55 protein-coding genes and 4 pseudogenes (1 of these 59 running past the window's edge) are annotated in these 55,913 nt (G+C 56.4%); 22 read left to right on the top strand and 37 right to left on the bottom strand.

All coding sequences use genetic code 11. The annotated features are described in order from the left end of the window. A pseudogene (locus A3OI_RS19310) lies at window positions 1–532 on the bottom strand (TonB-dependent receptor domain-containing protein); its annotated part reaches 248 nt to the left of the window's first position; the annotation flags it as partial. A 36-nt stretch (window positions 533–568) separates the two neighbouring features. Between A3OI_RS19310 and A3OI_RS21625 the strand changes: the two are divergent. Both A3OI_RS21625 and A3OI_RS19305 read left to right on the top strand, forming a co-directional pair. Beyond that, on the top strand, window positions 569–1,120 hold the full coding sequence (locus A3OI_RS21625; RefSeq protein ID WP_407635510.1) for an efflux RND transporter permease subunit: 552 nt from the start codon (window positions 569–571) through the stop codon (window positions 1,118–1,120). 366 nt (window positions 1,121–1,486) lie between these two features. Continuing rightward, window positions 1,487–1,808 (top strand): annotated as a pseudogene (locus A3OI_RS19305) (tRNA 2-thiocytidine(32) synthetase TtcA); the annotation flags it as partial. A gap of 18 nt (window positions 1,809–1,826) precedes the next feature. Here A3OI_RS19305 and A3OI_RS0104030 read toward each other — a convergent pair. The 10 genes from A3OI_RS0104030 to A3OI_RS0103985 form a co-directional block, all read right to left on the bottom strand. Then, window positions 1,827–2,528, bottom strand: a complete 702-nt coding sequence (locus A3OI_RS0104030) for a sulfite exporter TauE/SafE family protein (protein ID WP_018403050.1) — start codon at window positions 2,526–2,528, stop codon at window positions 1,827–1,829. Beyond that, the gene (ccoS, locus tag A3OI_RS0104025) at window positions 2,528–2,827 is read right to left on the bottom strand and encodes a cbb3-type cytochrome oxidase assembly protein CcoS (RefSeq protein WP_018403049.1); all 300 of its coding nucleotides are present in this window, start codon (window positions 2,825–2,827) and stop codon (window positions 2,528–2,530) included. The genes A3OI_RS0104030 and ccoS overlap by 1 nt, the downstream gene beginning before the upstream one ends. Before the next feature lie 37 nt (window positions 2,828–2,864). Next, the gene (locus A3OI_RS0104020; protein WP_026223985.1) at window positions 2,865–5,318 is read right to left on the bottom strand and encodes a heavy metal translocating P-type ATPase; all 2,454 of its coding nucleotides are present in this window, start codon (window positions 5,316–5,318) and stop codon (window positions 2,865–2,867) included. Next, entirely contained in the window at window positions 5,315–5,818 is a 504-nt protein-coding gene (locus tag A3OI_RS0104015; RefSeq protein WP_018403047.1) for a FixH family protein, read from the bottom strand. The genes A3OI_RS0104020 and A3OI_RS0104015 overlap by 4 nt, the downstream gene beginning before the upstream one ends. A 54-nt stretch (window positions 5,819–5,872) precedes the next feature. After that, window positions 5,873–7,303 carry a cytochrome c oxidase accessory protein CcoG gene (ccoG, locus tag A3OI_RS0104010; protein ID WP_018403046.1) on the bottom strand — a complete coding sequence of 477 codons (1,431 nt, stop codon included), beginning with the start codon at window positions 7,301–7,303 and terminating at the stop codon, window positions 5,873–5,875. 167 nt (window positions 7,304–7,470) lie between these two features. After that, window positions 7,471–8,361 carry a cytochrome-c oxidase, cbb3-type subunit III gene (gene ccoP, locus A3OI_RS0104005; RefSeq protein WP_018403045.1) on the bottom strand — a complete coding sequence of 297 codons (891 nt, stop codon included), beginning with the start codon at window positions 8,359–8,361 and terminating at the stop codon, window positions 7,471–7,473. Next, a complete protein-coding gene (locus A3OI_RS0104000) occupies window positions 8,358–8,543 on the bottom strand; it encodes a CcoQ/FixQ family Cbb3-type cytochrome c oxidase assembly chaperone (protein WP_018403044.1) in 186 nt (61 codons plus the stop codon). The genes ccoP and A3OI_RS0104000 overlap by 4 nt, the downstream gene beginning before the upstream one ends. 4 nt (window positions 8,544–8,547) lie before the next feature. Further along, entirely contained in the window at window positions 8,548–9,156 is a 609-nt protein-coding gene (gene ccoO / locus A3OI_RS0103995) for a cytochrome-c oxidase, cbb3-type subunit II (RefSeq protein WP_018403043.1), read from the bottom strand. Window positions 9,157–9,170: 14 nt separating this feature from the next. After that, on the bottom strand, window positions 9,171–10,601 hold the full coding sequence (gene ccoN / locus A3OI_RS0103990; protein WP_018403042.1) for a cytochrome-c oxidase, cbb3-type subunit I: 1,431 nt from the start codon (window positions 10,599–10,601) through the stop codon (window positions 9,171–9,173). 293 nt (window positions 10,602–10,894) lie between these two features. Beyond that, entirely contained in the window at window positions 10,895–11,185 is a 291-nt protein-coding gene (locus A3OI_RS0103985) for an antibiotic biosynthesis monooxygenase family protein (protein WP_018403041.1), read from the bottom strand. 97 nt (window positions 11,186–11,282) lie between these two features. Here A3OI_RS0103985 and tusA point away from each other — a divergent pair, with 97 nt between their 5' ends. Then, window positions 11,283–11,522, top strand: coding sequence for a sulfurtransferase TusA (tusA, locus tag A3OI_RS0103980; RefSeq protein ID WP_018403040.1), 240 nt, complete (start codon window positions 11,283–11,285; stop codon window positions 11,520–11,522). 11 nt (window positions 11,523–11,533) lie between these two features. Here the strand turns inward: tusA and dsbD are convergent, their stop codons facing one another. Beyond that, a complete protein-coding gene (gene dsbD, locus A3OI_RS0103975) occupies window positions 11,534–13,468 on the bottom strand; it encodes a protein-disulfide reductase DsbD (protein WP_018403039.1) in 1,935 nt (644 codons plus the stop codon). A 456-nt stretch (window positions 13,469–13,924) separates the two neighbouring features. On the opposite strand from dsbD, the gene A3OI_RS0103970 reads away from it, so the two are divergent. Both A3OI_RS0103970 and pdxB read left to right on the top strand, forming a co-directional pair. Then, window positions 13,925–15,316 carry a DEAD/DEAH box helicase gene (locus A3OI_RS0103970; RefSeq protein ID WP_018403038.1) on the top strand — a complete coding sequence of 464 codons (1,392 nt, stop codon included), beginning with the start codon at window positions 13,925–13,927 and terminating at the stop codon, window positions 15,314–15,316. A 129-nt stretch (window positions 15,317–15,445) separates the two neighbouring features. Further along, window positions 15,446–16,612: a 4-phosphoerythronate dehydrogenase PdxB gene (gene pdxB / locus A3OI_RS0103965; RefSeq protein ID WP_018403037.1), complete on the top strand. Its 1,167-nt coding sequence runs from the start codon at window positions 15,446–15,448 to the stop codon at window positions 16,610–16,612. Window positions 16,613–16,788: 176 nt separating this feature from the next. Here pdxB and A3OI_RS19300 read toward each other — a convergent pair whose 3' ends face one another. The 3 genes and pseudogenes from A3OI_RS19300 to A3OI_RS0103945 all read right to left on the bottom strand — a co-directional run bounded on the left by A3OI_RS19300 (window position 16,789) and on the right by A3OI_RS0103945 (window position 18,719). Further along, window positions 16,789–17,043, bottom strand: coding sequence for a phosphate-starvation-inducible PsiE family protein (locus A3OI_RS19300; RefSeq protein ID WP_018403036.1), 255 nt, complete (start codon window positions 17,041–17,043; stop codon window positions 16,789–16,791). Window positions 17,044–17,126: 83 nt separating this feature from the next. Further along, a pseudogene (locus A3OI_RS21615) lies at window positions 17,127–17,416 on the bottom strand (protease HtpX); the annotation flags it as partial. An 88-nt stretch (window positions 17,417–17,504) separates the two neighbouring features. Then, entirely contained in the window at window positions 17,505–18,719 is a 1,215-nt protein-coding gene (locus A3OI_RS0103945) for a pyridoxal phosphate-dependent aminotransferase (RefSeq protein ID WP_018403035.1), read from the bottom strand. A 236-nt stretch (window positions 18,720–18,955) separates the two neighbouring features. On the opposite strand from A3OI_RS0103945, the gene A3OI_RS0103940 reads away from it, so the two are divergent. Together A3OI_RS0103940 and A3OI_RS0103935 are read left to right on the top strand one after the other, a co-directional pair. Beyond that, entirely contained in the window at window positions 18,956–19,438 is a 483-nt protein-coding gene (locus A3OI_RS0103940) for a glutathione peroxidase (RefSeq protein ID WP_018403034.1), read from the top strand. A 71-nt stretch (window positions 19,439–19,509) separates the two neighbouring features. Next, a complete protein-coding gene (locus tag A3OI_RS0103935; protein WP_018403033.1) occupies window positions 19,510–20,490 on the top strand; it encodes a LysR family transcriptional regulator in 981 nt (326 codons plus the stop codon). A gap of 35 nt (window positions 20,491–20,525) precedes the next feature. On the opposite strand, the gene A3OI_RS19295 is transcribed toward A3OI_RS0103935, so the two are convergent. From A3OI_RS19295 to A3OI_RS0103900, 7 genes are all read right to left on the bottom strand, one after another. Beyond that, window positions 20,526–20,843 (bottom strand): GNAT family N-acetyltransferase, encoded by a 318-nt coding sequence (locus A3OI_RS19295; protein ID WP_018403032.1) that lies wholly within the window; start codon window positions 20,841–20,843, stop codon window positions 20,526–20,528. 19 nt (window positions 20,844–20,862) lie between these two features. Further along, window positions 20,863–22,014, bottom strand: coding sequence for a cupin domain-containing protein (locus A3OI_RS0103925; RefSeq protein WP_018403031.1), 1,152 nt, complete (start codon window positions 22,012–22,014; stop codon window positions 20,863–20,865). Window positions 22,015–22,030: 16 nt separating this feature from the next. Continuing rightward, window positions 22,031–23,398, bottom strand: coding sequence for an adenylosuccinate lyase (gene purB, locus A3OI_RS0103920; protein ID WP_018403030.1), 1,368 nt, complete (start codon window positions 23,396–23,398; stop codon window positions 22,031–22,033). A gap of 114 nt (window positions 23,399–23,512) precedes the next feature. Next, the gene (gene hflD / locus A3OI_RS0103915) at window positions 23,513–24,139 is read right to left on the bottom strand and encodes a high frequency lysogenization protein HflD (protein ID WP_018403029.1); all 627 of its coding nucleotides are present in this window, start codon (window positions 24,137–24,139) and stop codon (window positions 23,513–23,515) included. Continuing rightward, complete coding sequence (gene mnmA, locus A3OI_RS0103910; protein ID WP_018403028.1) at window positions 24,136–25,356, bottom strand: tRNA 2-thiouridine(34) synthase MnmA; 1,221 nt, start codon at window positions 25,354–25,356, stop codon at window positions 24,136–24,138. Before mnmA ends, hflD begins: the two co-directional genes overlap by 4 nt. 48 nt (window positions 25,357–25,404) lie before the next feature. Then, complete coding sequence (locus A3OI_RS19290; RefSeq protein WP_018403027.1) at window positions 25,405–26,061, bottom strand: pseudouridine synthase; 657 nt, start codon at window positions 26,059–26,061, stop codon at window positions 25,405–25,407. A 106-nt stretch (window positions 26,062–26,167) separates the two neighbouring features. After that, window positions 26,168–26,401 (bottom strand): cold shock domain-containing protein, encoded by a 234-nt coding sequence (locus A3OI_RS0103900; protein ID WP_018403026.1) that lies wholly within the window; start codon window positions 26,399–26,401, stop codon window positions 26,168–26,170. A 256-nt stretch (window positions 26,402–26,657) separates the two neighbouring features. Between A3OI_RS0103900 and clpS the strand changes: the two genes are divergently transcribed. After that, a complete protein-coding gene (clpS, locus tag A3OI_RS0103895; RefSeq protein WP_026223982.1) occupies window positions 26,658–27,017 on the top strand; it encodes an ATP-dependent Clp protease adapter ClpS in 360 nt (119 codons plus the stop codon). A gap of 18 nt (window positions 27,018–27,035) precedes the next feature. Further along, window positions 27,036–29,303, top strand: a complete 2,268-nt coding sequence (clpA, locus tag A3OI_RS0103890; RefSeq protein WP_018403024.1) for an ATP-dependent Clp protease ATP-binding subunit ClpA — start codon at window positions 27,036–27,038, stop codon at window positions 29,301–29,303. 76 nt (window positions 29,304–29,379) lie between these two features. Here clpA and infA read toward each other — a convergent pair whose 3' ends face one another. The 9 genes from infA to A3OI_RS24395 all read right to left on the bottom strand — a co-directional run bounded on the left by infA (window position 29,380) and on the right by A3OI_RS24395 (window position 35,444). Beyond that, a complete protein-coding gene (gene infA / locus A3OI_RS0103885; protein ID WP_007350942.1) occupies window positions 29,380–29,598 on the bottom strand; it encodes a translation initiation factor IF-1 in 219 nt (72 codons plus the stop codon). Between the two features lie 81 nt (window positions 29,599–29,679). After that, window positions 29,680–30,393 carry an arginyltransferase gene (locus tag A3OI_RS0103880; RefSeq protein ID WP_018403023.1) on the bottom strand — a complete coding sequence of 238 codons (714 nt, stop codon included), beginning with the start codon at window positions 30,391–30,393 and terminating at the stop codon, window positions 29,680–29,682. Continuing rightward, a complete protein-coding gene (gene aat, locus A3OI_RS0103875) occupies window positions 30,390–31,106 on the bottom strand; it encodes a leucyl/phenylalanyl-tRNA--protein transferase (protein WP_018403022.1) in 717 nt (238 codons plus the stop codon). The genes A3OI_RS0103880 and aat overlap by 4 nt, the downstream gene beginning before the upstream one ends. A gap of 38 nt (window positions 31,107–31,144) precedes the next feature. Then, on the bottom strand, window positions 31,145–32,098 hold the full coding sequence (gene trxB / locus A3OI_RS0103870) for a thioredoxin-disulfide reductase (protein WP_018403021.1): 954 nt from the start codon (window positions 32,096–32,098) through the stop codon (window positions 31,145–31,147). A gap of 213 nt (window positions 32,099–32,311) precedes the next feature. Continuing rightward, entirely contained in the window at window positions 32,312–33,226 is a 915-nt protein-coding gene (locus A3OI_RS0103865) for an AAA family ATPase (protein ID WP_018403020.1), read from the bottom strand. A gap of 81 nt (window positions 33,227–33,307) precedes the next feature. Beyond that, the gene (locus A3OI_RS0103860) at window positions 33,308–34,360 is read right to left on the bottom strand and encodes an agmatine deiminase family protein (RefSeq protein WP_018403019.1); all 1,053 of its coding nucleotides are present in this window, start codon (window positions 34,358–34,360) and stop codon (window positions 33,308–33,310) included. 102 nt (window positions 34,361–34,462) lie between these two features. Next, window positions 34,463–34,777: a hypothetical protein gene (locus A3OI_RS0103855; protein WP_018403018.1), complete on the bottom strand. Its 315-nt coding sequence runs from the start codon at window positions 34,775–34,777 to the stop codon at window positions 34,463–34,465. A gap of 40 nt (window positions 34,778–34,817) precedes the next feature. Further along, window positions 34,818–35,159, bottom strand: coding sequence for a PilZ domain-containing protein (locus A3OI_RS24400; RefSeq protein WP_018403017.1), 342 nt, complete (start codon window positions 35,157–35,159; stop codon window positions 34,818–34,820). Between the two features lie 39 nt (window positions 35,160–35,198). Further along, window positions 35,199–35,444, bottom strand: a complete 246-nt coding sequence (locus A3OI_RS24395; RefSeq protein ID WP_018403016.1) for a hypothetical protein — start codon at window positions 35,442–35,444, stop codon at window positions 35,199–35,201. 119 nt (window positions 35,445–35,563) lie between these two features. Here A3OI_RS24395 and A3OI_RS0103845 point away from each other — a divergent pair, with 119 nt between their 5' ends. Both A3OI_RS0103845 and A3OI_RS0103840 read left to right on the top strand, forming a co-directional pair. Next, window positions 35,564–36,805: a lipoprotein-releasing ABC transporter permease subunit gene (locus A3OI_RS0103845; protein WP_018403015.1), complete on the top strand. Its 1,242-nt coding sequence runs from the start codon at window positions 35,564–35,566 to the stop codon at window positions 36,803–36,805. Window positions 36,806–36,814: 9 nt separating this feature from the next. Then, window positions 36,815–37,531 (top strand): ABC transporter ATP-binding protein, encoded by a 717-nt coding sequence (locus A3OI_RS0103840; RefSeq protein WP_018403014.1) that lies wholly within the window; start codon window positions 36,815–36,817, stop codon window positions 37,529–37,531. Here the strand turns inward: A3OI_RS0103840 and A3OI_RS0103835 are convergent. Then, entirely contained in the window at window positions 37,528–38,046 is a 519-nt protein-coding gene (locus A3OI_RS0103835) for a DUF2062 domain-containing protein (protein WP_026223979.1), read from the bottom strand. The genes A3OI_RS0103840 and A3OI_RS0103835 overlap by 4 nt on opposite strands. Before the next feature lie 79 nt (window positions 38,047–38,125). On the opposite strand from A3OI_RS0103835, the gene A3OI_RS0103830 reads away from it, so the two are divergent. From A3OI_RS0103830 to murB, 9 genes are all read left to right on the top strand, one after another. After that, the gene (locus A3OI_RS0103830; protein WP_018403012.1) at window positions 38,126–40,621 is read left to right on the top strand and encodes a DNA internalization-related competence protein ComEC/Rec2; all 2,496 of its coding nucleotides are present in this window, start codon (window positions 38,126–38,128) and stop codon (window positions 40,619–40,621) included. Between the two features lie 68 nt (window positions 40,622–40,689). Then, window positions 40,690–41,316, top strand: a complete 627-nt coding sequence (locus A3OI_RS0103825) for a MotA/TolQ/ExbB proton channel family protein (RefSeq protein WP_018403011.1) — start codon at window positions 40,690–40,692, stop codon at window positions 41,314–41,316. Window positions 41,317–41,321: 5 nt separating this feature from the next. Beyond that, window positions 41,322–41,747 carry an ExbD/TolR family protein gene (locus tag A3OI_RS0103820; RefSeq protein ID WP_018403010.1) on the top strand — a complete coding sequence of 142 codons (426 nt, stop codon included), beginning with the start codon at window positions 41,322–41,324 and terminating at the stop codon, window positions 41,745–41,747. 44 nt (window positions 41,748–41,791) lie between these two features. After that, window positions 41,792–43,531: a lipid A export permease/ATP-binding protein MsbA gene (msbA, locus tag A3OI_RS0103815; RefSeq protein WP_026223978.1), complete on the top strand. Its 1,740-nt coding sequence runs from the start codon at window positions 41,792–41,794 to the stop codon at window positions 43,529–43,531. Between the two features lie 16 nt (window positions 43,532–43,547). Further along, window positions 43,548–44,633 carry a tetraacyldisaccharide 4'-kinase gene (lpxK, locus tag A3OI_RS0103810; protein WP_018403008.1) on the top strand — a complete coding sequence of 362 codons (1,086 nt, stop codon included), beginning with the start codon at window positions 43,548–43,550 and terminating at the stop codon, window positions 44,631–44,633. Continuing rightward, window positions 44,626–44,814, top strand: coding sequence for a Trm112 family protein (locus A3OI_RS0103805; RefSeq protein ID WP_007350926.1), 189 nt, complete (start codon window positions 44,626–44,628; stop codon window positions 44,812–44,814). The genes lpxK and A3OI_RS0103805 overlap by 8 nt, the downstream gene beginning before the upstream one ends. A gap of 14 nt (window positions 44,815–44,828) precedes the next feature. After that, a complete protein-coding gene (kdsB, locus tag A3OI_RS0103800) occupies window positions 44,829–45,638 on the top strand; it encodes a 3-deoxy-manno-octulosonate cytidylyltransferase (RefSeq protein WP_018403007.1) in 810 nt (269 codons plus the stop codon). After that, window positions 45,638–46,117: a low molecular weight protein-tyrosine-phosphatase gene (locus A3OI_RS0103795; RefSeq protein ID WP_018403006.1), complete on the top strand. Its 480-nt coding sequence runs from the start codon at window positions 45,638–45,640 to the stop codon at window positions 46,115–46,117. Before kdsB ends, A3OI_RS0103795 begins: the two co-directional genes overlap by 1 nt. After that, window positions 46,114–47,154, top strand: a complete 1,041-nt coding sequence (gene murB, locus A3OI_RS0103790; protein WP_018403005.1) for a UDP-N-acetylmuramate dehydrogenase — start codon at window positions 46,114–46,116, stop codon at window positions 47,152–47,154. The genes A3OI_RS0103795 and murB overlap by 4 nt, the downstream gene beginning before the upstream one ends. Window positions 47,155–47,231: 77 nt before the next feature. On the opposite strand, the gene A3OI_RS0103785 is transcribed toward murB, so the two are convergent. Continuing rightward, window positions 47,232–48,968, bottom strand: coding sequence for a proline--tRNA ligase (locus A3OI_RS0103785; RefSeq protein ID WP_018403004.1), 1,737 nt, complete (start codon window positions 48,966–48,968; stop codon window positions 47,232–47,234). A 105-nt stretch (window positions 48,969–49,073) separates the two neighbouring features. Beyond that, complete coding sequence (locus A3OI_RS0103780) at window positions 49,074–49,571, bottom strand: Lrp/AsnC family transcriptional regulator (RefSeq protein ID WP_018403003.1); 498 nt, start codon at window positions 49,569–49,571, stop codon at window positions 49,074–49,076. 145 nt (window positions 49,572–49,716) lie between these two features. Here A3OI_RS0103780 and leuA point away from each other — a divergent pair, with 145 nt between their 5' ends. Continuing rightward, the gene (leuA, locus tag A3OI_RS0103775) at window positions 49,717–51,411 is read left to right on the top strand and encodes a 2-isopropylmalate synthase (protein ID WP_018403002.1); all 1,695 of its coding nucleotides are present in this window, start codon (window positions 49,717–49,719) and stop codon (window positions 51,409–51,411) included. An 85-nt stretch (window positions 51,412–51,496) separates the two neighbouring features. On the opposite strand, the gene A3OI_RS0103770 is transcribed toward leuA, so the two are convergent. Both A3OI_RS0103770 and A3OI_RS0103765 read right to left on the bottom strand, forming a co-directional pair. Further along, window positions 51,497–51,706, bottom strand: a complete 210-nt coding sequence (locus A3OI_RS0103770; RefSeq protein WP_007352080.1) for a cold-shock protein — start codon at window positions 51,704–51,706, stop codon at window positions 51,497–51,499. A gap of 141 nt (window positions 51,707–51,847) precedes the next feature. Next, on the bottom strand, window positions 51,848–53,725 hold the full coding sequence (locus A3OI_RS0103765) for a propionyl-CoA synthetase (protein WP_018403001.1): 1,878 nt from the start codon (window positions 53,723–53,725) through the stop codon (window positions 51,848–51,850). A 287-nt stretch (window positions 53,726–54,012) separates the two neighbouring features. Here A3OI_RS0103765 and A3OI_RS21610 point away from each other — a divergent pair. Beyond that, window positions 54,013–54,523 (top strand): annotated as a pseudogene (locus A3OI_RS21610) (transposase). Between the two features lie 79 nt (window positions 54,524–54,602). Here the strand turns inward: A3OI_RS21610 and iscB are convergent. Further along, on the bottom strand, window positions 54,603–55,865 hold the full coding sequence (gene iscB, locus A3OI_RS19275) for an RNA-guided endonuclease IscB (RefSeq protein WP_456085377.1): 1,263 nt from the start codon (window positions 55,863–55,865) through the stop codon (window positions 54,603–54,605). Between the last annotated feature and the right edge of the window lie 48 nt (window positions 55,866–55,913).

Below are 55,913 nucleotides of genomic sequence, written 5' to 3'. Positions count from 1 at the left end.
NATTGACGTAGGCATCCCAGAGGNTGCCATCGCGCAGGCCTGCACGCACAGATNCGACATTTTCNGGCAAGTCTGCCANGTTGTCGCCCTTGCGCACGCTTCCATCGTCGCTGTCTTTGGTGACTTCGGCATTGGTGTAGGTCCANGTGGCCTGCACCGGCGCAGTCAGACCGTTGGCGAGCGTGAGCTCAGAGGCTGCCAGCAACTCGANGCCCTGAATCTTCGATTCTCCTTCGCTGACTGTCCCGGAATCAATGANCTGATTGCCGNCGCTGCAGGGNTTGGCGATGGAGCAGTTTCTNACGGTATTTTNATAATCGCTGTAGAACACGATGGCTTCGGCACGCAAGCCACCATCGTTATATCGTGCGCCAGCCTCGAAGTTGGTGCTCAACTCCGGCTCCACGTTAGTGCCGCCGGAGCCGGCGGGCGCCATGCCGCGGTGCACGCCACCGATCAGGGTAACCGTCGGGCTCAGGCGGTAGGTTGCGCCAAGGCCGGGCAGCACTTCGCTGGTGTCGTTGCTGGCAGTTTCTGTTTCACTGGCCGACGTGCGCTCCGTGAATACATGCTTCGCGCCAAAGAAAAGCTGACCTACGTGGTTCCGTTGACACTGGCTATCATCATCATCCTGCTGTTTCTGAACTTCAGGAGCTTTGCGGAAGTGGGCATCATCATGGGTACGCTTCCGTTCGCAATAATTGGAGCTGTTTGGCTGATGTATCTGTTGGGTTATAACTTCTCTGTCGCTGTTGGCGTTGGTTTCATTGCTTTGGCGGGCGTAGCGGTGGAGATTGGTGTCATCATGCTTGTGTACCTCAACCAGTCCTATCAGGCAATGCTTGCAACCTGCGAACAGAAAGGCCTGACGCCCAGGCGGGAAACACTCCGTCATGCGGTGCTTCACGGTGCCGGTATGCGAGTGCGGCCAGTGATGATGACCGCGGCTGCCATCATCGGTGGCCTGGTTCCGATAATGGTCGGCACTGGAACAGGTTCTGAGGTGATGGGTCGAATTGCAGCGCCGATGGTGGGGGGGTATGATCACTGCGGTCATTTTGGGCTATTGGTGATTCCGGTCTTGTTCTATTTATGGAGGCGCAAACCGCTCCTAAACTAGAGTTTTGGTAAAGTGCAGGAGCTCGGGGTGAGTGGGCTCTTGCACTGCGTGCCAACCTAAGCATGAACCAATTGATTTTGAGTTAACATAGAAATCAGGGTGCTTTAGGAGACCGTTATGCCAAAGCCGATGACACACATTCTACCCAATCCCAAGCTGGAAAAGCGGGGGCGTCCAATTTCTGTAAGGATATTTTCTACGGCTCTCAATTGATCGAGAAGCTTGGGGCTTCGATCGCGTGATTCCAGATACTGAGACCTGATCGCTATGGGAAGTGCCGGGAATTTATTGGAAAGTCGCTGGTATTCCTCTGCCTCACCGATGCTGGAAATTAGCTCAACTTTTCTTTGAGCGAGTTCATCCTTCAAACATTTGATGGTGCAATACCTGCAGGATCTTGGCATCGAACACCATATTATCGAGCGCGACACCTAAAGCGTCGTTAAAGACAAAAATCCCGCCGGTAAAACCACCTGTGGTTTGTGCTCGCGCCTGCGGCGGGGATTTTTATGCCTTCGCCGAGGCCAATGGGGTAACCAAAATTGCCCTTGGCCATCACCGTGACGACGGCCGAAATACGGTTATCCAACCGCTGGCCTATTGCCGTGAAAAGGGTCTTGAGCGCTTCGCCGAACTGCGAGGCTATCCGGTTATTCCCTGCAATTTGTGCGGTGTTCAGGAAAATCTGTAACTGTGCAGGTTCTGGCTAGTGTCCGCCACCGGTGCCCAGCAATGCCATCAGCGGCAGGGTCCAAAACCCGAACACAATCAGCATCACGCCGCTGAATTTACGGAACAACCGGTGGCTTTGCAGCCCGCGCACCCAGCGCGCGGCATAACCGGTGGCCAACATGGAGGGCAAGGTGCCAAGACCAAAGAAGAACATGGTCAGTGCCGCTGATGGCACGGTTGGCTGAAGCGCTGCCCAGCCCAGAGTGCTGTATACCAGACCGCAGGGCAGCCAGCCCCAAAGAGCGCCCAACGCCAGGGCCTGCAAGGGGTTGTGCACTGGCAGCAGTTTGCGGGTTAGCGGCGACAGTTTTTTCCACACCGGCGCCCCCAGCTTTTCCACATAGCGGATGCCCTGCCACCACTGCCCCATGGACAGCCCCATAAAAATCAGCAGCAGCCCTGCCAGAGTTCGTAATGCCAGCCCCATGGACGCCCATTGGCTTGCCGCCGAGGTGCTCAGTAATGCCACCAAGGTGGCAATTAGCGTATAGCTGCCAATGCGCCCCCCGTTGAACGCCAGCAGCGTGAGTGTCTGGCGCAGGCGAAAACCCTGGCCTACTGGCATTGCCATGGATAGCGACGCACTTATTCCACCACACATGGCCAAGCAATGGGTGCTGCCGAGGATACCGATCAGAAACGCGCTGGAATAGCTAAGGTAAAGTTCGCCCCCCATCAGGTGCTGCTATTGCCACGATTGTTGGCCGCTTCATCGGCTTTCGATGTACCTGCGTCAGCGTCAGTGTCGGTGTCGGTTTCCGGCTCATCTTGCGCATCACTGGCGCTGCGCCGGGTTTTTTCCAGCCCGGTGATGGCGTCTGCCGGAATCCGGTCTTTGTCGTCGTCATACAGAATGCGGTGGGCGGGCCCTTCCAGGTCGTCATACTGGCCGTTTTTGACCGCCCAGTTGAACAAAATAATGCCGCCGGTGACCAGCATCAACATTAATGGCACAAGCACCACAACAATTTCCACAATGCACTCCCGGGGTTTGGGGTTAAAAATCAGGTTATCAGCGCAGCGCCATGCTGCCAACTAAAGGCTGTGATTCGCGGGCTGGCGTTGGCATTTTGCCCAGGCGCAGCGCGTTTAGTACCACCACCAGAGAACTGGCGGACATACCGATGGCGGCCAACCAGGGTGGCACCAGGCCAGCCGCCGCCAAAGGCAGCGCGGCCAGGTTGTAAATCAGTGCCCACCACAAATTCTGGCGAATAACCTTGCGGGTCTGGCGACTTGTGGCCAGCCCTTCCACCAGTTGCATTAGCTGGCCATTGAGCAGTACGGCGTCGGCTTTGAGCTGGGTCAGGTCTGCGGCCGATCCCATGGCCACAGACACACGGGCACCGGCCATAGACGGCAAATCATTCAGGCCGTCGCCCACCATCATAATCTTACAGCCTTCGGCGTTGAGCTTTTGTAACACCGCCAGTTTGTCCTCCGGCGAGGCCTGGCCAATGGCTTCATCAATACCCAGCTGCCGGGCAATCTGCTGCACGTGCCCGGAGCGGTCACCGCTGAGCAAAAGGGTGCGAATGCCGAGCTCGTGTAAGGCCGCAATGGCGTTGGCTGCGTCGGCACGGGGCTGGTCGTCAAGCTGAAAACGGGCCAGCCATTGCTGGTCTGAGGCCAGCCAAATGGCGATACCTGTGCATTCAGGCGCCTCTGGCAAGGCCAGACCGCTGTGCTCGGCAACAAATTGTGGATGGCCGATGTACAAAGCCTGTTCGTCCCAGTGGCCAGACAAACCGCCGCCCAGGTAATTTTTGACGTTGCTGATCTGGGCTTTTGGCAAATCGTGAAACACCCTGGCAATGGGGTGTTCAGAAAACGCTTCCAGGCCGGCGGCCAGGCGAAGGCACTGGTCAGCATCGAGAGTGCCAGCGCTGTGCTGGTTCACCAGGCTGAGCTCACCACGGGTCAGGGTGCCTGTTTTATCAAACACCACAGTGTCGATATCGTTCATGGATTCAAGGGTATGGCCGCGGGTGGGCAGCAGGCCCAGTTTACGCAGCTTTACCGTGGCCGCGGTAATGGCAGTGGGAGTCGCCAACGACAGCGCGCAGGGGCAGGTAACCACCAGCACTGACAGAGTAATATCAAACGCGTTATCGGCGCCATACCACCACCAACCCAGCCACACGACAGGCGCCAGAATTAGCACCCGGCCAACAAATTTGCCAGCCATCCGGTCGGCCATGCGGGCTACCTTTGGTTTTTCCGACTGCACCCGGTCGAGCACCCGCAGAATACTCGACAAGCGGGTTTGCGCACCGGCGCTCACCACTTTTATGTCCAGCGGGTTTTCGCCGTTAACGCTGCCGGCGTGCACGGTATCCCCGGGCATTCGGGTTTCTGGAAGATACTCTCCGGTTAACGCGGCTTCGTTGAGGGTAGACTGGCCGCGGAGTATTTCGCCGTCGACTGGCAGGGTTTCACCCGGGCGGATGCGCACCACATCGCCGGCTTTCAGACTGTGGGCGGCAACAATGCTGGTTTCACTGTCTTCACTGCTAACGAGCGTGGCCACACTGGGCTGGAAGCCCACCAGGGCGTTACCGGACAGGCCGGCACGATAACGCGCCTGTACTTCAATATAACGGCCCAGCAACAGGAAAAAGGTGAACATGCACACCGATTCAAAATAGACTTCGTCGCCGCCCATTACCGTTACCCAGGCACTGGCGCCGTAGGCCAGGCCGATGGCAATAGCGACCGGCACGTCCATGGTCAGGTGGCGGCTACGAAGGTCGCGGCTGGCGTTCTGGAAAAACGGTTTGGCACTGTAAAACACCACCGGGGTGGCTACCAGAAGGCTGAACCAGCGGAAGAAGCTGACAAAATCCGACGATAGGCCACTGACCACCTCAAAATACAGGGGAAATGCCAGCATCATGCTCTGGAACGAGCCAATGCCCGCCACGGCCAGGCGGATCAGCATAGAGCGGTGTTCTAATTTCAGCGCCGTTTCTACTTCATCAGCGTGATAGGGCCGGGCGGTATAGCCCAGCTGGTGCACCGCTATCAGCAGGTCACTGAGCTGAACCTGGTCTGAGGCCCACACCAGTCGCGCGCGCTGGGTGGTGTGGTTGACGGTAAACGACAGCACTCCGGCCTGTCTCTGCAGGTGGTTTTCAAGCAGCCAGATGCAGGCCGCGCAGGTAATGCCGCCAATCAGAATCTGGGCTTCCTGGCCGGCTTTTACCGGGCTGACAAACGATTGTTGTACCAAAGGATGGTCAAGCTCGCGCAGGCGGCCCAGTTCTGCGCTGGTAAGCTGTCGCGGAGTGATAGCAGGTTCTGTGCGGAAATCGTAGAACCCGGCCAGGCCCTCCCGGCGGATGGTTTCACAAACGGCTTTGCAGCCCTGGCAGCAAAAGTGCCTTTGTGTGTCATCCAAAAGCAGGGTAATGGGCGGCTCACCGTTTGCCGGCTCGCCGCAGTGGAAGCAATTCAAGGGGGTCACCCTCTGACTAGGCCCGCTTTCAGCTTGAGTCCCTTCTCTGCTGGCAGCCAGGCTTCGCCTTTCAGTCGCCATTCGTTGGTCGGGCCGCGCAAATCGTAGTACCAGCGCCCGTCAATGTCTTCATTCATGCGCGCCGTGTAGTGGCCAATGCTTTCGCGACTGAACTGTACTACTCGATCGTACTTGTCCAGGGTAGGGTGGAACAGGTTCAGCACCAGATATGGAAAATCTTCGGTGGAGGTCAAGTTCAGGGACAGTTGGCGGCCATCAAACTGGATGTCGGCTTCCAGTTCCAGCTCGGCGGCCTTGTCGTCACGGGCTAATTCAAGGTTGATACCCCGACCTTCCTTCGAATAGTCGTCTGACACCATGCTGTCTTCCATGTTAACGGCAACCACAAGCATGGTCATACTCCACGTAATGGCAGCCAGTGGAGCGATGGTCAAAAACCAGAACCAGGGCTGGCGGTACCAGGGTGCAACGGGTGTTTCAGCAGTCATAAAGTTACGTCTCGGTTTTACATTCAAGCGTGGTACGTTGTAGCCCAAACGCCGTTAGCGCGTTGGACCGATAAATCGGTTTTCAGTTTCAAGCGTCAGAACAATTTCGTCATCAGAAACGGCTGTGAAGACAATATCGGTGTTGCTCTCGGTAATGGATTCCGGCGGAACGTCCACGACAGTTGGCAACGAGTATTTTTCGCCGCTTGTGACGGTGATCTGGGTCAGCGTCAGAATCTGGATGTCGTCCATGCCACTGACGCTCAAAGTGTAGGTTTGCGTTGCTTCGGACATATTGGCCAGCTTCAGGGTGTAGGAGTTCTCGATCCGGCCCTCGCCGTTAAATTTGAACAGTGCGCCGCGATCGCGCAGTACATCTAATTGCGCTGGAACCCGGCTGGCTACCGTATAGCCAATAGCGCCGATCATCAGCGCCAGCATAAAGCCGTAACCGAAGGTGCGCGGGCGCAGCAGTTTGGAGGTTTTGCCCTCCAGCTCGTTTTCGGTGGTGTAGCGAATCAGGCCGCGCGGGTAGTTCATCTTGTCCATGATGTCGTCGCAGGCATCGATGCACAAGGCGCAGCCGATACACTCATACTGCAGGCCGTCACGAATGTCGATGCCGGTCGGGCACACCTGAACGCATTGGCCACAGTCGATGCAGTCACCCAGGCCGACTTCATCGGGTTTGACTTCTTTCTTACGGCCGCCACGGGGTTCGCCACGATTCGGGTCGTAGGACACAATACGGGTATTGGGGTCGAACATAACCGATTGGAAGCGGGCGTACGGGCACATGTAAAGGCACACCTGCTCGCGCATCCAGCCAGCATTGAGGTAGGTGGCAATGGTGAAAAATGCCACCCAGAAGAAGGCCCAGCCATTGGCCTGCAGGGTAAACAGATCGACAACCAGTTCACGAATTGGATAAAAATAACCAACGAAGGTCAAACCTGTTGCTAGCGCAATTAGCAGCCAAATGACATGTTTGGCGGTTTTCTTTGCAACTTTTGAGCGGGAATTGGGCGCTTTGTCGAGCTTCATACGCTTGTTGCGGCCACCCTCGATGCGTTCTTCCACCCACATGAAGATGAAGGCCCATACCGTTTGCGGGCAGGTGTAACCGCACCATACGCGGCCAAAAAGGGTGGTGATAAAAAACAGACCGAAAGCACTGATAATCAGCATGCCTGACAGCAGAAAGAAGTCTTTCGGGAAGAAGGTAGCACCGTACAGGTGGAATTCGCGGGCTGGCAGATCAAAGTGAATCAACGGGTCGCCGTTCAGCGTCAGCCAGGCGAACAAAAAATACATACCCATCAACGCCAGCAGGCTGAATGTGCGGATACGCTGGAAAAAGCCCTTTATTTCTTTGACATAAATCTTGTTGCGACTTGCGTAAAGGTCAACAGATTCAGACCCCTTCTTCTTGTCGGAAGGCTCGTTGGCCGGGTCAATTTGTTGTACCGGAATCTTGGTGCTCATCGATTTCTCCGATGAAGGTAAACGGGGGGCAGGGCGCGAGGGATCCTGGAAGTGAATGCTTGATCTGTCTCAGGTGGATCACCTGTTTGATCACTTCAACTCTGTGCCCGCCAGCGGCAGACACAGAGTTGAAAGGACCGGGCCGGAGCGAACTCCGGCCGGTTTGTTCAGTTGGACATGCTGTAAACGTAGGCGGCGAGTATCTGAATCTGATCTTGAGACAAACGACCGCTCTGCGCGGGCATTTGGTTCTGACGGCCGTGGATGACCGTTTGGCGGATCCAGTCAAAGTTCGAACCATACAGCCACACGTTGTCGGTCAGGTTAGGCGCGCCGACGGCCTGCATACCTTTACCGTCAGCACCGTGACAAGCGGCACAACCCTGCATGAACACGGCCTTGCCGGCTTCAACAGAGGCTGGATCTTTGGCGCGGTCACTGAAGCTCAACACGTAGTTGACCACCTGGTCTACCTGGGTGTCGGTCATGTTGGGCATCACGCCTTTGGCCGGCATAACGCCCATGCGGCCGTTGTTCAGGGTGTGCAGAATGGCTTCCGGTGAACCACCGTACAGCCAGTCAGTGTCGGTCAGGTTAGGGAAACCCACTTGGCCGCGCGCCGCAGAACCGTGGCACACTGTGCAGTTGATGGCGAACAGACGTTGGCCAAGCTTCATGGCGTCGTCTACCTTGGCCAGCTCGGGTACCGCTGTTTTGCCATACTGTGCGTAGATCGGGCCGTAAAGCGCATCGGCTTCGGCAACTTCTGCTTCCCACTGGTTGACAGAAGTCCAGCCCAGCAGGCCCTTGTAGTTACCAAGGCCCGGATAGAGCGCCAGATAGCCCAGCGAGAACACAATGGTGGACATGAACAGATAGAACCACCACTTCGGCAGCGGATTATCATATTCTTCGATGCCATCGAAGGAATGACCCATAGTACGGTCGGTTTCCACATCGGAGGTCTGGCTTTTGCGAGTCGAAAGCAGCAACCAGGTACAACCGAAAATAGTACCGAGCATGATCACAGTGACCCAAATGCTCCAAAAGGTAGTCATTGTTTTTTCTCCGTTTTTTCCCGTTCAAGAGTACGCTGTTCGACCTCGTCGTCATCAAACGGAAGGTGCGATGCTTCTTCGTTCGCCTTCTTGCGGTGGGCACTGTACGCCCACCAGATGATGCCGATAAACATCGCCATTATGATCAGGGTATGAATGCCACGTAAGTCGTTAGTGTCCATTACATCACCGTTTGTTTGGAAGCACGGTGCCAAGCTGCTGCAGGTATGCAAGCAAAGCTTCGATTTCAAACTTGCCCTCTACTGAGGCGGCCGCTAATGCGATTTGCTCGTCGGTGTAAGGAACACCCAAGGTTTGCAGCCCCGTCAGCTTGGCAGCGGTACCGTTGTGATTGACAAGATCTTCGAACAGCCAAGGGAATGCTGGCATGTTCGATTCAGGAACTACACTGCGCGGGTTATACAGGTGCTGGCGCTGCCAGGCATCGGAATAACGACCGCCAACGCGGGCCAGGTCAGGACCGGTACGTTTGGAGCCCCACAGGAACGGACGGTCGTAAACGAACTCGCCCGCAACGGAGTAGTGGCCATAGCGCTCTGTTTCCGCACGGAACGGGCGAATCTGTTGGGTGTGGCATACATGACAACCTTCGCGAATGTAGATGTCACGACCTTCCAGTTCCAGCGCTGCCAGAGGTTCAAGGCCATCGATGGGTTCGTTAACGCTCTTCAGGAAGAACAACGGAACCACTTCGGCCAGAAAGCCACCACTGATGGTCAGCATGATCAAGACAATCATCAGGCCAATGTTTTTTTCAACTATTTCATGTTTCATCTAATATCTCTCCGTTACGCTGCCTGGGTTGCGGCGTTATTCTCGGCAACGGCGTCTTTCTGACGGACAGTCATGTAGACGTTGTAGGCCATAAACAGCATGCCGCTCAGGAAGATTACACCGCCCAGGAAACGGACGAAGTAACCCGGGTAAGAGGCTTCCAGAGCTTCTACAAAGCTGTAGGTCAGGCTGCCGTCTTCGTTAACCGCGCGCCACATCAGGCCCTGCATAATGCCGTTGACCCACATAGAGACGATGTACAGAACGGTGCCTACCGTGGCCAGCCAGAAATGGACGTTGATCAGGTTGGTACTGTGCATCTCTTTCATGCCCCAGAGTTTTGGAACCAGGTGGTACATAGCGCCAATACTGATCATGGCAACCCAGCCCAGAGCACCGGAGTGCACGTGGCCGATGGTCCAGTCTGTGTTGTGTGACAAGGCGTTAACCGTCTTGATCGACATCATCGGGCCTTCGAAGGTGGACATGCCGTAGAACGACAGAGAAACCACCAGGAAGCGCAGGATAGGGTCAGTACGCAGCTTGTGCCATGCACCGGACAGCGTCATCATGCCGTTGATCATGCCGCCCCAGGACGGTGCAAGCAGAATCAGAGACATCACCATGCTGGCGGTCTGGGCCCAGTCTGGCAGGGCAGAGTAGTGCAGGTGGTGGCCGCCGGCCCATACGTAAGTCGCAATCAGCGCCCAGAAGTGAACGATGGACAAGCGATAGGAATAAACCGGACGACCAGCCTGTTTGGGAACGAAGTAGTACATCATACCCAGGAAGCCTGCGGTCAGGAAGAAACCGACGGCGTTGTGACCATACCACCATTGCATCATGGCATCGGTAACACCGGCATAGGCCGAGTAAGACTTGAACGCGCTGACCGGCATAGCCAGGTTGTTAGCAATGTGCAGAACAGCGATGGTCAGTATGAAGGCACCGTAGAACCAGTTAGCCACATAGATATGCGGTGTGCTGCGTTTGGTAATGGTGCCAAAAAATACCAGAGCATAGACCACCCAAACTATGGTGATGGCGATGTCGATCGGCCATTCCAGTTCGGCGTACTCTTTAGAGGACGTAAAGCCCATTGGCAGAGTGATAGCCGCTGAGACGATAATCGCAGTCCAACCCCAAAAGGTGAAGGCTGCAAGCTTGTCAGAAATCAAGCGTGCTTGACAGGTACGTTGTACGACGTAGTACGACGTTGCGAACAACGCACTTCCACCAAAGCCGAAGATAACGGCGTTGGTGTGCAGCGGTCGCAGGCGGCCGAAGTGGGTAAACGGGAGGTCGAAATTGAGGGCCGGCCAAACCAGTTGTGCTGCAATCAACACACCCAAAGCCATACCAACAATTCCCCACACGACTGTCATGATGGCGAACTGCCTTACCACCTTGTAGTTGTATGTCAGGTTCGGATTCAATGTGCTCATAGCCTTACCATTGGGTTAGAAAGGGGTTTATGCGGGCGTAATTATGAGGAAAGCATTAGGCCTTTGCAATGATTCAGGTCAACTCCTGACACGCATCAAAAGTGGCGGAAATAGATGCGCGGCAAAGAGTTAAGTAATTAGGTGGTAATCTGGATTGACTATTTTCCCATTGCACTTACGCCACCTAACGTGACTCTCCGGAGAGAAACATGAACAAAAATACATGGTTGCCCAGCGTTGGTTTCTACGATGCTCCCACGATCGCTATGGTGATTGCCCATGGTGCCGAGGAGTCAGGATCCGCCCTGCTCGAGTATGGTGATTATTTCTTCGCGATCCATCATCGGCATCAGTTCCGCCATCAGCTCTTTGCGCTCTTTAGATTGGTACCACCGGTCCCAGTGACTGACCGAGCGCCAATTCGAAAGTGTAAAGCGGTTGTTTGGATCGTTTCGATTGCTTAGGGCTTCACCGGATATAAAGCCCGGGGTAGCAACCGCGTTTTGCAAAACCTTGCGCGAGCGGGTTTCGTAAGCGGCCTCCAGGGATTCGGCGATGTGCCGTTCAATTAATACTCGGATCATGGCGTGCCTCGGTTGTTGTGGTTCGAATTCTGGTGTCCAATAAACAGCAAGTTAACAGATTTTTAGGTTGAATCGACCCATTCTCAGGAGCTAAACCGTGGAAAACCCAGAATTTGATGCAGAACTCGATGCCCGGGGCTTGTACTGCCCGGAACCGGTAATGATGCTGCACAGCCGTATTTTGGACGTGCCGGCGGGCGGCATTCTTCGGGTAACGGCAACCGACCCCTCTACTGTGCGGGACATTCCCCGGTTCTGTCAGTTTCTCGGCCACGAACTTCTGGCTCAGGACCAACGCGATGGCGAGTTCCATTTTATGATTCGCCGCGGCGGTTAAGGTTTAACGTGTCAGCCGCGAATATCGACGCCGTTCAGGTGCTGCAAAAACTCGCTGCGGTTCATCTCACCCAGAATACGTTGGCTACCGATTTCCTGACCACTAACGTTGTAAAACAGGATGCCCGGCGGTCCGAAAAGGCCGAGCTCGTCTAGCAGGGCCTGCTGCTGTGGCGTGTTGGCCGTCATATCAAGCTGTATCAGGCTGTAAGGCGCCAGAGCCTGAACCACCTCAGTGTCGCTGAACACATTGCGCTCCATCACTTTGCAGGCAATGCACCAGTCGGCGTAGAAATCCAGCAACGCGGGTTTACCGGCTGCTTGAGCCTGTTGCAAAAGCTGGCGTATCTGCTGCGGTTCACTGGTGCGCTGGAAGTTGGCGTGGCTGGCCGCACTGCCGGTGCTGGTGCCGGCGCCGCTGCCCGCCGTGAACGGCGCCAGCGGCCGCAGCGGATCGCTGGCACCCGCCAGTGCGCCCGCCAGCAGCGCCATACCCCAAGCAAAGGCCACTAGCCCAAGCCCCTTGCGGGTGCGTTGCCAGCCGGCTTTGGCGGCGTCGAAGGCGCCCAGTTGAACGCCCACCACGGCAACCAGTAAGCCCCACAGAGTCAGAGTAAGCCAGGGCGCAAGCATCCGTTCCAGCAGCCAGATGGCGACGGCCAGCAGCATAATGCCGTAACCGTGCTTGACCGTTGTCATCCAGGCGCCCGAGGTCGGCAGAATTTTGCGCCCACCCACCGCCACAGCAATCAGCGGCACGCCCATGCCCAGGCCCATGGCCAGCAGCGCCAGACCGCCGATGATCGCGTCCTGGGTTGCGGAAATGTACAACAGGCTGCCTGCCAGCGGCGCCGACACGCAAGGCGATACCACCAGCGCCGACAGCGCACCTATGCCAAACAGGCTGGCAATGCGCCCGCCGGACAGGTTTTGGCTGGCATTGCTGAGAGGGTTGCGGATAAACGCCGGTAGTCGTAACTCAAAAACGTCAAACATGGCCAGCGCAAACACGGTGAACAGCGCGGCGAATACGCCCAGTACCACGGGCGACTGCAGTTGTGCTTGCAGGTTAAAGCTGGCCCCCAGCAAACCGGTCACCACGCCGGCTGCGGCGTAGGTCAGCGCCATGCCCAACACGTAACTTGACGCAAGCACCAGGGCATGGGCGCTGGAGCGGGTATTCTGGCCAGACACCAGTGAGGAAATAATGGGTATCATGGGCAGCACGCAGGGAGTAAAAGTCAGCCCCAGGCCCAACAGGAAAAATACGCCAACGATCAGCCATGTCGGCTGTTGGCTCATAAAGCCGGCAAGCCCACTGGCGCTGCGAGTATCGGACACAGCGACCGCCGGGTTGGGGCGACTGTTGCTGGCGTCAGATGTGGCATTGGATTTGACCACCTCGCCGGGCGCAGCACTGCTTAAGCCATTACTGTTGGCGTAAAACAGCAGGTCGCGGGTTTGCGGCGGGTAGCACAAGCCGGCACTGGCGCAGCCTTGATAGCTGACCTGAAGCTCGGCTTCGGTCACCCCGGGGGGCAGTTGAATGGGTTGCCGAGCCTGGATCGGATCGTAAAACACCGCCATCTCGCCAAAAAACTCGTCGTTGGTGATCACGCCCGGGCGTGCAAACTCAAGCTCTCCAAGGCTGATGCCCGCGCTGACCGGGGTTACGGAAATTCGGCTCCTATAAAGATAGTGTTCCGGTGCAATGTCCCACTCGAGTATGAGCGCGTCACCGTCGGTGCGGTAACTAAAAGGCAACGCCTGATCGACAGGAAGAAATTCGCCTTGGCCAGCGGAATTGCCGCCAAGCCAGCTTGAGAAGGTGGCATCCTGTTGTGCGAACGCGGTGTTGTGCGCCAGCAAAAAAACCATCAATGCGACAAGCGCGCTTAGTTGGCAAAAAGCCCGAGGCCGTTGCCGGGCCGTGGCAGTAACAATCATGTTGAGCCTTAATTGCAAACGAATGAGTGGAAACCGACAGCGGTGTAGAGGGTAAATGTTGCGCCAAGTTCCCCAAGTGTCCATCGGCGTTTTCCGGCGCAGCACTTTATGCCTTGACCCAGGCCCAAGATCGCGCTGGCATTGAGGCTGTTAAAGTCGCACAATAGTCCCCCAATGATGCACTGCTCAAACGATCTTATCATGCTATTTAATGGTTTGTTCCGTCAGCCTTGCCAGACTATTCTGGTGCCGGTGCGGGCGAATTTAAGAATATACCCCTGAGCGGCTCCAACAGCAGTATACCCTGCCGTGCAGCGGATTTTTACACGCGCTAACGCGTTTTTATGGAACCGAGGGCTTGCTCACAGAGGCCTTGCAAAAAGATGCATGGCGAGTTGCGCCATTATGGGCGGCTGTCGGTTCTGACTCCCGGAATACCAAGGACACCGAAACTGTATGACCATTGATAATAACCCTACTGACAGCAACCCGACGTCTACTGCTGGCAACGACATCTCCAGTGCTAGTGACAGTCCCGTTATTGACAGTCCTACTATTGATCGAAGCCACACCTCTGATTGGCGCTTTAGCGATCTGAATCTGGACCATCGCCTGCAGCAGGCCATTGCCGCCATAGGCTTTGAATACTGCACACCGATACAGGCCGAAACCCTGCCCTGGACCCTGGCTTGCCAGGATCTGATCGGCCAGGCCCAGACCGGCACCGGTAAAACCGCAGCGTTTCTGATTACCGCGATCCAGACCATGCTGGAAACCCCGATTGAGGACAGCAAGCGCTTTGCTTCGGAGCCGCGGGTTCTGGCGCTGGCGCCCACCCGCGAGTTGGCGATGCAGATCGCCAAAGACGCCGAGCAGCTGTGTGCCCATACCGGCCATAAAGTCGTGACCGTGGTTGGCGGTATGCACTACGACAAGCAGCGTGATCAATTACAGAACGAAGTCGTGGATATTCTGGTGGCAACGCCGGGCCGGTTGATCGATTTTCTGGGCTCTCAGGACGTGTTTCTCGACCAGATCGATATTCTGATTCTTGACGAAGCCGACCGCATGCTCGACATGGGCTTTATTCCGGATGTTAAACGCATCATCCGCAAGTGTACCCCGAAGGAAAATCGCCAGACGCTGCTGTTCAGCGCGACGTTTAACCAGGATGTATTGAATCTTGCGTCTATGTGGACCCAGAGCGCCGAGTTTGTGGAAATTGAGCCGGAGCAGAAAACCGCCGAGCGGGTTGAACAGACCGTGTACCTGGTCGGCGATGATGAAAAACTGAGGGTGCTGGTGAATTATCTGAAGCGCCCGGAAGTGGACAAGGCGCTGGTGTTCGCCAATCGCCGTGACCAGTGCCGTGATTTGGAAGAAGACCTGCGCAATCAGGGGGTATCGGTTTCGCTGATGTCTGGCGAGATTGCCCAGGCCAAACGCCTGAAAACCCTTGAGCAGTTCAAGGCCGGCAGCATTCAGGTGCTGGTGGCTACAGACGTCGCAGGCCGTGGTATTCACGTTAACGGCGTAACCCATGTGTTCAACTATAATCTGCCAGATAACGCCGAAGATTACGTACACCGTATCGGCCGCACCGGTCGTGCCGGCAGCACCGGCGTGTCTATCAGCTTTGCCGGCGAAGACGATTCCTTCGCCCTGCCGGCGATTGAAAAGTACATCGGTCAGAAACTTGCCAGCGAGGTGCCGGACGAAGCGTTGATGGTTCCGATGGACAACGCCCCGATCGCCCGCAAACGCGGTCGTCGGCCACAGGGCTCGCGCCCGACCGGTAACCGTAGCAGTGGCAACCGAAGCGGCAATAGCCGGCCGCGCAGAAGCTGATTCAGGCGCACTTTTAGATAGACCTGAACACAGCTCGGATAGAGACGTTGGACACAAAAGCTCAGAGATAACGTTTAGACACAACGGTTTAGACACATACCAGTTTAGATAAAAAGGCGGACGACCGGCATGTTGATTGTTGCAGACGAAAACATTCCGTTACTGGACTCGTTTTTTTCCGATTTTGGTGACATCCGCCGGGTCAGCGGCCGAGAGCTCAGCCCGGACCAGGTGCGCGACGCCGATGTGTTGCTGGTGCGTTCGGTTACCCGGGTAAATCGCGACTTGCTGGAAGGCAGCCGGGTGCGTTTTGTGGGTACCACCACCATTGGTACCGACCATGTTGATCGGTTCTGGCTAGAATCCCAGGACATCCACTTTTGCGCCGCCCCCGGCTGCAATGCCAACAGCGTGGTTGAGTACGTACTGGCTGTGGCTTCGTTGCACGCATCCAGGCGCGGGCTCAGCAACTGGGCGCGCCAGAGTGTTGGTATTGTGGGGGCTGGCAACGTTGGCGGGTTACTGGCGCAAAGGCTGGAACGCTTGGGCTTTACCGTTGTTCTGTGCGATCCGCCAAGGCAGCAGGCCCAGTTCGACGGGCTGGACGAGCCAAGCGCGACCGAATTTTCCAGCCTTGAGCAGGCGCTTGAGTGTGACTTGGTAACGCTGCACACCCCGCTAACCCGCGATGGAGAGCACCCAACCTATCACCTGTTGGGAGCGCAAGAGCTTGCGACACTAAGGTCCGATCAGCTACTGATCAACAGCGGGCGAGGTGAAGTGATCGACAACGCCGCTTTGCTTGCCCGGCTGCAGCAGCCAGATGCGCCCACGGTAGTGCTGGACGTGTGGGAAAATGAACCTAAGATAGACCCGCAGCTGCTGCAGCAGGTTTGGTTGGGCACGCCGCACATTGCCGGTTACAGTCTGGAAGGCAAAGTGCATGGCACCGAAACCATATACCGGGCGCTGTCCCGCTTTCTTGGCCTGCCCGTGCGCAAACAGGCAGGCCAGTATTTGCCCCAGCCTCCCCTAAGTAAGCTGGCATTCACCAGCAGCGCCGGCGATGATGCGATACAGCTGGCTTTGCATAACTGCTACGATCCGCGCCGTGACGACGCCCGCTTACGGCTGAGCATGGCGGGCGACGAACAGCAGCGCGCCCAAGCCTTTGATCGGCTTCGCAAGGAATATCCGGTGCGCCGTGAATGCTCCAGCCTGAAAATCCAGCTTAAGGGCAGCAGCAAATCCATGGGAGAGCAGTTCCGCTCACTGGGATTCAAAGTCAATATCTGAAGCCCGCGTTATCGTTCACAACCAAGACAGGCCCCTGAGGGCCTGTTTGTGTTTTATTAAGGTCGAATCCTGCAGGCCAATCCCGACGGTCGCTGTTTAAAAGCGGCGCCTTAGGTAGCCCTCCCGCAGTTTCAGGGTGTTGATAACCTTGCCGCCTTCAAGCCGAAACTTATGGGTCAGGTTTTCTGTTGTACCAGCCAGTAGCAGATGCCCAGAGCCAGCGCAGTAATGCCGATGCCCACAATCTGTTCAGCACTGACCAGGGCCAGGTCCAGCACAATAACCTTTCGGGCAATGGCCATTAGTGCGGTGGCGATAACCAGCTGCACCGGAATCACGTTTGAGCCCAGATAAAGCCGAATGTTGATAAAGATTTCGATCGCGATCAGCACCGCCATAACGGCACCGAACACCTGCAGAATGTCTTTCACATCTTGAGCATAAGGAATTTTTGTACCTTTTTAAAAGTGTGGCCTGCTGCAACGCCTGAATACGCTTTTCCAGCGGCGGATGGGTCATGAGCAGAGCGCTCAGGCCGGTCCGGTAACCAGCGCTCCACCGGTGTGCGCGGCGTGTCGATGACCCGGGTTTTGGTGCTCCATTTCGCCATGGGTTTTGAAACCAGCAGCGATATCAGCAGCGATATAAGGGAGCCGGCAAAGCCGAATACAGCCGCAAACGCCAGCGAGAGCCGTAATCAATACCGTTCTGGGCTAGATAACTGTCCACGCCCAGTAATCTCAAAGTGAAACTGGCCACCAGGATTACCGCCAGGTTGGTGGCCAGAAACAGCAGTATTCTCATAGCTTCCTTCTCTTGTGAATGGATCAGTGCCTGCGAATGTGCCTATAAAAGGGCCTGTGAATCAGGCCGATCAGAAGATGTGACAGCCTTACTGCTTGTATTGTTCCAGGAATCGCCCCAGGCGACCCACGGCATCAGCCAGAGTGTCTTTGCGCGGCAGGAAAACAACCCGCAGATGTTGCCTGTCTTTCACATTAAAAGCGGAGCCCTGCACCAGCAGTATCTTTTCCTGAATCAGCAGGTCCAGTACCAGTTTCTCATCGTTGATGATGGGGTAGCGCTTGGGATCCAGTTTGGGGAATAAGTAGAGCGCTCCCTGGGGCTTTACGCAGCTGACGCCGGGAATGTCGTTGAGCAATTCCCAAGCGGTCTGGCGCTGTTCGAAGAGGCGGCCGCCCGGAATCACCAGATCGTTGATGGACTGGTAGCCGCCCAAAGCCGTCTGGATCGCCAACTGGGCTGGCACGTTGGCGCACAGGCGCATGTTCGAGAGCATTTCGATGCCCTCAATCAGGTCGGTGGCTTTGTGTTTGGCGCCGCTAATGATCATCCAGCCGGATCGATAGCCTGCAGCACGATAATTTTTCGACAGGCCGTTGTAGGTGAAAAAGAGCACGTCATCGGCGAGGGACGCGGTAGAAACATGCTTCACGCCATCGTAAAGAATCTTGTCGTAAATCTCGTCGGATAAAATGATCAGGTTGTGGGCCCGCGCCAGCTCAATCACCTGGTGCAATAGCTCGGTGGAATAGACCGCGCCTGTGGGGTTGTTGGGGTTAATCAGCACAATCGCCCGGGTGCGTTTGGTGATTTTGCGGCGGATGTCATCAATATCCGGAAACCAGCCCTGCTGTTCATCGCAGTGATAGTGCACGGGCATGCCGCTGGAAAGCGCTACCGCGGCGGTCCACAGCGGGTAGTCAGGCGCGGGAATCAACACTTCGTCGCCGGTATTGAGCATGGCCTGCATAGACATTACGATCAGTTCGCTGACCCCGTTACCCAGGTAAATGTCATCAATATCGACTTTGTCGATGCCGCGCTGCTGGCAATAGTGCATCACCGCTTTGCGCGCGGAAAACAGGCCCTTGGATTCCACATAGCCTTGGGCCAGGTGCATGTTGTAGATGACGTCTTGCTGAATTTCTTCGGGTACATCGAGCTCAAAGCTGGCCGGATTGCCGATATTCAGCTTCAGTACGCGATGGCCTTCTTCTTCCAGGCGCCGCGCTTCACGCAGAACCACGCCGCGTATCTCGTAGCACACATTGCCCAGTTTGGTGGCTTTGTGATAATTCTGCATGCCCGGTCGATCCTCTCTATGGCGTATGTTGCGGCTGATAGCAAAAAACAGGAAGTAGCCAACTATTCTAATGGAGCAGGTACCCTGAACAACAGTCGGATTATGATGAATAGTGGTAAGTTACGACAGATTCCACGGTTGCTTGTCAAATAGTAATCTGCCCGCAGGCTGGCAACGAGTGCTAAGCTTGAAGCCTCACCAAGTCTCACAGTATTTCACATAAGAAGGACAGGGCAATGGCTGGTATCTATGATTTTGAGGTAGAAGACATTCGCGGTAACGCCCAAAGCATGGCTGTTTACCAGGGCAAAGTCTTGCTGATTGTGAACACCGCCAGCAAATGCGGTTTCACGCCACAGTTTGAGGGTCTGCAGGCGCTTTATAGCGACCTGGCTGATCGGGGCCTGGAAGTGCTGGGTTTTCCCTGCAATCAGTTTATGAATCAGGATCCGGGCAGCAACGACAGCATCGGCCAGTTTTGTTCGCTGAACTACGGCGTCAGCTTTCCGATGCTTTCGAAAGTTGAGGTAAACGGCGATAACACACATCCGCTTTACCGCTATCTAAAGCATGAAGCCTCGGGGCTGCTGGGGTCCGAGCAAGTGAAGTGGAACTTTACCAAGTTTCTGGTGAATCGCGACGGCGAGGTGCTCAAGCGCTACCCTCCCACCACCAAGCCTGCCGACATTCGTGCTGACATCGAAAAAGTGCTGGGTTAGTACCAGCGCCTTAAGAGTGTTTTCAAATGTGAGGGCTTGAGAGTGTTGTTAAATGTGAAGGAGAGCAGGCCTTGGATATTTCCCGCGTAGACCTGAACCTGCTGGTGTATCTGGACGTGCTGCTGCGTGAGTGCAATGTAACCAAGGCGGCCAGCCATCTGGGCATTACCCAGCCCGCCATGAGTAACGGCTTGCGACGGTTGCGCGAGTTGTTTGGTGACCCCTTGTTGGTGCGCACCAGCGAAGGCATGACCGCCACTGAAAGAGCCCGGGAGCTGCAGCCAGTGGTGCGTTCGATTGTGTCCAGCATCGAGCAGGTGATGCAGGATAAAACCCCATTTTCTGCGATTAACAGCCAGCGCGTGTTTCGTATTATGGCCAGTGACTACGCTGAGTCCTGCCTGATGCCACGAGTACTGCGGCGTATACGTCAGGAAGCTCCGCAGGTGACTCTGGATGTATTAACCCCCAGCGACGTCAGTTTTCTGGATGTGGAGCAGGGCAGGCTGGATATGGCCATCAACCGCTTCGACAAGATTCCCCAGTCGTTTCACCAGAAAACCCTGTGGAGCGAATATTTTGCCTGCCTGATGAATGCTGAAAACCCGATTTTGAAACAATCGTTTACCCTGGAAAGCTATCTTCAGGCTAGCCACATCTGGGTCAGCAAGACCGGGTTTGGCGTGGGGGTAGGGGTGAATCCGAAAGACGTGCAGCGCCTGGGCTGGGTTGATGAAGCCCTGGCCAGGATTGGCCATAAACGGCAGATTTCAGTGTTTACCCGCCACTATCAGGTGGCCATGCTGCTGGCCGAGCAACACGACCTGATTGCCACGCTGCCATCACGGGCGGCCTGGCTCCAGCGCGACAACCCGCACCTGGTGTTCAAAGTGCCGCCCTTCGACATTCCGCCGTTCGATCTGAAAATGGCCTGGAGCCCGCTGCTGCAGCACAACGCCGACCACCAATGGTTGCGCCGGCTGATTGCTGAGGTGGCTGAAGAGGTAGACGCAGAGTTTGCCGAATTCGGCACACCCTTTGAACGCGGCTGATTGAAAAGATGGCCCGCCTGCGGCTGCTTTGCGATCTAAAGCACCCGCCGCATTAACTCAACCAGCCCGTGCTGGCGTTGAGTCAGGGCTTTGTCATTTTGAATCAGTAGGCGGACATCGCTAAGCCTATGGCGCCCGATGAAGCCAGTGGCACCCGGAATGCCATACAGGCGCGCCGTGGCGGCGGCTTTATTGCCATCCACCACCACCAGAAAGTGTTCGCCGCTTTGGTCGGTGACGTCCCACTCCAGCTCCGGTGGCACGTTCTGCTCCTCAACAAATACCCGCTGGCGAATGCCCCGGATTTGCGGCGGAGCACTGTGCCAGTTGTATTTCCGAATGCGCAGATTCATCGGAGCCCCGTGCGGCCGTTTATTCGAAGTAGATCGAACCCTGGTTGTACAGATTGGTGAGCAGTCCAAGTATAGCTTCGTCTTCGGCAAATGCTGCCAAAGCCTTTGTGTTAACCCGGGCGCCAGCGCAAAGCAGCGGCGCAAATGGGCGAGCATCGCCGCGCAGCAGGTATTGCTCTCCGTCTACGAACAGTGCGGTTTCGTTGTCCAGTTCATAAAAGGCAAAGCGAGAACCTTCGTTCCAGCGAACCTGTTCGCCGGCCTGTATCGCTGCTTGAAGGTCTTCGCTGGCGGCAGGCTCATCGGCGGGTACCACAGTTTCAACGCTCTTTGGAGCGGTGGCAAATTGGCCGAACCACAATGACAGATTGCGCCGGTCGCCTATTTTCTCCTGTATCAAGGCTTCCAGGCGGTCAATCACCACCGGTGCGATGGTGCCGGGATTGTCCTGCACCGCCAGATCCGGGTCGTTCATGTGCTCAGCCGCATTGGGCTGGTTACACAGGAAGTCGGTGAAGCCGGTGAGCAAATCGTCGACTGTAGGCGCGCGAAAGCCAACTGACAGAGTAATACAGTCGTCTTCGGCTATGCCATGGTGGCCAATGGCGGGCGGCAGGTACAGCATGTCGCCCGGCGCTAGAACCACGGTTTCCTCGCCCTGCCAGTCACTTAAAATACGCAGCGGTGTGCCTTCCAGGCGCGGCGACTTAGAGCCGCATTCACCGCCGAACGTCCAGCGCCGGTTGCCCTGGGCCTGCAGCAGGAACACGTCATACTGATCGTAATGGGGGCCTACGCTGCCGCCTTTCGGCGCGTAGCTGGCCATAATGTCGTCCAGCCGCCAGTTGGGTACAAAGCGGAAGTGCTCCAGTAAATCGGCGACTTCCGGCACCCAGTGGTCAAGGCCCTGCACCAGCAGGGTCCAGTTTTGCTCTGGCAGCTTGCTGAAACGCTCTTCGCTGAATGGGCCGTTATGAACCTGCCAGGGCTTGCCGGCGTCGTCTTCAATCACGATGCGCGACTCTACGGTTTCTTCACAGGCCAGCCCGGCCAGTTCGTCGGCGCTCACGGGGCTTTCAAAGCCGGGAAGCGCCTGGCGGATAACCAGAGGCTTTTTCTGCCAGTAGTCTCGTAAAAACTCTCCAGGGGTTATTCCGCCAAGCATGTCCATGGTGTTACTCCGGTGTTCAGATGTTGCGGGCTTGGTCTATGGCGTTGCCAATGTAGCTGCCGGGTGTCATCGCCATCAGTTCGGCTTTAGCCTGTTCGGGAATGTCCAGGCTGCTGACAAAGCTTTGGATAACCTCGGCGCTCATGGCTTTGCCGCGGGTCAAGGCTTTCAGCTTTTCGTAAGGCTTTTCAATATTGTAACGGCGCATCACGGTCTGAATCGGTTCCGCTAAAACTTCCCAGGCCTGGTTCAGGTCGGCGTCCAGGCGCGCCGCGTTCAGCTCCAACTTGCTCAGGCCTTTCAGGGTAGATTCATAGGCAATAAGGCTGTGGGCAAACCCCACTCCCAGGTTGCGCAGCACCGTGGAGTCGGTCAGATCGCGCTGCCAGCGCGAGATTGGCAGCTTGGCTGACAAATGGCTTAGCAAGGCGTTGGCAATGCCCAGGTTGCCTTCGGAGTTTTCGAAGTCAATGGGGTTAACTTTGTGCGGCATGGTGGACGAACCCACTTCGCCTTCGACGGTTTTCTGCTTGAAATAGCCCAGAGAAATATAACCCCAGATGTCGCGGTCCAAATCGATCAAAATGGTGTTGAAGCGGGCAACCGCGTCGTACAGTTCGGCGATGTAATCGTGGGGCTCAATCTGGGTGGTGTACGGGTTGAAATTCAGCCCCAGGCCTTCAATAAACGTTTTGGCGGTTTCGGCCCAGTCGATGTCCGGATAGGCGGATAGATGAGCGTTATAATTGCCCACAGCGCCGTTGATTTTGCCCAGCAATTCCACGTTTTTGATCTGCGCCAGCTGGCGCCGCAGGCGGTGTACCACGTTGGCCAGCTCTTTACCCACGGTAGAGGGCGACGCGGTTTGGCCGTGTGTACGCGACAGCATGGGCTGGGCAGCGTGGTCGTGTGCCAGCCTGGCGATCTGGTCTATGACTTTTGTCATCACCGGCAGCATGCCGCTGTCCAGGCCTTCGCGCAGCATCAACGCGTGGGACAGGTTGTTGATGTCTTCCGAGGTGCAGGCAAAGTGAACAAATTCGGTGACCGCGTGAAGTTCGGCGTTGTCGGCGATTTTCTCTTTGATGAAGTATTCCACCGCTTTCACATCGTGATTGGTGGTGCGTTCAATGTCTTTTATGCGCTGGGCGTCGGCTAGGCCGAATTCGCTGACCAGGGCGTTCAGAGCGGCGTCTGCTTGAGCAGAAAATGCGCGAACTTCCTGAATTTGCGGATGGGCAGCCAGTTTTTGCAGCCAGCGGATTTCGACGGTTACGCGGTTTCTGATCAGGCCATATTCACTGAAAATGTCGCGAAAAACGCTAACTTTGCTGCCGTAGCGTCCGTCCACCGGGGAAATGGCGGTCAGGGCGGTGAGTTCCATCGAAAACCTCTCAAAAATGTTTGAAGCGGGGGGCGGTAAAAGTCAGCACGATATAATACACCAGCGGCCGGTCGGAATCAGCTCAGCAGGTTTGCGAATCAGCCAAACAGGGCACTATCCGGTTTTCAGCAATTCGCGGGCGTGGGCAATCACGTTTTTGCGGGTAAAGATAAGTTGCCAGCGGCGCCCGCCGGTCTGCCGCCAGAGCACCGCAGAGCGGATGCCGGCCAACAGCAACGCCCGTATTTTAGCGGCGTTTTCTTCCCGCTGCAGAATAGCCGGCGTGCCGCCGACTTGAATGCGCTGGCGGTAAGTGCTGATGGTGTCGGTATACACTGACGCCAGATTGCCAATCAGATTGCTGTGTACATAACCGAAATGACTGGCAGTGTGACGTGCCTGCTCAATCCGGCTGCCCAGCACCGACATCATGTCTTTGCTGCTGCTGAGTCTGGACTCCAGCTGGATCAGGTTCAGCACGTAGCGCAGTATTTCGATGTCGGTGGGCTTGCTTTGCTCGCTGAGCACGCGAATCAACGTATTTAGCCCCAGGCTCAAGTCGCGCAGTTCTCCGCCGTAAACGTCCAGCGTGGTTGCCGGGTCAGTGGCGAACAGTGAACGTAGGCTGGTTTCCAGGTCGGTTGCGTCGCAAATGCCGTCATGGGCAATCTGGGTAACCAGATTCGCGGCCTGAAAAACGCCGGCCAGGGCCAGGGTTTGGTCGTGAAGTGTGCGGCTCATGACTGCACTCCTGACTTCAATCCGTTAGTTGACTCAGTGGTCAGGCGCGCTGGCAGTGGTTCGCCATCGCGCCAGGTGTGTTCAATTACACCGCCGCCCAGGCAAATCTCGCCATCGTAAAATACCACCGATTGACCAGGCGTCACTGCGCGCTGGGCGTCGTCGAACACCACTTTGACGCCACCGTCGATGACGGTTACCTCGCACAGTTGATCAGGCTGGCGATAGCGGGTTTTGGCCATGCAGCGAAACTTTGCGCTTGGAGCCTCAGCGGCAACCCAATCGACGGGGCCAGACACCAGGCCGCGGGAAAACAGCAGCGGGTGGTTTTTACCCTGGGCTGCAATCAACACGTTACGCGTCAGGTCTTTTTCCGCTACGTACCAGGGCTCATCGCTGTAACCGTTCAATCCGCCAATACCAAGGCCTTGGCGCTGGCCAATGGTGTGGTACATCAGGCCCTGATGGCGGCCAACAATGTCGCCTTCCGGTGTTTCAATAGTGCCGGGCTGGGCCGGCAGGTACTGCTTCAGGAAGTCAGTGAACTTGCGCTCGCCAATAAAGCAGATGCCGGTAGAATCTTTTTTATCGTGGGTAACAAACCCTTGCGCTTCGGCAATACGGCGCACTTCCGGCTTTTCAAGTTCGCCCACCGGGAACAGAGTGCGGGCAATGCGATCGCCGGATACCGCGTGCAGGAAATAGCTTTGATCTTTGTTGCCGTCGAGGCCTTTGAGTAGCTGAGCCTTGCCGGAACCGTCATCAAGCGGGCATTGGCGAGTGTAGTGTCCGGTGGCAATGTAGTCGGCGCCCAGTGTTATCGCGTAATCCAGAAAAGCGCGGAATTTCACTTCCTTGTTGCACAGAATGTCTGGATTTGGGGTGCGACCGGCTTTGTATTCGCTGAGAAAATGCTCGAATACCCGGTCCCAGTACTCCGCTGCAAAGCTGGCGGTATGCAGCTTTATACCGATGTGGTCGGCCACCGCCTGGGCGTCGGCCAGGTCGGTCATGGCGGTGCAGTATTCGGTGCCGTCGTCTTCATCCCAGTTCTTCATGAACAGGCCTTCTACCTGATAACCCTGTTCTTTCAGTAGCCAGGCGGCAACAGAGGAATCGACACCGCCGGACATGCCGACAATAACGCGGCTCGTGTTTGGGCTAGTGCCAGGGGCGGTGCCCAGGATGTTGTTTGCGGCTGTATGGAACTCGGTCATAACGGCTCTGTGTCAGTAAAAGCGGGTCATTTTATCAGCTTGCGGTCGTCACGTCTGTGGGTCGTGAATCAGATCCAGCGGCAATGATGTCGCTATCAAGCTGCTCTGATACCTTGCGCACTGCGCGGGCGCTGCAGTCGCGGTTATATTTACGGTTGTTGAGCTGAACTGGCCGGGTTCAAGTAAGCCAAGGCTCCAATCACCAATGCGATAGCGGATCAGCCGCAGCGTAGGAAAACCCAGCGCCGCGGTCATGCGCCTTACCTGGCGATTACGGCCTTCACAGATGGTCAGTTCCAGCCAGCTGGTGGGAATGTTCTGGCGGAAGCGTACAGGGGGGTTGCGTAACCAAGCCACAGGTTCGTCCATGGCCCGAACAAGGGCCGGGCGCGTCAGGCCGTCTTTCAGCTGTACACCTTGTTCCAGCTGGCGCAGAGCTTGAGGGCTGATTGTGCCTTCAACCTGCACCCAGTAGGTTTTTTCCATCTTACCCTGGGGCGATGCGATGCGATGCTGTAGCTGGCCGTCTGAGGTCAGTAACAGCAGGCCTTCGGAGTCATAATCCAGGCGGCCGGCAGGGTAGATGCCCGGCTGGTTGATCCAGTCAGCCAGGGTGGCTCGCCGGGGCTTGTCGGTAGGTCGCCGTTCATCCGTAAACTGGCTGAGTACCTGGAACGGCTTGTTGAACAGGATTAATTCGGCCATAGGTAGTCTGTGTTGCTAGTAGGGCTAGACGCAGAGACTACCCCAGATACAGGATTTCGCAACCGTCAATACCCGTGGATGCACAGAAATTCGGCAGATTTATCGTTCAGCCAGACGGGGCACTGTGATTTGTTTGCAGCAGCGGCATGATGTTGACGGCGTGAACACCGTCATCTACCGGTTTTTTCTCGAAACTGACCGCCTGTCCGGCTTTCAGAGTTTTATAGCCATCCATTTGAATGGCCGAAAAATGAGCGAACAGGTCGTCATTGCAGCCGTCTTCAATGATAAAACCGTAACCTTTGGCGTTGTTGAACCATTTCACTTTGCCGCTGGGCATGTTGAACTCCCCTGTACCTGTGCTGTCAGTGATTATTGTTGTTGAATTCTGGAACTGGGCAACATTTTTTTACATTGCTATGAACTTTGGTTCAATACGGAGTTGCAGTCAACTGCTCGCCGTAGAGGTTTTGAGTGGTTGAAGGCAGTCCGGAACCGGTATCATGTGCGTACGTATATAAAAGAAGGCCCGCTTGAAAAAGCGGTGACCCACACCCACATTATTAGTAAGGCACCGGCAACTTCGGTAAAGAATGATGCGAATGATTGAAAATTCTCAACTAGTATGGAATCAGGGAGACGAAAGTGAGCCGGGTCGCCACGACCAGCTCAGTGTGGCGCCGGAAAAGCCAGCCCTGAAGCGGCCTGCGCAGTTCCGGGTGATTCTTTTAAACGACGACTACACTCCTATGGATTTTGTGGTGGAGGTGTTAACGACTTTCTTCGGAATGAATGAAGAAAAGGCAACACAGGTGATGCTTCTCGTCCATACGCAAGGCAAAGCCGTATGTGGTGTGTATTCCCGGGATATCGCAGAAACCAAAGCAGTCCAGGTGAATCAGTATTCGTCAGAATGTGATCACCCGCTGTTGTGCGAAATTGAACGTGCAGATTGACAGCTGTTGGAGTAGCCCATGCTGAGCAAAGATCTTGAACTTACATTGAATTCGGCCTTCAAGAATGCCCGTGACAAGCGTCACGAATTCATGACAGTAGAGCATTTGCTGTTGGCCCTTTTGGACAACGATTCGGCGGTGGGAGTTCTGAAAGCGTGTGGCGCAGAGTTGGGCCCGCTGGAACAGGAACTGCTTGAATTTGTTGATTCCACAACGCCACTCATCCCGGATTCTGACGGCGATCGCGAAACCCAGCCAACTCTGGGCTTTCAGCGCGTGCTGCAGCGTGCGGTTTTCCACGTGCAGTCTTCCGGCAAAAAAGAGGTAACCGGCGCCAACGTGCTGGTGGCGATCTTTAGCGAGCAGGAAAGCCAAGCGGTTTACCTGCTGAAAAAGCAGAATGTAGCGCGTATTGATGTGGTCAATTTTGTTTCTCACGGTATTTCCCGAGTGCAGGGTGCCGAGGATCAAGACGGCCGCGAGGCTGCTCAGGAAGAGGGCGGCGAAGAAGCGACGCAGTCTACACCGTTGGACAATTACACCACCAACCTGAATGAACAAGCGCGCCAAGGCCGTATTGATCCGCTGATCGGGCGCGAGCACGAAGTCGAGCGTGTGGTGCAGATTCTGGTGCGCCGTCGCAAAAACAATCCATTGTTGGTCGGCGAAGCCGGCGTTGGTAAAACCGCCATCGCTGAAGGCCTGGCCAAGCGCATTGTAGATGCTCAGGTGCCGCAAGTGATCGCCGATGCGGTGGTCTACTCGCTGGATTTGGGAGCGCTGCTGGCGGGTACCAAGTACCGCGGTGATTTTGAAAAGCGTCTGAAAGGCCTGCTGTCGGATCTGAAAAAGCAGGAACACGCTATTTTGTTTATCGATGAAATTCACACCATTATTGGCGCCGGTTCGGCGTCGGGTGGTGTAATGGATGCGTCGAATCTGCTCAAGCCCATGCTAGGCTCGGGTGAGCTGCGTTGCATTGGTTCGACCACGTATCAAGAATTTCGCGGTATATTCGAGAAGGATGCTGCCCTGGCTCGCAGATTCCAGAAAATTGATGTCAACGAACCCAGCGTCGAAGACACGTATCTGATCCTGAAAGGTCTGAAACCGAATTTTGAGAAACATCACGATTTAACCTACACCGATCAGGCCCTGCGGGTGGCTGCTGAGCTGTCTGAACGCTACATCAATGACAGGCACCTGCCTGACAAGGCCATAGACGTGATCGACGAAGCGGGTGCCCATCAGCGCTTGATGAGTGAAGACAAACGCAAGAAAGTGATTGATGTCGCAGAAATTGAGAAAGTCGTGGCCAATATTGCCCGTATTCCACCCAAGAGCGTGTCCACCAGTGACAAAGACGTGCTGCGGACGATGGAGCGGGATCTTAAAATGGTGGTGTTCGGGCAAGACCCGGCCATCGCATCCCTGTCTACGGCCATTAAGCTGGCGCGCGCCGGGCTGAAATCACCGGAAAAACCGGAAGGTGCGTTCCTGTTTGCCGGCCCCACCGGTGTGGGTAAAACCGAAGTTACCAAGCAGTTGGCCAAGGTGTTGGGTATCGAGCTGTTGCGCTTTGATATGTCTGAGTATATGGAGAGTCATACTGTGTCGCGCCTGATTGGTGCACCGCCGGGCTATGTCGGTTTTGATCAAGGTGGTCTGCTAACCGAATCGGTGAACAAGCATCCGCACTGCGTACTACTGCTGGATGAAATTGAGAAGGCTCACCCAGAGGTGTTTAACCTGCTGCTGCAGGTAATGGACCATGGCACGCTGACGGACAACAACGGTCGTAAAGCCGACTTCCGCCATGTAATCCTGGTGATGACGACGAACGCCGGTGCCGAAAGCATGGCCCGTCGTTCCATGGGCTTCAGTGAGCAAAACCACCGCAGCGATGGCATGGAAATCATCAGCAAGACCTTCACGCCGGAATTCCGCAACCGTTTGGATGGCATCATTCAGTTCGCGGATCTGCAGCGCCAGACCATCACTCACGTGGTGGATAAGTTCCTCACCGAACTGCAGGCGCAGCTGGACGACAAGCACGTGGTATTGCACGTAGACGAGCCTTCGAAGCTGTGGTTAGCAGACAAAGGCTACGACGTGGCCATGGGTGCAAGGCCGATGTCACGGTTGATTCAGGACAAGATCAAGCGGCCGCTGGCTGAGCAGATCCTGTTTGGTCGATTGGCCGAGAAGGGTGGTGAAGTGTTTGTGCGCCTCGAAAACGACGAACTGGTGTTCGAATACGAGTCGGAACCCGCAGAAGCGGTGTGACCATCGCTTGAGTTTTAGTCCGGAAAAAAGAAAAGCCCGCAATTGCGGGCTTTTCTATGAATACGTGCTCGAAAAATTAACGGGCGCGGTAAACGATGCGGCCCTTGCTTAGATCGTATGGCGTCAGTTCCACTTTGACTTTATCGCCGGTCAGGATGCGGATGTAGTTCTTGCGCATCTTTCCGGAGATGTGTGCGGTCACAACGTGTCCGTTGCTCAGCTCTACACGGAACATGGTGTTTGGTAGCGTATCAATAATAACGCCTTCCATTTCAATGACATCTGTCTTCGCCATTCAGTAAAAACCTCGTTTTGGAATACTTTCCGTAATTTTAAATTGCATAATACTGCCTGATTTTGAGCCGTTTAGCAAAAGTCAGTTGCTATCGAGTGCTTGCCAGCGGTTATCCGTGAACTGCTCGATGGGTTTAAAGCGGCTTTTGTAGTTCATTTTGCGACATTCCAGAATCCAGTACCCCAGATACACATGGCTGAGCTGCTGGCGCCGGGCCTCTTCAATTTGCCAGAGTACCGCGAAGGTGCCCAGGCTGCGATGATCCAGGTCTGGTTCGAACACGGTATAGATGGCCGACAGGCCGTCGTCTAGGCGGTCAACCGCCGCCAATCCGACAAGCTCTCCGTGCAGGGTCATCTCCAGAAACCAGGAGTCGGTCTGGCCTTCCACTAGAAGCGCCATGAACTGCTCTCGTGATGGTGGGTACATGTCGCCGTCTTTGTGGCGCAGTTCAATGTAGCGGGCGTAAAGCCGGTACCATTGTTCCGAATAGGCTGCCGGCACCAGCGCGCAGGCCAGATCAGCATTCTTATTCCACACCCGGCGTTGGTTACGGTCGGGACTAAACTCTGCGACGGGTACCCTGACCGGAATGCAGGCCTGGCAGTTTTCACAGTGAGGGCGATAATAATGCGAGCCGCTGCGGCGAAAGCCAAGAGCTGTCAGCTGGCTGTAAAGTGTGCGGTTAACCTCTGCTTTAGGATCTACAAACATGGTGGTGGACTGGCGATCTGGCAGATAGCTGCAGTCGTAAGCGGGCGTTGCAAAGAACACCAGTGTTCTCAAATTGCTCATTCACCCTCCGGGCCCGGCCAGCGCCATTGAAACTGCCAATCTTCCACCGCCGGTGGTTGTTTTGTATAGCGGCCAAGCAGGGCCAGAAACTCCGTTCGCGGTAGTGTTTGTGCGCCCATGCTCAACAGGTGATCGCTGGCTACCTGGCAGTCAATAATCCGGTATCCCCACTGCCGCAGCTGGTTGGCAAGGTGCACCATTAATGCCTTGGACGCGTTGGTTTCCAGCGAGAACATAGACTCGCCAAAAAAACAGCTGCCCAGCGCTATGCCGTACATGCCTCCCGCCAATTCGCCGTGCGGGTTCCAGACTTCAATAGAGTGGGCAATGCCCTCCCTATGCAGCTTGTTGTAGGCCTGAAGCATGTTTTCGGTAATCCAGGTTCCCTCGGCACGGGTAGATCCACACAGGCGCATAATCCGGCTGAAGGCCCGGTCTGCGGTTACCGAGAAATAGTCTTTGTTGAGGCTGCGGCGCAGGCTGCGGGAAATGTGGATATTTTCCGGAAAAATGACGCAGCGCGGATCGGGTGACCACCAGAGTATGGGCTGGTCGTCGCTGTACCAGGGAAAAATACCGTTTTCATAGGCCAGTACCAGGCGCTTGCTGCTCAGATCGCCGCCGACAGCCAGCAGGCCGTCGGGGTCCACCAGCGCGCTCTCGGGCGAGGGGAACCACAGCGCATGTTCAGGCAACCAGGGCAAAGACGTCATAGTGTGTTCGCTGTTCAGCTCAGATTTGTTGGTTTAGCTTAGCTCAGTTGGTCCAGATAGCGCTCGGCGTCCAGCGCCGCCATACAACCAAAACCGGCTGAAGTAACCGCTTGGCGATACACATGATCGGCAACATCACCGGCGGCAAACACGCCGGGCACGGTTGTCTGGGTCGCCATTCCGTCCAATCCGGAGCGGATGTGCAGGTAGCCATTTGTCATTTCAAGCTGGCCTTCGAACAGGCTGGTGTTGGGTTTATGGCCAATGGCGATAAACACACCGGAAAGCTCCATGTCCTGCTTGGAGTCGTCTTTCATGCTGCGGATGCGCATACCGGTTACCCCGGTGCCGTCACCCAGCACTTCGTCCAAGGTGTGATCCCAGATGATTCGCACATTGCCGTTGGCAGCTTTTTCAAACAATTTGTCCTGTAGAATTTTCTCTGCACGCAGGCTGTCGCGGCGGTGCACCAGCGTCACTTCCGCGGCGATGTTGGACAGGTACAGGGCTTCTTCAACGGCGGTGTTGCCGCCGCCGATAACCGCTACTTTCTGGTTGCGATAGAAAAAGCCGTCACAGGTTGCACAGGCCGACACACCCTGGCCCTTGAATTTTTCTTCCGACTCAAGCCCCAGATACATGGCCGAGGCGCCGGTAGAAATGATCAGCGCATCGCAGGTGTGCTCGCCGCTGTCGCCCTTCAGGCGAAACGGACGCTGGTTCAAATCGACTTCATTCACCGTGTCATAAATGATTTTAGCTTCAAAGCGCTCTGCATGTTTCAACATACGTCGCATTAATTCTGGCCCTTGCACGCCATCGTTGTCACCGGGCCAATTGTCGACGTCTGTGGTGGTGGTCAGCTGGCCACCCACTTCAATACCGGTGATCAATGTTGGCTTCAGGTTGGCGCGGGCCGCGTAAACGGCCGCGGTATAGCCGGCAGGGCCGGAACCTAGAATAATCAGGCGGGAGTGTGTGCTGGTGCTCATGCTGTTCTCACTTAATACGAGTGTGTTCACTGTGTCCGCAGCTCGTTATGGCAGCGGCACGAAATTTAAAAGTTTAAAATGTTTAGAAAGCTTAGAAAGTTCAGTAGGAAGATACAAAGGCTATCATGAATAGCCGGTGTGCTTGCCAGTTGTTTTGGCCAATTCTGCCGATATGCCTGCTCTATGGGTTCAGCCGCCAGGCGCCCAATAGATTCAGCCGCCAAGCACCGATACACCGGCCAGTAAGCGTTGCACCCGCTCCCGGCTTTTGCCGCTTTCGCCCTGTTCCAGACGATGCTCTGCCACCGCCGCAAACACCGCCTGTACGTCGTCTGGTAACACGTGATCACGGCCCTGCATCAGCGCCCAGGCTTTCGCTGCGCGCAGCAGGCCCAAACCGGCGCGCGGCGACAGGCCGTAAAGCAGGCCCGGAATGTTACGGCTGGCTTCCAGCAAGCGCTGCACGTAGTCCAGTAGCGCGGGGCTGGTGCTCACCCGCAGCACCGTTTGTTGAATGCGCGCTAATTGCTCTTCAGCTAACAGGGTGGGCAGGCGCTGGGTCAGGCTGCGGCGGTCTTCGCCTTCCAGTAATTGACGTTCTGCCTGGGGATCAGGGTAGCCCAGGTGCAGGCGCATCAGAAACCGGTCGAGCTGGCTTTCTGGCAGCGCAAACGTGCCACTTTGCTCGATGGGGTTTTGGGTGGCAATCACAAAAAACGGTTGGGGAAGGGGCCGGGTTTCGCCCTCAATCGACACCTGCCGTTCTTCCATTGCCTCCAGCAGAGCGCTCTGGGTACGCGGCGATGCGCGGTTTATTTCGTCGGCCAGAATCAACTGGGCAAAAATCGGCCCCGGATGAAAAACAAGGCTGCTGGCAGCCTTGTCGTAAATCGAATAGCCCAGCACGTCCGCCGGCAACAAATCGTTGGTAAATTGAATGCGTTGATAGCGCAGGCCCATTATGTGTGCCAGAGCGTGGGCAAGCGTGGTTTTACCCATGCCAGGAATGTCTTCAATCAGCAAATGGCCGCCTGCGAACAGGCTGCAAAGCGCCAGGCGCACCTGCCGGTCTTTGCCCAGCAGAATGCCATTGAGTTCGTGGACGATCTGATTTATCGCTTTGTTCATATTCTGATCAATCTCCTGCCCATTTGAAATGTCTGCGTAGAAGGCAATACGCCGGCCGCTCAGGAAAGAACAGGTGCGGCGCTATTTGGTCATTACGCCCGCAGGCAATTGCATTGTCACGCAGTGCAGGCTGCCACCTTGCTGAAGCAGCGGGCGACAGGGTATGGCGATGATTTCGCGGTCTGGGAACAGATTCTGCAGTGTGGCGATCGCTGCGGCATCTTGGGGTACATCGTATACCGGCAGTAATACCGCGCCGTTGATGATCAGAAAGTTGGCGTAAGTGGCCGGCAGGCGCTGGCCTTTTTCATCAAGGATAGCGTCTGGCCAGGGCAGGGGCGTCAGACGATAAGGCTCACCACTGGCTTGGCGAAATTCGCGCAGGCCTTCGGCCATGGCGCTAAGAGCGCCATAATGCTCGTCGCTTTCATCAGGGCAGGCGACATAACAGATGTGGTCGAGTGCGCAAAACCGCGCCAGAGTATCTATATGGCTGTCGGTATCGTCGCCAGCCAGGTAACCGTGATTAAGCCAGAGCACCCGGCGAATGCCCAATAACTGGCCAAAAAGTGTCTCCATGGCGCTGCGACTGTAATCGGGGTTGCGGCTGGGGCTTAGCAGGCATTCGCTGGTGGTCAGCAGAGTGCCTTCGCCGTCGGTGTCGATGGCGCCGCCTTCCAGGATGAATTCGACGCTTTTCAGGGTGCTGCCGTCAAACGCACCGGCCGTGAGCAGCCTGTTGTTCAGGGCGTTGTCTTTGTCCCACGGAAACTTATTGCCCCAGGCGTTAAAACCGAAATCAATCAGCCTCGAGCCTTGGTGAGTGAACACCGTTAAAGGACCGTGGTCGCGCGCCCAGCTGTCGTCTGACGGCGCAACCAGAACCAGCGCGCGGAATGCCACGCCAGCGGTTTCTGCATACTGGTTTAGTTGTTCCTGCAGTCGCTGCGCCTGCTCTGGGTCTTCGCAGCTGATCAATACGGATTCGAAGCGCAAAACCGCGCGCGCAATCGCCATAAACACCGGCTCTGTCTGTGCCAGATGGCGGGCCCAGGCTGTGTTCTGATGGGGCCAGGTCAGCATCACCGCACTCTGCGGCGCCCACTCTGCGGGCAATAACGGCTTCGATTTCACTGGGCCAGTACCTTTTCCCTATTGAAAAAAACCATTCTAACGGACAGGCGCCGGCACGTCAGGATCTACTGGCAAAACTTTGCGGTCTTTTCTGTGTCTGTGTCAGGGCGCGTGCTTTATAACCGCGCGAATAACCCGTTCGCTCTCGAAATACACCACAAAAGCCGGGTAGTGCCACTGGCTGATGGGCGGCTGGCCTACCGGGCCGCGGGTAGACTCGGGTGCGCCCCAGCGCTCGCGCACGCGCTCGGCTTTCATACCGGTCTGTGGCAGTGATATGGCATCGCGGTCGCCTTGTTGGCCGAGCGGAATAACCAGTTCCTGAGTGCTGGCAGGCATCACCGATAAGGTCGTCGCCAGAGCGGCGGATAACAGGCCGGCTCGCAGCAATGGGCGCCAAAAGCGATGGGTCTTCATAGTTAGGGTGACTCCGCAGGAGAAATGGATAAAACGTCATTTAGTCTGCGCTTTGGTCATTCGCCTCGGCGGTTCCGGTATTCGGTTGCTGGCGCTGGCGAATTTGCCAGCGCATGATATGGCGCGCCAGCTGTTGGCGATCACTGTCTTCCAAACGCACAAAGCGGGTGTGAATCCGTGTGCCGCCGCGGTCTTCGGTGTTAACGCCGACTACTTCGCCAACGGCCCGGGGCTGAAACAGTGCCGGCGGCAGAGTAAGGCGTATGGCAATATGGTCACCCAGCTGCAAGCTGTCATCGTTGCTAACAAAGGCAACGCCACCCTCGCTGAGCGTGGCTTGGTGCCAATGCTCCGGTTGCAACGGATTTTGCTCAAAGGCCATAATGCGCGCCAGAATATCCAGCTTGGAGTTGAAAACTTTTTACAGGCTTTGCAGCGCCCGATCGCGCTCGCTTAAACCTGAAAGTTGGGTTTTGATGTCTTGGTCAAGGCGTCTGAATTCGGCCTGTAAGCTGGTGAACGGGGTATTTTCGAAGGCACTGAAATCGTCTTGGGTACTGGTGGGCAGTTTGTGCACCTCCAACCCAATACGGTCGTTTATTCTAAAGTAATCCCGCCGTTCGCATTGTTTCTTCGCATTGGCGCTGTCATCGTTGCGCTGGGTCATTAGGACTCCGATACGGATGTTCGTTTGTAGGGTGAAGTTTAGCAGTTCCCGGCGCGGCATTAACACGACCGGGTTCAATCAATCACGAATTAGTCGCAGCCAGCAGCAGGCAAGGCTTTATGTTTAAACCTTTATCATTTTATATCGGCTTGCGCTATACCGCTGCCAAACGCCGCAATCACTTTATTTCGTTTATTTCACTCACCTCTATGATCGGCTTGATGCTGGGCGTTGCGGTGCTGATTATCGTGCTGTCAGTCATGAACGGCTTTGATCGCGAGCTGAAGTTGCGAATTCTGGGTATGGTGCCCCACGCTATTATCGAGGGCGCCGGCCCGCTTGAAAATTGGGAAGCGATAGACGCAGCCGTTGAGAAACACCCGCGAGTGTTGGCGGCGGCGCCGTTTATTCAGGGCCAGGCTATGGTCACCGGCGGCGGAGAGGTGCGCGGCGTGCTGTTAAACGGCATTTTGCCAGATCAGGAGCGAACCGTATCGATTATTGAAGATCACATGGAGCAGGGCAGCCTGGACGATCTGAAGTCTGGCGAATTCGGCATCATTATAGGGCGTTTTTTGGCGTCCAGCCTGCGCCTGCAGCTGGGTGACAAAATAACCGTGGTACTGCCTGAAGCGTCGGTAACGCCGGCTGGCGTATTGCCGCGACTGAAGCGCTTTACTGTAAAGGGCGTGTTCAGCGTGGGTGCCGAACTAGACGGCAGTTACACTCTGATTCATATGGACGACGCCGCCAAGCTGATGCGTACAGACGGTAAAGCCCAGGGTATCCGCTTGCTGGTAGACGACCTGTTCGCCGCGCCGCGGGTGGCAGAGCAAGCGGCGCAGCTGCTTACCGGGCGCTATTACGTATCTGACTGGACCCGCACCCACGGCAATCTATTCCAGGCCATACGAATGGAAAAAACCATGATTGGCCTGTTGCTGATGTTCATTGTGGCGGTGGCGGCATTCAATATTGTGTCCACTCTTGTCATGGTGGTCACCGACAAAACCGCAGACATTGCCATTTTACGCACCATGGGCGCGACACCCGCGCGTATTATGCGCATCTTTATTGTGCAGGGCGCGGTCATCGGCGTTTTCGGAACCCTGGTGGGCACTGTGCTTGGTATTGTGGGTGCACTCAACGTCAGCGCGTTCATCAGCTGGCTGGAGGGCGCACTGGGCCATCAGTTCCTCAGTGCCGACGTGTATTTTATCAGTTACTTGCCGTCCCAGCTGCTGTGGGAAGACGTCATGATTATCAGCGGTAGTGGCCTGGCCATGAGTCTGCTGGCGACTATTTACCCGGCCTGGCGTGCGTCTCGTATCGACCCGGCAGACGCGCTTAGATATGAATAGAGCCAACCTATGAGCAAAAGCATAAAAGACGTAACGGCTAACACCGCGAACTGGGTTATTGATTGCAATCAAGTGACCCGCACCTATAACCAGGGCCCGGAAAAGCTGACGATCTTTTCCGACATCTCGTTGCAAGTCACCGCCGGTGAAACCATCGCCATTGTGGGTAGTAGCGGCTCCGGAAAAACCACGCTGCTGAATTTGCTGGGCGGGCTAGACCGACCGTCAACGGGCCATATCGAAATTTGCGGTAAGGAGATTTACAAGCTTTCGGAAGCCGCGCGGGCGCGCTTTCGCAACAAGCATCTTGGGTTTGTGTACCAGTTTCACCATTTGCTGCCGGAGTTCTCCGCGCTTGAGAACGTGATGATGCCCTGCGTGCTGGGGGGTATTAGCGTGGTGGTAGCGCGCAAGAAGGCCGCTGTTCTGCTTAACAGTGTGGGGTTGGGCGCACGTCTGGAGCACAAGCCGGGCGAGCTGTCTGGCGGTGAGCGTCAGCGCGTGGCCATAGCCCGGGCCCTGGTGAACGAGCCCGACTGCGTTTTGATGGACGAACCCACCGGTAATCTTGATGAACACACCGGTGCCGGTGTGCGCGCATTGATCGAATCGCTGCGCGATCAGTTTGGCATGGCGTTTGTGATGGTTACCCACGATATGTCGATGGCACGAAGTCTGGGGCGGGTGATGCGGCTGGAGCAGGGGCGTTTGGTACACGAGGGTTAGTGGCGGCGTTGCCCCCGGCGCAGACGCCAGTTGGCGCGGACTCTTCTGCGCCATAACAACTGAATGATCAAATAAGCGAAGCAGGCAGACACCGTAGCCACAACCAGCGAGCCCAGGTAAAGCGGTATGCCAATATCCAGCAGGCGTTCACTGATCCACGCCAGTGACGGCGAGAATTCAAAATCCAGCAGTGGCCTGCTCAGCATCCAGGCCCCCAGTTTGTAGTTGAAGTAGAAAATCGGGGGCATGGTAACCGGGTTGCTGATCCACACCAGCGCCACCGCCAGCGGCAGGTTGGCGTTGAACCAGATCGCGAAAAGCGCCGATGCAAGCATCTGGAAAGGCATCGGAATAAAGCAGAACCACACGCCTATCAGAAACGCACGGGCCACACTGTGGCGGTTGATATGCCACAGATTGGGTTCCTGTATGATATCGCCCAGAAAATTCAGCGATTTTATTTGCCTCACCTTTTCCGGAGACGGCAAATAGCGTTTCATGAACCTCTTCGGCATAAGAAGTTGTTCTGCCTGTAGACGTGTAAACGACCGGTGTTAGGGACAACGCCGATGCCATAATTCAGGAGGACAAGGAATGTCCGGCGATTTTTTCAGTGGCGGCTCAAACCGCCCGCTGTCTCGCAGCCCGCGAGGCCTTGTTGTCGGGCCTTTGCTAATCGCGTTCTGTTGCGGCGTTATCTTACTGTATCGGTTGTCGGTGTTGCCAGCGTGGCAATGGCTGTTTGCGGCTATGGCAGGTTGCGGCGTGCTGGCGCTGTTGCTTCCTCACCGCTGGGGCCGCACGGCTTTTATTCTGCTTGCGGCGCTGTTAGCGGGCACCGCCTGGGCTTCATGGCACGCCAGTCAGCGCCTGCATGAGCGCCTGCCGGCGGCATGGGAAAGGGTGCCGCTGGAGGTGTCCGGTTATGTCTGCAGTCTTCCCGCTCGGGGCAGTTTTAACAGTTTAAAGTTCGATTTCTGTCTGGTGGAAAACGCTTACCAGCATAACGTGCAAGCGCCATCACCGGCGCACCCTTTACCCTCCCGCTTGCGCCTGGCCTGGTACGGCGACCATCCGGACCAGTTACCCGGTCACACCCTGACTATAACGGTTGTGCTTAAACGCCCCCACGGTGGCTTGAACCTGACCGGTTTCCGCTATGAAGACTGGCTGTTCCGTCACGGTTACCGCGCCACCGGAAGTGTGCGCACGGTAGTGCCGGATGCCAGTATTGAATGCGGCCTGCACTGCCGTTACCGCTACCAGCACCGCCGCCTGCTGAACTGGGTGACGGCGAAGTTTGGCGAAGCCAGGCATTTCCCGTTGTTGGCGTCTTTGCTGATTGGCTATCGCGGCGCCATGACCCCCGCCCATTGGGACACTCTGAAAGCCACCGGCACCATTCACCTGGTGGCGATTTCGGGCCTGCATCTGGGCCTGGTGGCTCTGGGCATTGGATGTGTGGCGCGCCGGTGTGCGGTGCGAGTACCCGAATCCATTCTGTCTGAACGTGCCAGGCGGCGCCTGGTGTTTGGCGTGGTGATGATTGGCTGCCTGGCCTACGCGTTGATGTCCGGCTTTACCGTGCCCACCCGGCGCGCGCTGTTAATGATCGCCGTACTGGGCTGGGCGCTGCTGCAAGGCTGGCACATACCGCCCTGGCGCAGCCTGCTGCTGGCGCTGACAGTGGTGTTGATTGCCGATCCATTTTCGCCGCTGGACGCCGGCTTCTGGCTGTCGTTTTGTGCGGTGGCGGTGTTGATACTGGTGTTCTCCGGGCGCCTTGGCGCGGTTCAGGGCGTGCTGGCGCTGGTGCTGGCGCAGACTGCCATGTTCGCCGGATTATGGCCGGGGCTGCTGTTACTGGGCCAGAATCAGCCGCTGGCGGGGTTTGTGGCCAATCTGTTTGCCATTCCGTGGGTGTCTATGGTGGTTATGCCGCTGCTGCTGTGCGGTGCTTTGCTGGTGGCACTTGTGCCCGCCAGCGACGAATGGGTAACTCTGCTGCTGGACACGGTATTGGGGGTTTTATGGCAAGGATTGCAGTGGCTGGAGGGCTGGGACAGCCCGACAATTCAGCTGGGTGTTGGCGCGGCCATCGGGTTGGCAGCGGTTGTACTTCTGGCTTTGTGGTATCCGCAGCGGAGCTTTCGCCTTGTGCTGGCGGCGGTGCTGGGGCTTTGGTCAGTGTCGCACTGGGGTTTTCAGGCGCCGGTGGATAACCGCCCCGTGCCTATGCCGCAGGTGATCGTATGGGATGTGGGCCAGGGTCTGTCGGTTCTGGTGCGGCATCAGCAGCAGGCATTGCTGTATGACACCGGCCCAGCCATTCCCGGTGTGTTCTCGGCGGTAGAGTCGGTGATACTTCCCAACCTGCGGGCGCTGGGGGTGCAGCGCTTGGATACGCTGGTGGTGAGCCATGCCGATGGCGACCACAGCGGTGGCCTGGAGCAGCTTGTCACCGAATTGCCGTTAACGCGCTTGATCGGCGGTGAAGCGGGCGAAACAGCCGATCGTCTGGGGCAAGCAGGGCTGGCCAGAAAAGTGGACGACTGCAAGCGGCAGACCCTGATGTTAGGGCGTCTGGAGCTGGACTTCTGGCGCTCAGATCACGCCAAAGAAGGTAACGGTGCTTCCTGCGTGCTGCGCATTCGTGACCCAGACTCGGCGACCGAGTGGCTACTAACCGGTGACATTACCGTCAGGGAGGAAGCCGAATACCTGAGCTACCTGAATGATCAACCGGTGCAAAAGGCGCGTGACACCGTTACCCGTGTGTTGTTGGCGCCCCACCATGGCAGTAAAACCTCGTCGTCCAACGCTCTGGTTCAGGCTCTTTCGCCCGATACCGTCATTTACACCGCCGGTTACCGCCATCATTACGGCCACCCGCACCCGCAGGTTACCCGCCGTTATGAATTGGCCGGTAGCCATCAGATCAATACCGCTTGCGCTGGAGCCGTGATTATGGAGGTAAAATCTGATGGGCTGGTAATCCGCCAGGTGCAGCAGAATGCGCCATTCTGGATCAGTGGCCCCGGTCTGGCACGGGCGCGGTGTCTGGAACGGTTGCGCAACGTCACACAATAGTCGTTATGCTAAAAACGCCGACAGCTATGCTAGAGTAGCGCGGCTTGTAATTGACCAGGAGACCGAGCGTGTTCGAGCTTTTAAAAGCCGGTGGCATTTTGATGGTGCCCATACTGTTTTGTTCTGTGCTGGCATTGGCCATCATCCTTGAACGTTTTTGGAGCCTGCGTGACAGCCGGATCGCGCCGCCAGAGGTGCTGAATGAGCTGTGGCGTTGGATCAAGAAAAAAGAGCTGAACGGCAAGCGTCTGAAAACCCTTCAGGCGTCGTCACCCATGGGGCGTGTGCTTGCCAGCGGTTTGCTGAACGCCAAGCACGGCCGTGAGGTAATGAAAGAAAGCATCGAGCACGAAGCCAGTCAGGTGGTTCACCAGCTTGAGCGGTTTCTGAACCCACTGGGCACCGTTGCAACCATAACGCCGTTGCTGGGCCTTCTGGGCACGGTCATCGGCATGATCAAAGTGTTTGCGGAAATTCAGTTGGCCGGTGTGGGCAATGCTGGCAATCTGGCTGGCGGTATTTCTGAAGCTCTCATAACAACAGCCTCTGGCCTCAGCGTGGCCATTCCTGCGTTGATTGCCCATCGCTATTTTATCCGTCGGGTAGATGCCCTGGTGGTCAACATGGAGCAAGAGGCGATTAAACTGGTGGAAGTGGTACACGGCGACCGCGAAATTCACGTAAAAGGAGCCTGAACCCAGTGAAGTTCAAGCGCCAGCGCAGCCAGCACGTGGCTATGGACCTGACACCGCTGATCGACGTGGTGTTTTTGTTGTTGATTTTTTTTATGGTATCGACAACGTTCACCCGGGAAAGTCATCTTCAGGTGGAATTGCCGCAAGCCAGCGGTAATCCGGCGCCGCCGGCAGAAGTCGAGCAGATTGATGTGGTGATTAGCGCCGATGGCCAGTACCTGCTGAACGACAAACCGCTGGTGAACAATCGCCGCGAAACGTTGGAGCGAAGCATTCGGGAGTTGGCCGACGCAGACACATCATTGCCGTTCATTATCACCGCCGATGCCCGAACTCCCCACGAGTTTGTGGTGCGGGCGATGGATGCGGCCGGTCGCCTGGGTTTCGCCAAACTCAGCATTACCACCGAACGTGAGGCAGAATCCCAGTGAATGCAGCAAGTTCACCAGGCCCAGAGCCTGAAAGCCCGGGTAAGATGCCAGAGGGCAGTTGGCACACCTACAAGCGCCTTTTACGCTATGTGAAACCCTTTTGGATAGCGTTTACCCTGGCGATCATCGGCAACGTTATCTATGCCGCGGCGTCGACCGGCATGGCGGCGGCCATGGAATACGTCATCAAGGCCATTGAAAATCCGACCGAGCAGAATCGGCTGATTTTAACCCTGCTGATTGTCGGGGTGTTTGCGTTTCGTGGCCTGGGCACCTTCATGAGCCAATATTTCATCAGCTACGTGGGTCGTAACGTCATCAATGCCCTGCGCACCGATGTATTTGACCGCCTGCTAACCTTGCCGTCGCGCTACTTCGATGACAACGCGGCCGGCCGCCTGGTGTCGAAGCTGACCTTTAACGTGGAACAAGTGGCTGAAGCCGCTACCGACGCTATCACCATCACCCTGCGTGAAGGCCTGACCATTGTCGGGCTGATGAGCTACATGCTCTACACCAACTGGAAACTAACGCTGGTATTTCTGGCGGTAGGGCCGCTGATCGGAATGGTGGTTAGCTACGTCAGCAAGCGCTTCCGTAAAATCAGCAAACGCATTCAGGCCTCTATGGGCGACATTACCCACGTCGCATCTGAGTCCATAAGCGGTTATAGAGTGGTGCGCACCTTTGGCGGTGAGGACTTCGAACGCAAGCGTTTTCAGAAGGTCAGTGAAGGCAACCTGAAGCAAAGCCTGAAAATGTCATCTACCCAGGCCATCAGCGTGCCGGTGATTCAGGTTCTAGTGGCCATTGCGATCGCGGCGCTGGTGTGGACCATGTTGTCGCCCACTATTCGCGGCGAAATGAGCACAGGTCAACTCGTCGCTTTTATTACTGCGGCGACAACCATGGCGAAGCCCATTCGCCAGGTAACCTCCGTGCACTCAAAAATCCAGAAGGGCCTGGCTGCAGCCTACGACGTGTTTGAAACCCTGGACGAACGCCCGGAGCCGGATTCCGGCGACTTTGCTCCGCAACGGGTAAAAGGCGACATCGAATTCCGTGACGTGGGCTTTAGCTATCGCGACCAGCTCGACAAAGTGTTGGACAACATTTCGCTGACGGTTCCGGCGGGGCAGAGCGTTGCCCTGGTCGGCCGCAGTGGCAGTGGCAAATCCACGATGGTGAGCCTGTTGCCGCGATTTTACGATTACACCGACGGCGAAATCCGTATTGATGGCCATTTGCTGGAAGACTTTACGTTGCAGGCCCTGCGCGCTCAGATTGCCCTGGTTACCCAGAGCGTGGTGCTGTTTAACGATACGATTGCAGCGAACATTGCCTACGGGGCTCTGCGTGATTGCAGCCCCGAGGCCATCCGTGAAGCCGCCGGCAAAGCGCACGCTCTGGAATTTATCGACCGCATGCCCGAGGGCCTGAATACCATGATTGGCGACAACGGCGTTATGCTGTCCGGCGGCCAGCGCCAGCGCCTGGCCATTGCCCGGGCGCTGCTGAAAGACGCCCCCATTCTGATTCTGGACGAAGCCACATCGGCGCTGGATACCGAATCTGAGCGCTACATCCAGAACGCTATGGAAACGGTGATGAAAGGCCGCACCACCTTGGTGATTGCTCACCGCCTGTCAACCATTGAAAACGCCGATCGCATACTGGTGATGGACAATGGCCGCATAGTGGAATCCGGCCGCCATCAGGAGTTGCTGGACCAGGGCGGCGCCTATGCCCAACTGCATCAGATGCAGTTCAGTGAGCACGCATGACCAGCGGTAAGCGGGTATGAGTTCGCTGGTAGATCGGTTGTGGTATAGCCAAAATCGCCCGCTGGGATTTCTGGCGCCACTGGCCTGGCTGTACCGGCGAATTGCTGCATCGCGCAGGCGCAAAGCGCTGAAAGATCGGGCCCCGGCGTTAACGACTCCGGTGGTGGTAGTGGGTAATATTACCGCCGGTGGCACCGGTAAATCGCCGATTACGGCCTGGCTGGTAACGCAATTGCGCAACGCCGGCTGGCATCCGGTCATTCTTAGCCGCGGTTACGGTGGCAAGTCCGGGCAATACCCGCTTTTTGTGAATGCCGATAGCAACGCCAGCATCGCCGGTGATGAACCCGTTATGCTGGCACGGGCCACTGGCTGCCCGGTGGTGGTAGATCCGCAACGGCTGCGCGCAGCGCACTACGCCATTGATCAGAGATTGGGCGATGTTCTGGTGTGCGACGACGGTCTTCAGCATTACGCTCTGCCCCGTGACATAGAACTGGCCGTATTCGACGCCAGCCGCGGCTTGGGCAATGGCGCTAGCATTCCTGTGGGGCCGCTGCGCGAGCCGGCAGAACGGCTGAACTCGGTCGATTATATCATTCTTAACGGCTCTACCGGAGCGCACGTTCGCCGCCACAGCCAATTTGCCGGCGTGCAACACAGGGCAATCTACACTATGAATTTGAGCCCGATGCATCTTCTGCACCTGACCAGCGGTGCGCAGGTACCGCTGACAAAGCTGGCGGGACAAAAGCTGCTGGCGGTGGCGGGTATCGGGAACCCGGCGCGATTTTTTGCCACCCTCAGCGCCTTGGGCGCAGAGGTAAGGCCGCGGGCTTTTGCCGACCATCACCGTTTTAAACCGGGCGACCTGAAAACCGACGCTGGTGAATGGCTGGTAATGACCGCCAAAGATGCGGTGAAATGTCAGGACTTTGCACCCGACAACGCTTACGCTCTGATGATTGAAGCCCAGCTGCCCGCTGAATTTGGCCGCCGGCTGCTGAGCCAGCTGGCCCGTTGGCGCCAGCTGCACCCGAATAAAAGCGGCCCGCTGGCGGCTGCTTCCGTTGCAACAGAACGAGACCATCATCATGGATAAAAAACTGCTGGCACTGCTGGCGTGCCCGGTGTGTAAAGGCGAGCTCAAGCTCAACGACGAAAAAACCGAACTGCTGTGCTATCAGGACGCCATGGCGTTTCCCTTGCGCGAAGGTATTCCGGTGATGCTGGCCACCGAAGCCCGCACCCTGAGCACCGATGAGCGCCTGCACAAAAGCTGAGCGAGGAGCCATTCATGCCCTTTACCACGCCCTTTACCGTCGTGATTCCCGCGCGCTTCGGCTCAAACCGCTTGCCGGGCAAACCCTTGGCAGACATTGGCGGCCAGCCGATGATTCAACATGTGTGGCAGCGGGCGCAGGAAAGCCGCGCCGGGCGAGTGGTGATTGCCACCGACGACGCGCGGGTACAGCAAGCCTGTGAGCGCTTTGGTGCTGAAGCTGTCATGACCTTGGCCGGCCATGTCAGCGGTACCGACCGTCTGGCTGAAGTGGCACAGGCCTTGAATTTGGACGAAGACCACCGGGTAATCAATGTACAAGGGGATGAACCACTGATCCCCAGCGTGTTGATTAATCAGGTGGCAGACAATCTGGACTTGCACCCCGAAGCGGCCATTGCCACTCTGTGCGAGCGCATTCACGATACTGAGTCGGTGTTTAATCCCAACGTGGTGAAAGTGGTTTTCGACCAGCAGGGGATGGCACATTATTTCAGCCGCGCGCCCATACCCTGGTATCGCGATGGCTGGGCCGCGGCTACGGCGGTCGGGGCAGACCGCACTGTAAATCTGGATCTGCCGGACAATTTTGGTTATTTTCGCCACATCGGCATTTATGGTTATCGCGCCGGCGTACTGGCCGATTTTGTGCGCTGGCCGCCGGCGCCCGCCGAACAGGTTGAAGCGTTGGAACAGCTGCGTGCGCTTTATAACGGCGCTCGCATTCATGTCGATTTGGCGGCCGTCAGTCCGCCAGCCGGGGTAGACACCGAAGCGGATCTGCAACGGGTAAGGGCTTTTTTGAACAAGCAGGAGACAAATTAATGGCAGCCTCTGTTAGCGTTTTATTTGTGTGTCTGGGTAACATTTGCCGCTCACCCACCGCCGAAGGCGTGTTTCGCAAACAGGTAGCGGCCGCCGGTCTTGAACAGCAGGTACGTATTGATTCTTGCGGTACCGGTGACTGGCACATTGGCAAAGGCCCGGATGAGCGCGCGGTGACCGCGGCCGGTCGAATCGGTATTGATGTCAGCGGCCTGAGAGCGCGTCAGTTCGAGGTCGAAGACCTGGACAGTTTTGACTATGTATTAGTGATGGACCGCCAGAATCTGGCAGACGTGAAAGAAATCTGGCATCAGAACGGCGGCACCGTGCCACGGCTGTTCCTGGACTTTGCTGATTTTGACGACCAGGAAGTGCCAGATCCGTACTTCGGTGCAGACGAGGGTTTTCAATATGTGCTCGAACTGATCCACCAAGCCGGTGAAGGTCTGCTGAATGACATTCGCGGGAAGCTGGGGTGAAAACCCTGCCAGAAATACGGGAAAGGGTAGATTTAACGCCCCATAACTCTCTGGCCATTGCGGCCAGTGCTCGCTATTTCGCCCGCATTACCCATCGTGAACAGGTTGGCGCCACGCTGGTTTGGGCGGATGAAAAAAATCTGCCGGTGCTGATTGTCGGCGGTGGCAGTAATCTGGTGTTCCGCGCCGACATTGATGGCCTGGTTGTGCACATGGCCTTGGCCGGACGGCACTGGCGCGATATCAGTATTGAGGCGGCCACGCTGGTGCTGGGTGCTGGTGAAAACTGGCATGACGCGGTCTTGTACGCCGCCCGCAGCGGCTATCGCGGCATCGAAAATCTGGCGCTGATTCCCGGCACCTGTGGTGCTGCACCGGTACAGAATATTGGCGCTTACGGCGTGGAGTTGGCAGACACGCTGGTGTGTGTCACCGCTCTGGATCGCAGCAGCGGAAAGCCAGTGACCCTAAGTGCAGAAGCGTGCAATTTCGCCTACCGTGACAGCCTTTTTAAACAGCAGCCCGAACGGTATCTGATTCTGGACGTGCATCTGCGCCTGTCCCGTAGCCGGCCTTTCCAATTGGGTTACGGCGAGCTGGCGGCGTACTTTGGCGACACGCCCGTGTCAAAACTAAACGCTGAAGACGTGGCCGAAGCGGTAATGGCCGTTCGCCACCGCAAACTGCCAGACCCGCAGCGCCTGCCAAACGCCGGCAGTTTTTTTAAAAACCCGGTGGTCAGCCAAAAGGTGTTTGAGCAGCTGCAAAGCCGTTTTTCAGACCTGGTGGCCTACCCACTGCCACACGGTCAGGGCGTGAAGCTGGCGGCGGGCTGGCTGATTGAACAGTGCGGTTGGAAAGGCTACCGCAACAAGTGGGTAGGTGTGAACAATCGCCAGGCCCTGGTGTTAATCAACCACGGCGGCGGCAGCGGAGCACAGCTGCTGGCGCTGGCCCAGGAAATTCGCGAGTCGGTTCAGGCACGCTTTGGTGTTGAGCTAGAGCAGGAACCTCTTACACAGCCGGCCATCGATTAGCCAGACTGATCGGTTACTCATAAAACAACCCTGGTGCGTTTCGGCGACCAGGGTTGTTTTATGACGCGCTTACTTTTTTAAAGCGGCGAAACACTCTTCAGAAAGGGAATTGCATCCGCCAGGGCAATGTCCTGCTTGTCGGCATCGCGACGGCCCTTGTATTCCAGAGTGCCGGCTTCCAACCCGCGGTCAGACACCACAAAGCGATGGGGGATACCGGTCAGCTCCATATCCGCAAACTTTACCCCCGGCCGCTCGTTGCGGTCGTCTAGCAGCACGTCGTAACCGGCCTCTTGCAGCTGTTGGTAGAGCTTTTCACCGGCTTCGGCCACCGTTGGCGACTTATGGCCGTTCAGCAGCACCACGGCAACCCGGAAGGGCGCGATGGCGTCGGGCCATATAATGCCGCGGTCATCGTGATTTTGCTCGATTGACGCCGCCACAATCCGCGACACGCCAATGCCGTAGCAGCCCATGTCCATAGTAGCGGTTTTGCCATTTTCATCCAGCACCGTGGCGTTCAGCGATTTGCTGTATTTGTTGCCCAGTTTGAAGATATGGCCCACTTCAATACCGCGGCGAATTTCCAGAGTGCCCTGGCCACAGGGGCTGGCGTCGCCTTCCACCACGTTACGCAAGTCTTCCACCCGGCCCAGTGGCAGGTCGCGTTGCCAGTTTACGCCGGTCAGGTGCACGTCATTCTTGTTGGCGCCGCAGACAAAGTCCGTCAAGTGCGCTGCGCTGCGGTCGACAATCACCGGCACTGACAGGTTCACCGGCCCGATCGAGCCAGGTTCGCAACCAGTGGCGCGCAGGATTTCCTCGTCCGTGGCCATGGTCAACGGGTCGGCTACGCCGGCCAGATTTTCCGCCTTGATCTCATTCAGGGTGTGGTCGCCGCGCAGAATCAACGCCACCAATCCCGGGTCACTGCCTTCTTCGGCACCGGCTTCAGCTTCGGCTTTCACCAGCAGAGTTTTCACGGTTTGCGTAACATCGCCTTTCAGAAACTGGGTAATGTCGGCAATGGTGCGTTGGCCCGGCGTCGCCACTTCGGTCATCGCCTGGGAGGGCGCGGGGCGCTCGCTGGCGGGTGCGACCGCTTCGGCTTTTTCTATATTCGCCGCGTAGTCGCTGTCGGTGCTGAACACAATGGCGTCTTCACCAGAAGAAGCCAACACGTGAAATTCCTGGGAGCCACTGCCGCCAATGGCGCCAGAGTCTGCCTGCACGGGGCGGTAATCCAGGCCCAGGCGATCAAATATGGCGCAGTAGGTGCGGTGCATCAGCTGGTAAGTCTGGTCCAGAGAATCAGCGCTTATGTGAAATGAATAGGCGTCTTTCATGATGAACTCCCGTGCACGCATCACGCCAAAACGGGGGCGGCGCTCGTCACGGAATTTTGTCTGAATCTGAAAGAAGTTGGCCGGCAGTTGTTTGTAGCTTTTCAGCTCGTTGCGGATCAGGTCGGTAATCACTTCTTCATGGGTAGGGCCAAAGCAGAACTCGCGGCCGTGGCGGTCGTTCATGCGCAGCAGTTCGCCGCCGTATTCGTCCCAACGGCCGGATTCCCGCCACAGTTCCGCCGGCTGCACCGCCGGCATCAGCAGTTCTTGCGCGCCGCTGCGGTCCATTTCTTCGCGCACAATGCGCTCAACTTTACGCAGGGCGCGCAGGCCCATGGGCAGCCAGGTATACAGGCCGGCGGCCAGTTTGCGGATCAAACCGGCACGCAGCATCAGCTGGTGGCTGATAATCTCGGCGTCGGCGGGTGTTTCTTTCTGGGTGGCAATCAGATAACGGCTGGCTCGCATTTTGGGTTCCGTCAGGAGTGATTCATGGAGAGGCCGCAGCCTCAAAAATAATGGGCTCTATTGTACGGAGCCGCAACAGGCAGGTACAGACACCGGCCGGGCATTTCACGACAAGTAACCTAAGGGCAGGGCCGTGTTATCCAGAACCCGGCGCAGCACAAAGCTTGAATGCACGCCGCTCACCCCGGCAATGCGGGTTATCTGGTTCAGCAGAAAGTGATGGTAATGATCCATATCCGGCACCACCACTTTGAGCATGTAGTCCGCATCGTGGCCGGTAATCAGGTAGCACTCCAGCACCTCCGGATAGGCGCTGACGGCCTCCTCAAACGCCGCAAAACGTTCCGGTGTGTGCCGGTCCATGCCGATCAGAATAATGGCGGTGAGCGCTAGCCCCAGTTTTTTGTGATTAAGAATGGTGGCCGTGCGCACAATCACGCTGCTTTGCTCCAGCGCACGCACCCGGCGCAGGCAGGGCGACGGCGATAGCCCGACTTTGTCGGCCAGCTGTTGGTTAGTGAGCGAGCCGTCTTTTTGCAGATGGTCCAGGATTTTTCGGTCGGTTTTGTCCAGTGCGATCAGGGTTTCGGATTTATTAAGCATATTCTGCCACTAACCTCGGTTTTAGGGATATTTAATGGCTTTATAGTCCGGTTTATAGCCTTCATTAGCAATCACCTGCGCCGACTTTTTGTGTAATCTTGTGTTCTGTAACCGGCAGTCTGCACACGCAAAAGGAAACCGTTGTATGGCTTTTGATCATCGTAAATACGCAGCCTTCAAGCCCATTGCCAAAACCAACCGGCGCTGGCCCGATCGTGTGATTGAGCGGGCGCCCACTTGGTGCGCGGTTGACCTGCGCGACGGCAACCAGGCTCTGGTCAAACCTATGTCGGTCAGTCAGAAACAGCGGATGTTTGATTTGCTGGTAAAGCTGGGCTTCAAGGAAATCGAGATCGGTTTTCCCGCAGCCAGCCAGCCAGATTTTGACTTCTGTCGCAAGCTGATCGAAGAAGGGCGTATTCCTGACGATGTAAAGATTCAGGTGCTGACCCAGGCCCGGCCGGCGCTGATCAAGCGCACTTACGAAGCGCTGGAAGGCGCCAAAAAAGCCATTGTGCACGTTTATAACTCCACTTCTACCGTGCAGCGCCAGCAGGTGTTCGGGTTAGACCGTGATGGCATCCGTGATATTGCAGTAGAAGGCGCGCGTTTGGTGAAGGAGCTGGCCGCCGGTTACCCGAACACCGAATGGACCTTTCAGTATTCGCCGGAGAGCTTTACCGGCACCGAGCTGGATTTTGCCGCTGAAGTCATCGATGCAGTGACCGAAGTGTGGCGCCCGGACCAAGGTCAGCCGGTCATTATTAACCTGCCTGCCACGGTAGAGATGGCCACGCCCAACGTATTTGCCGATCAGATCGAGTGGATTTGCGACACTATCCAGCGCCGCGAACATCTGAGCATCAGCGTGCACACTCACAATGACCGGGGCTGTGGCGTCGCCGCGGCCGAACTGGCGGTCATGGCGGGCGCTGATCGGGTGGAAGGAACGCTGATGGGGAACGGCGAACGCACCGGTAATATGGATCTGGTGACCATGGCGATGAACCTGTATTCACAGGGGATTGACCCAACCCTGGAGTTGTCCGGCATGGCTGACATTACCGAGGTGGTTGAAGCCTGCACCGAAATTTCGACCCATCCGCGCCACCCCTACGCCGGCGAGCTGGTGTTCACCGCGTTTTCTGGCAGCCATCAGGACGCTATCCGCAAATGTCTGGCCCAGCGTAAAGAAGGCGATGCCTGGAATGTGGCCTATCTGCCGATCGATCCGTTCGACCTGGGCCGTCGCTATGACGAGGTGGTGCGCATCAACAGCCAGTCTGGCAAGGGCGGTGTGGCTTATGTGCTGGAGCGGGATTACAACATCAGCTTGCCCCGTTGGCTGCAAATTGAATTCAGCAAAGTGGTGCAGCGTGAAGCGGAAAACAACGGCGGCGAGATCGATTCCATGAGCATTCACCGCCTGTTTGAAGCGCGCTATCTTGCGGTGCCGGCCGACTGGGCATTGCGCACTTACGATCTTCATCGCAACGAAGAGGGTGTGCGCGCAGATTTGGTAATAGGCAATGAAAACAAACCGGTAACGTTACAAGGCTATGGTTCTGGTGCGGTGGAAGCAGTGGCAGCGGCGCTGGCCCAGCGTTTTTCCATTACCCTGGCAGTTGAGGCTTATGACGAGTTCGCCCTGGGCGCGGGCACTTCGGCCAATGCCATGGCGTGTATTCGTTTGCAGGCTAACGGCCACACGTGCAGCGCAGCAGCCCTGGCGGAAGACACCACCTCGGCGACCTTACAGGCGTTATTGAATGCGGTGGCTCAAGTTGTGCCCGGTGTTCACGCTAGCGCAAAAGCGGTCGATGAGGCGTTAAGCGTCTGATCTTAAAATTAGCCATAAAAAAACGGGCCGGTGAATCATCGGCCCGTTTTTCTGACTGGTCACGCTTTATCAGCGACAGCCCTTATTAAACAGGCGTTACGTTCTCTGCCTGCGGGCCTTTAGGGCCGTCGGTTACAGTAAACTGCACTTTCTGGCCTTCAGCCAGGGTGCGAAAACCGTCTGCGTTGATGGCACTGAAGTGAACGAATACGTCACTGCCGTCTTCCTGGGCGATAAAGCCAAAGCCTTTTGCTTCGTTGAACCACTTCACGTGGCCCGTTGTGGTCTCAGACATCGATCTTTCCTGTATTTCACATGAGCTCCTATAAACGGAGCTTTTCTGATTCCCCCCCCGTAGGGGCTTTAGATACTGCCATTGCAGTATAGACCGGACGAAGGCGTCGTCAACGCCCTTTCGGGCGCTGTTTTGGAATATTTACCGAGGCCGGAACCGGTCGCTGATTTCTTCCAGAATGGACGGGTCATCAATGGTGCCCGGCACATTGTAGGCTTCGCCGTCTGCAATCTGTCGTATAACCCGGCGCAGAATCTTGCCAGAACGTGTTTTTGGTAAGCGATCAACCACCATGGCTCGTTTAAAGCAGGCAATGGCGCCGATTTTGTCACGCATCATTTCTACCAGTTCATCTTCCAGTTCGTCATGGTCAATGGTGGCGCCGTCTTTAATCAGCACCAGCCCGATCGGAATCTGGCCTTTCATTTCGTCATGAGCACCTACCACGCAGCATTCAGCGATCGCCGGGTGAGACGACACCACTTCTTCCATTTCACCGGTAGATAGCCGGTGGCCGGCTACGTTAATCACGTCGTCGGTGCGGCCCATAACGAAAATATAACCGTCTTCATCTTCAAAGCCGCCATCACCGGTGCTGTAAAAGCCGGGAATAGCGTCGAGATAACTTTCACGGAAACGCTTATCATCGCCCCAAACGGTTTGCAGACAGCCCGGTGGCAGTGGCAGTTTTATCGCGATTTGGCCCTGTTCACCCGCTGGCATCTGATTGCCGCGTATATCAACTATCTGAACATCGTAGCCGGGGGACGGCATGGTGGCGGAACCGGGTTTAGTGGTCATCATTTCGATACCGGCGGGGTTGCAGCAAATGGCCCAACCGGTCTCTGTTTGCCACCAGTGGTCGAGCACGGGCAGATGAGTATGCTCGCGCAGCCAGTCGTAGGTGGCCGGGTCCAGGCGCTCACCGGCCAGATAGATCCGCTTCAGCGAGCTGATGTCGTATTTCTTTAAAAAATCCGCTTCCGGATCTTCTTTGCGCACCGCGCGAAAAGCGGTTGGGGCGGTAAACAGAATATTGACCTTGTGATCCTGGATCACGCGCCAGAAAGCGCCTGCGTCTGGGGTGCGAACCGGTTTGCCTTCATACAGTACGGTGGTGCAGCCGGCAAACAGCGGCGCGTAAACAATATAGCTGTGGCCCACCACCCAGCCCACATCCGATGCGGTCCAGAACACATCACCGGGGCTGGCGTCGTAGACCAGTTTCATGCTGTATTTCAGGGCCACGGCGTGGCCGCCGTTGTCCCGCACCACACCTTTGGGTTTACCGGTGGTGCCGGAGGTGTAAAGAATGTACAGCGGATCGGTCGATTTGACGGCGACCGGGGCTGCTGGCTCGGCGTCGCGAACAAGTTCGTTCCAGTCCACATCTCTCGGGCTTTGCAGGCTGGCCAGTGCTTCCGGGCGCTGATACACAACACACAGCTCAGGTTTGTGTTTAGCCTGTTCCAGAGCCTTGTCCACCAACGGCTTGTAGGCAGTCACCTTGCTGGTTTCGATGCCACAAGACGCGGTAATGAGCGCCTTGGGCGTTGCATCGTCAATGCGAACGGCCAGTTCGTGGGCCGCAAAGCCGCCAAACACCACCGAATGAACCGCGCCAATACGAGCACAGCCCAGCATCGCAATCACCGCCTGAGGGATCATCGGCATGTAGATAACGACGCGATCGCCCTTTTCAATGCCGCGGGCCTTCAGGGCGCCGGCAAAACGCGCGACTTCATCGGTCAGCTGAGTGTAGGTGTAGCTTTGCTGGGTGTTGGTCACCGGTGAGTCGTAAATCAGTGCGGTTTGTTCACCACGGCCAGCGCGAAGGTTGGCGTCCAGAGCAATGTCGCTGGTGTTCAACTCACCATCGGTAAACCAGTCACCGTGGCCGTTGTCTTTGGCCTGCCAGATGGTGTGTGGAAAGTTAATCCATTCGATGTCGGCGGCCTTTTCACGCCAGAAATCGTCCGGTTTGCTGATCGAGCGTGTAAATTCTGCGTTGTAAATCATTAACTCCACCTCACCGTGTCAGTGTTTATTCTTAGTGTGTTTGTAAACCACTTTAGGCTGTTTCGGTTACGCAACCAGTAGACCATGGGCGTAGATTTGCGGGCGTGGGCCCGAATAAAGCAATCACACGACAAAATGAGGTGTTTTTAAGCGTTGCTAGGGGCTGTTGACAATTGCTCGTAAGTCTTTGAAAGGTAATAGCAAGCTCGTATAATGAAGTTCCGAAACAACAATCATACGAGCCCGCAATGCCCAGGTACATGCTCACAGAGGAGCTGTGATCCAAGCTGAGAGAAATATTGCTTCAATTTAGCCTTTATGACAAGGCAGGCCTGCGCAGGACAGTCGAAGGTATTCTGTTCAGAATGCGTACTGGCATACCATGGAGAGATCTGCCAGAGCATTTCGGCAAGTGGAATTCTGTCTACAAAGTCTTCAATTACTGGTCGAAAAAAAGCCTCTGGAAAAGCTCGTCAACGTGCTGAAAACAGACTCCGATCTGGAATGGGTCTTCATTGATGGCCGCTATGTATGATGGCCGATAAAGAATACGACAGTCAGACGATACGCGCTGAGGCAGAAGCCCTCGAAATGAGCGTTATTATCCCCAGAGGGAAAAACTCGATAAAGGGAAATAAGAGGCTCGACTGGCATTTGTATAAGTTCAGACACCTGGTCGAGAATGCGTCTGCCAAACTCAAGCACTATCGTGCCGTTGCCACCCGATATGACAAGCTTGCTCGAAATTATGAGAGCATCGTGTCTCTGGCTTGCGCGTTTCCATGGTTACCGATGTGAATTGCCATCAGCCCCTAGGCTCCATCAAAATGTGTCGTACTGCATTAAGATTCATCATTAAGCGCGGAAGACCCGTCCTTCAGGACGGGGAGGGATAGCACGACTCGTTTTTCCTGTCTCCTTCCTCCTTTCGTTGGTTGGGTTGGATGTGATAGCCGTAGCCATCCGCTCGCTGGGTTAAAACGCAGTGGCGATGAGATATTCCCTGGATGGCGCCACTGTTTGTCTGNATATTGAAGCTTCCGGTCTTGCGAACGGCGACTCTGCCCAACCAGGTGCCGGCTTTCGTGCCTGTCGGCACCACGGCGCGTACCATATCTCCGGTCTGAAAGCCTTTGACTTGCTTCTGGCGCATCAGGTAACCGCGGGGGAAGCCGTGCTTTGTTAAGCGCGTGCGCTTATAGCTGCCACGCCCGGTGGCCTTGACCGCCAAGGTTGGAACGTCCCAGCCCTCTACGATCTCAACTTCTCCGACGCAAGCCGCATCCAGGGCGTGAGTCTTTGGCATGCGCAATCGACAGCGATTGAACTTGGTGCGACCGCCGGTACCCACTTCAACAGACAGGCCCGTCTGCTTCAGGGTCTGATACAGCGCCCACCGGGTGGAGTTGACCGCTGAAGCGTCTCTTAAGGGCTTTTTGCACTGTTTGAGGATGCGATCCAGCCTGGCCTGGTGGTTCTTCAGCCGTTTGGACGATGCAAAGAAATCAGCCAGGGACTGCCGGTCCTTTTCCTGGTTGCACGGCCGGCACGCCAATGTCAGGTTGCTGATGCGATTCGAACCACCGTTGGCTTTTGGGTCGATATGTTCAATTTGCAGCGGGGTGTCTTTGTCGGTGCAATAGGCGCACTCGCGGCCCCACTTCTCCAGAAGGTATTCACGGATCTCGTAGCCGAGCAAAGTGCCCTGCTGATATTCGACACCGCTGATTTCGGGGTTCGTCATCCTTTGCGTATCGAAACGAACCAGCTCCTGGCTGATAGACACAACCGGCACCAGAGATCGAAGCCGATTCAGCAAGCTTTTCGTGGTGTCCACCCGGTGTTGCAGGTTTGGGGCTAGCCAGCCTTTGGGCTTGGTTCGATTCAAGAATCTGGGTGCCCGGTACCGCAGTTGATTGCGGCGCCGGCGGCGAAACGCCCGACGTTGCTCCAAAGACTTGCTGATCTGACGACCGCGATGGGCCAACTCCATTAACGCCAGAACGTGTTGCTTCTGGCCGTTCTCTCTCACCACCGCCATCCCGGTGGTCTTGCTGCCGGGGTCGATCTTGATACGTACCGGCTGCGTATCGCCACCGGTACGGTCTTTCAGCCGTATCGTAAACGGATACGCACGCACAACCACGGCTCGCCCACGGCCGAGCAGAAGCCGCGCACGCCTTTCGGT

The sequence above is a fragment of the Marinobacter gelidimuriae genome (assembly GCF_000372805.1).
Classification (GTDB): domain Bacteria; phylum Pseudomonadota; class Gammaproteobacteria; order Pseudomonadales; family Oleiphilaceae; genus Marinobacter; species Marinobacter gelidimuriae.
Note: the sequence above shows the minus strand (reverse complement) of the source record. Positions and strands in the feature narration are given on the sequence as shown.

Excerpts from the sequence above, each read along its gene's own strand:
- hflD (WP_018403029.1), bottom strand. The coding sequence starts at position 24,139 with ATGAGCCGCACACTTCACGACCAAACCCTGGCCCTGGCCGGCGTTTTT.
- A3OI_RS0103855 (WP_018403018.1), bottom strand. The coding sequence starts at position 34,777 with ATGAAGACCCATCGCTTTTGGCGCCCATTGCTGCGAGCCGGCCTGTTA.
- A3OI_RS0103830 (WP_018403012.1), top strand. The coding sequence starts at position 38,126 with ATGTCCGGCGATTTTTTCAGTGGCGGCTCAAACCGCCCGCTGTCTCGC.
- clpS (WP_026223982.1), top strand. The coding sequence starts at position 26,658 with ATGCGAATGATTGAAAATTCTCAACTAGTATGGAATCAGGGAGACGAA.
- clpA (WP_018403024.1), top strand. The coding sequence starts at position 27,036 with ATGCTGAGCAAAGATCTTGAACTTACATTGAATTCGGCCTTCAAGAAT.
- A3OI_RS0103880 (WP_018403023.1), bottom strand. The coding sequence starts at position 30,393 with ATGAGCAATTTGAGAACACTGGTGTTCTTTGCAACGCCCGCTTACGAC.
- A3OI_RS0103985 (WP_018403041.1), bottom strand. The coding sequence starts at position 11,185 with ATGATCCGAGTATTAATTGAACGGCACATCGCCGAATCCCTGGAGGCC.
- msbA (WP_026223978.1), top strand. The coding sequence starts at position 41,792 with ATGCCAGAGGGCAGTTGGCACACCTACAAGCGCCTTTTACGCTATGTG.
- lpxK (WP_018403008.1), top strand. The coding sequence starts at position 43,548 with ATGAGTTCGCTGGTAGATCGGTTGTGGTATAGCCAAAATCGCCCGCTG.
- infA (WP_007350942.1), bottom strand. The coding sequence starts at position 29,598 with ATGGCGAAGACAGATGTCATTGAAATGGAAGGCGTTATTATTGATACG.
- trxB (WP_018403021.1), bottom strand. The coding sequence starts at position 32,098 with ATGAGCACCAGCACACACTCCCGCCTGATTATTCTAGGTTCCGGCCCT.
- A3OI_RS0103770 (WP_007352080.1), bottom strand. The coding sequence starts at position 51,706 with ATGTCTGAGACCACAACGGGCCACGTGAAGTGGTTCAACGAAGCAAAA.
- A3OI_RS0104015 (WP_018403047.1), bottom strand. The coding sequence starts at position 5,818 with ATGACTGCTGAAACACCCGTTGCACCCTGGTACCGCCAGCCCTGGTTC.
- ccoG (WP_018403046.1), bottom strand. The coding sequence starts at position 7,303 with ATGAGCACCAAGATTCCGGTACAACAAATTGACCCGGCCAACGAGCCT.
- A3OI_RS0103845 (WP_018403015.1), top strand. The coding sequence starts at position 35,564 with ATGTTTAAACCTTTATCATTTTATATCGGCTTGCGCTATACCGCTGCC.
- A3OI_RS0103900 (WP_018403026.1), bottom strand. The coding sequence starts at position 26,401 with ATGCCCAGCGGCAAAGTGAAATGGTTCAACAACGCCAAAGGTTACGGT.
- A3OI_RS0103805 (WP_007350926.1), top strand. The coding sequence starts at position 44,626 with ATGGATAAAAAACTGCTGGCACTGCTGGCGTGCCCGGTGTGTAAAGGC.
- purB (WP_018403030.1), bottom strand. The coding sequence starts at position 23,398 with ATGGAACTCACCGCCCTGACCGCCATTTCCCCGGTGGACGGACGCTAC.
- ccoP (WP_018403045.1), bottom strand. The coding sequence starts at position 8,361 with ATGACTACCTTTTGGAGCATTTGGGTCACTGTGATCATGCTCGGTACT.
- A3OI_RS0103945 (WP_018403035.1), bottom strand. The coding sequence starts at position 18,719 with ATGCAGAATTATCACAAAGCCACCAAACTGGGCAATGTGTGCTACGAG.
- ccoO (WP_018403043.1), bottom strand. The coding sequence starts at position 9,156 with ATGAAACATGAAATAGTTGAAAAAAACATTGGCCTGATGATTGTCTTG.
- A3OI_RS19290 (WP_018403027.1), bottom strand. The coding sequence starts at position 26,061 with ATGGCCGAATTAATCCTGTTCAACAAGCCGTTCCAGGTACTCAGCCAG.
- A3OI_RS0103795 (WP_018403006.1), top strand. The coding sequence starts at position 45,638 with ATGGCAGCCTCTGTTAGCGTTTTATTTGTGTGTCTGGGTAACATTTGC.
- aat (WP_018403022.1), bottom strand. The coding sequence starts at position 31,106 with ATGACGTCTTTGCCCTGGTTGCCTGAACATGCGCTGTGGTTCCCCTCG.
- A3OI_RS0103835 (WP_026223979.1), bottom strand. The coding sequence starts at position 38,046 with ATGCCGAAGAGGTTCATGAAACGCTATTTGCCGTCTCCGGAAAAGGTG.
- ccoN (WP_018403042.1), bottom strand. The coding sequence starts at position 10,601 with ATGAGCACATTGAATCCGAACCTGACATACAACTACAAGGTGGTAAGG.
- A3OI_RS0104000 (WP_018403044.1), bottom strand. The coding sequence starts at position 8,543 with ATGGACACTAACGACTTACGTGGCATTCATACCCTGATCATAATGGCG.
- kdsB (WP_018403007.1), top strand. The coding sequence starts at position 44,829 with ATGCCCTTTACCACGCCCTTTACCGTCGTGATTCCCGCGCGCTTCGGC.
- pdxB (WP_018403037.1), top strand. The coding sequence starts at position 15,446 with ATGTTGATTGTTGCAGACGAAAACATTCCGTTACTGGACTCGTTTTTT.
- A3OI_RS0103970 (WP_018403038.1), top strand. The coding sequence starts at position 13,925 with ATGACCATTGATAATAACCCTACTGACAGCAACCCGACGTCTACTGCT.
- A3OI_RS19295 (WP_018403032.1), bottom strand. The coding sequence starts at position 20,843 with ATGAATCTGCGCATTCGGAAATACAACTGGCACAGTGCTCCGCCGCAA.
- A3OI_RS0103840 (WP_018403014.1), top strand. The coding sequence starts at position 36,815 with ATGAGCAAAAGCATAAAAGACGTAACGGCTAACACCGCGAACTGGGTT.
- A3OI_RS0103780 (WP_018403003.1), bottom strand. The coding sequence starts at position 49,571 with ATGCTTAATAAATCCGAAACCCTGATCGCACTGGACAAAACCGACCGA.
- A3OI_RS0103765 (WP_018403001.1), bottom strand. The coding sequence starts at position 53,725 with ATGATTTACAACGCAGAATTTACACGCTCGATCAGCAAACCGGACGAT.
- A3OI_RS0103925 (WP_018403031.1), bottom strand. The coding sequence starts at position 22,014 with ATGGACATGCTTGGCGGAATAACCCCTGGAGAGTTTTTACGAGACTAC.
- leuA (WP_018403002.1), top strand. The coding sequence starts at position 49,717 with ATGGCTTTTGATCATCGTAAATACGCAGCCTTCAAGCCCATTGCCAAA.
- A3OI_RS24400 (WP_018403017.1), bottom strand. The coding sequence starts at position 35,159 with ATGGCCTTTGAGCAAAATCCGTTGCAACCGGAGCATTGGCACCAAGCC.
- dsbD (WP_018403039.1), bottom strand. The coding sequence starts at position 13,468 with ATGATTGTTACTGCCACGGCCCGGCAACGGCCTCGGGCTTTTTGCCAA.
- A3OI_RS24395 (WP_018403016.1), bottom strand. The coding sequence starts at position 35,444 with ATGACCCAGCGCAACGATGACAGCGCCAATGCGAAGAAACAATGCGAA.
- mnmA (WP_018403028.1), bottom strand. The coding sequence starts at position 25,356 with ATGACCGAGTTCCATACAGCCGCAAACAACATCCTGGGCACCGCCCCT.
- A3OI_RS21625 (WP_407635510.1), top strand. The coding sequence starts at position 569 with ATGCTTCGCGCCAAAGAAAAGCTGACCTACGTGGTTCCGTTGACACTG.
- A3OI_RS0103785 (WP_018403004.1), bottom strand. The coding sequence starts at position 48,968 with ATGCGAGCCAGCCGTTATCTGATTGCCACCCAGAAAGAAACACCCGCC.
- A3OI_RS0103940 (WP_018403034.1), top strand. The coding sequence starts at position 18,956 with ATGGCTGGTATCTATGATTTTGAGGTAGAAGACATTCGCGGTAACGCC.
- A3OI_RS0104030 (WP_018403050.1), bottom strand. The coding sequence starts at position 2,528 with ATGGGGGGCGAACTTTACCTTAGCTATTCCAGCGCGTTTCTGATCGGT.
- A3OI_RS0103865 (WP_018403020.1), bottom strand. The coding sequence starts at position 33,226 with ATGAACAAAGCGATAAATCAGATCGTCCACGAACTCAATGGCATTCTG.